This is a genomic window from Streptomyces sp. NPDC127114, assembly GCF_042677525.1.
GTDB lineage: Bacteria > Actinomycetota > Actinomycetes > Streptomycetales > Streptomycetaceae > Streptomyces.
In genome coordinates this window covers 1-55,869 of sequence record NZ_JBHXTJ010000009.1, presented here as the reverse complement: position 1 = coordinate 55,869, position 55,869 = coordinate 1, and the positions used below count along the sequence as shown (strand labels likewise).

Here is a 55,869-nt window from a genome sequence, read left to right as displayed (position 1 = left end):
CCAGCAGCCGCGGCTCCTCCGGGTCCGTGCCGACCAGCGCGCCGAGCGGCGCGCCCGCCTCGCCGGACGTCGTCAACGGCACGAAGACCAGCGGCCGTCCGGACAGGTGCCGGTGCCGCACGGTGGCCAGCGGCTGCGCCCGGCCCGCCTCGACGGCCTCCATCCGGGCCAGCGTGGAGATCAGCGACATCAGGCCACCTCCGCCCCGGCCACGCCACCGGCGGCCTCCACGGCACCCGCGGCAGCCGCCAGCGCCTCGCCGCGCAGCGCCCGCGCCCGGCGCAGCGCCGCCACCGCCGGGTCCTCCGGGTCGCCCTCCTCACCGCGCGCCGCCGCCAGGACCGCGCCGATCGTCGTCAGACCGCCCAGCTCACCCCGCACGGACCGGCCGAGCGCCGCCACCGCGTCCGCGGCCCGGGCCCGCTCCCGGCAGTGGAACGCCAGCTCGCAGGCGGACAGGCACTCCGGCGCGTACGCGTGCGGGACGCACTCCACCGCCGCGGCCAGCTCCTCGGCCGAGCACTCCGCCACGTCGAACGTGACGCCCTCCGGCAGCGCGTCCGCGATCTCCTCGATCCGGGTCAGCCGGGCCAGCTGGCGCCGGGTGACCGCGAGCTGCTTGCGGACGTCGACCGCCGAGGCCGTCGGCAGGTTGGAGAAGTCCTTCGGACAGACGAGCAGCACCCGGTGCGCCACCTCGGCGCCCTCGGTCACGGACGCGATCCGCTCCAGCGCCAGCACGTACACCGCGGCCTGGCGGGCCGCCGCGCCCACCTTCGACGCGTCGGCCGAGCCGTCGATCATCGGGAAGGACTTGATTTCCACGACCGTCCACCGCCCGTCGGGATGGACCACGACCGCGTCCGGCTCCAGATAGACCGGCGAGCCCGCGACCTCGAGCGCCAGCATCGGGTGGTCGAGCAGCGCCCAGCGGCCGGCCGCCGTCGCCTCCCGCAGCGCGAGCGCCGTCCGGGCCGCCCGGCCCTCCGGCCCGGCCGCGGCGAGCTCCGGCAGGTCCACCGTCCCCGGCTCCGTGATGCCGAGCAGACCGAGCAGCTCCCGTCCGCCGTCCGCCTTCACCTTCGCCTCGAACGCGTTGCCCCGGGCGATCGCGAACTGCGACTGGCCGAAGCCCGAGGGCGCGCCCAGCTTCGCGGCGAGCGCGGTCTTGTCCACGCCCGCGCCGTCGAGGATCGCGCGCCGCCTGCAACCGGGGTTCGCGGCCAGGGCGGCCAGCGCCCGCGCGTCGAGCGGACGCGGCACGGCGGCCGGTCCGCGCAGCTCAGCGAGCCGATGACGGAATGTCGTCTGCGGCGGCCGGTGCGGACCGCTGCCCAGGGATGCGCTCACCCGCGGAAGTCTCCCATCCGCCACTGACAGACGGGGCGCTTTGCCGGGATCCGCCCGGCATCACCCGGTCCGCCGACCGGCCCGCCACCCGATCGGCCAGGCGCGTCGCGGACGGCGCGAGCAGCAGCCCCGCGCCTATCACGGCCGCCCCGGCGACCGCGTCGAGGAGGTAGTGGTTGGCCGTGCCCATGACGACGAGCACCGTCAGCAGCGGATAGCCGGCGCCGAGCGCCCTGGACAGCGGCGTCCGCCCGTACCGCCACAGCATCACGCCGCACCACAGCGCCCAGCCCACGTGCAGGCTCGGCATCGCCGCGTACTGGTTGGTGAGCGCGCCGAGCCCCCGCGGTGCGCTCGCCTCCCCGCCCCACCAGCCGTATGAGCTGAAGCGGGCCATCGTGTCCGCGAAGCCGTGGCCCGGGTCGAGCAGCCGGGGCGGACAGGTCGGCAGCAGGGTGAAGCCCACCAGGCCGAGCAGCGTGGAGACCATGAGCCAGGTCCGCGCGGCCCGGTAGTGCGCCGGCCGACGGCGGAACAGCCAGACCAGGACCGCGGGCGTGACCAGGTAGTGGAGGGAGGCGTAGGCGAAGTCGGCGGGCACGCCGAGCGCGGGCACCGCCGTGAAGAGCCGGTTCAGCGGGCGCTCGACGGCGATGCCCAGGAAGTCCTCCGCCCGCAGGATCGTCAGGCCGTGGCCGACCGCCGTGCCCACGTCCCCGCGGGCGAGGAGCCGCCCGCAGGAGTAGGCCGCGTACACCGCGCCGATCAACACGAGCTCCGCCCACCAGCGTGGCCTGCGCATACCCGGTCCCCCCGTTCTCCCCGACCGAGTGAGGACGCCGGCGCACGCCCCGGGGTTGCCCGGAGGTCACCCGGATTTCCCGTGGGCGATGATGGGAGGGCACCCTTCCCGTGAACCCCTGGAGAGCCTTCATGGCACCGCGCATCCTGCTCGCCCGGCACGGCCAGACCGAATGGTCGCTGCTCGGCCGCCACACCGGCAGGACCGACATCCCGCTGCTCGACGAGGGCCGCCGCGGCGCGAAGCTGCTCGGCACCCGTCTCGGCCGCGGACCGTGGGCCGGGCTCGACGGCGTCGAGGTGCGCACCAGCCCGCTGGTGCGGGCCCGGGAGACCTGCGAGCTGGCCGGCTTCGGCGAGCGGGCGGAGAACTGGGACGCCCTGATGGAGTGGGACTACGGGGCGTACGAGGGACTGACGCCGGCCGAGATCCAGGCGGTCCGGCCGGGCTGGCTCATCTGGCGCGACGGTGTTCCCGAGGGGGAGACCCTGGCCGAGGTCTCGGCCCGTGCCGACCAGGTGGTCGAGTGGGCCCGCTCGGCCGACCGGGACGTCCTGGTCTTCGCCCACGGCCACATCCTGAGGTCGATCGGCGCGCGCTGGCTGGGCGAGGACGTCTCCTTCGCCGCCCGCATACGGCTCGACCCGACGAGCCTGTCGGTGCTCGGCTGGGCGTACGGCGCCCCCGCGATCGAGCGCTGGAACGACACGGGGCATCTGGAGGCGTAGCCGCGCCGGCCCCTTGCTGCCCGGGCCCGTCCGTGCGGCGTCCGCCGGGTCAGTGCGCGGCGATGACCCGGCGCGTCTCGGCGAGCAGCGCGCGGATGCGGGCGGACTCGACGCCCTCCAGGGAGCCCTCCACGCGCCGGACCTCCGCCGCCGCCTCGTCGGGGCGGCCGGCGCGGGCGAGGTTCCCGGCGAGCTGGGCGCGGTAGAGCGCGAGGTTGCGGGCGAAGTGCGGGTCCTGCAGGAGCGTGGCGCGCTGGGCGTGGCGGGCCGCGCGGGACCAGTCGCCGAGCATGGACCAGCACAGGGCCTCCTGTGCCTCCAGCTCCGGCTCGCCGAAGAAGGACATCCATTCCGGGTCGCGCTCGCCCGGGCCGCGCCCGAAGTGGGCGTGGGCCCGGCTCAGGGCCTCCGAGCAGGCGGAACGGTCGCCGAGCCCGGCCCAGGCCCCGGCCTCCCGCAGGTTCAGCAGCGCGAGCAGCCGGTCGGAGCCGAGCGGTGCCGCGGCCCGCAGGCCGGCCTGCGCCGCCCGTACCGCCTCCCGGTGCCGGCCCGAGTCCCGGGCCAGGAACGAGGTGTTGCAGAAGGCGTGCGCCTCCAGGGCGTGGTCGCCGGCCACGCGGGCGGTGGCGAGGGCCTCGGCGTAGTGGGAGCGGGCGTCGTCGAGGCGGCCGGAGTCGTGGGCCAGCCAGCCGACGGAGATGGCCAGTTCACCGGCGCCGTTGTGCAGCCGGTCGGCCGTGGCGCGGCGGGTGGTGACGCCCGCGTCGAGCAGCGCGTAGGCGGTGCGCAGCGGCTGGGTGGCCCGCCGGTACAGGCCCTCGGCGCCGTGCCGGTCGTCGAGCAGCCGGATCTGGCGGACCGCGTCCTCGACCGCGCGGACCTCGGCTTCGCCGACGCGGTGGACGGCGCGGGGGGCCGGGATCGTCGTGGCGGCGGGGCCGCCGAGTCCCAGCGAGGCGGTCGCCAGGGTGGCGGTGCCGCCGGTCATGAATGCGCGACGCAGCACGTCGCTCTCCTCATCGTTCCGGGTGGTGATGGCGAGGGACGGCGGTGTCCCGGCCGCCGTGGCGGCCGGCCGCCGGCCGCGAACGGCCTCCCGCGCCGAGAACCCCAGGTCCGCAAGGCTCAGTCCGGGGAACATGTGCAGGAAGACCCGTTCGTACGCGTAGTTCGGGCAGCGGATCTCGCCCGCCTCGACGCGACCGATGTAGCGGGCGTCGCATGCGACCTGCTCCCCGATCTCCCGGGCCGCCCGGCGGACGCTCGCGGCGAACTCCGCCGGCGAACGCTGTCCGCGGAGCCGGCGGAAGGCGAGATTGGGAACTGCCCGTGACAACGCCATGGCCGAGCCCTCTCCTGGTGCTGCCGGTGTTCCGGCGGCAAGAACGTACCTGCTGTGACCGGCCGCGTACGCAGGGTTTGGCAACAAATCGGATATCTCGCACGCGATCTGCCATGAACTGCCATCCTTTGCGGCGGCGTGCCGCCGTAGCCGTTGACGCCCACCGGCGTTGAACCATGCGGAGAGACGGAACGTGTCTCCTCTTCGGAGCGAGGAGGGTCCCATGGTGGAAATGGTGGAAACCGGAGCCATCGGGCCGGTCGCGTCGCAGGCGTCGACCGAGCGGCACACACCCACCCTGGACGCGAGCGCGTCCCCCGCGTCCGCCGCGTCGGTCACGCCGCCCGTCGCGCCCTGCGACCTGGTGACGGTGCCGGCCCGGCAGGGCCTGGAGGCCGTCGACATCCTGCGCCGCGGCGGCGCCCCGGCCGTCGGTCCCGTCCTGCACGACGGCGCCTGCGACACGCTCGGCTTCCTGGTGCCGCCCGGCACGGCCGCGGCCTGGGACATGCCGGGCAGCGCGTGCACCAGGACCGACGGCCGCGGGCTGCGGCTGCCGGAGCCGCCCGAGCTTCCCGGCCCCGACGGCGCCACCCCGCGCCCGGCGGACTGGCTGCTGCCGCCCGGCGACAGCGGCGAGGTCACCGACCCGGCGATGCTGCGCGAGGCCCTGGGCCAGGCGGCCCGGCTGATCGAGGCGGCCGACGGCTGCCGCTGAGCCCGGTTTCCCACCGGCACGGATAATGGGGCCGTGGCCAGGAACAGACAGCGGGAGCGGGCGGCGGGGGCCGTCGCGGTCGTCGAGACCGTGGACGGCGGACTCGCCGAACTCATACCCGACCGCGAGCGGGCGCGCGGCTGGACGCTGCTCATCGACGGCGCCCCGCAGTCGCACGTCGACCTCGACGATCCCGCGTACCTCTCCTTCGAGTACCAGCGGCGCCTCGGCCACATCGCCGATCTCGTCGCGCCGGCCAACCGGCCGGTCCAGGCCGTGCACCTCGGCGGCGGTGCCTTCACCCTCGCCCGCTACGTCGCCGCCACCCGCCCCCGCTCCACCCAGCAGATCGTGGAGCTCGACGAACCGCTGGTGCGGCTGGTGCGCCGTGAACTGCCGCTCGACTCCGGTGCCCGGATACGCGTCCGGTCCACCGACGCCCGCGCCGGACTCGGCAAGGTCGCGGACGGCTGGGCGGACCTGATCATCGCCGACGTGTTCAGCGGGGCCCGTACGCCCGCGCACCTGACCAGTACGGAGTTCCTGGCCGAGGTGCGGCGGGTGCTGCGGCCCGGCGGCTTCTACGCGGCCAACCTCGCCGACGGCCCGCCGCTCGCCCATCTGCGCGGCCAGATCGCCACCGCCGCCACCGTCTTCCCCGAGCTGGCGCTCGCCGCCGACCCGACCGTGCTGCGCGGGCGCCGCTTCGGCAACGCCGTGCTGCTCGCCTCGGACCGGGAGCTGCCGGTGGCCGAGCTGACCCGGCGGGTGGCGACCGACCCGCACCCGGGGCGGGTCGAGCACGGACGGGCGCTCGCCGACTTCACGGGCGGCGCGGCGCCGGTCACCGACGCGAGCGCCAAGCCCTCGCCCGTACCGCCCGCGGCCGTCTTCCGCTGACGCCCGCCGGCCGTACGGTCAGCGCTCCTCGATCTCCACGCGCGGCGCGGTGTCGTGCCAGACGCAGAAGACGGAGATCTCCCGGCCGTCCTTGGTGAAGGTGACGCGGATCCAGGTGGGCTGCTTCCACACCTGCATCTGCCAGCCGGAGCCGGGGGTCGCGGAGACCAGTTCGGCCGAGGACGGGCCGAGGTCGAAGACGACGCGGCCGCCGTCCGTCCCGTAGCTCTTCACGCTGCCGGAGCCGCTGCCCGAGCCGCCGCCCGCGCTGCCGGAGCCGTCGCCGGAGCTGCTCGGCGTGGTCGCAGGCGTGGGACGGTCGGCCGGGGCCGTGGCCGCCGTCCTGGAGGGGCGGGCCGTGCTCGGCGTGGCCGTCGGGGTCGCGGTCGGGGAGCCGGGGCGCGGGGTCGACGAGGCGAGCGGGTCCGTACCGGCGGTGGCCTCGCCGATCGCCCCCGTGCCGGACGGGATCGGCAGGGCGCGCGGCGGGTCGTAGACCGTGCCGGCCAGCACCGTGTGCACCCCCCACCAGGAGAGGGTGACCGCCGCCCCGGTGGCGAGCGACCACGCCAGGGCGTGAACCAGTCCTCTTCGCACCGGCTCATAGTGCCATCCCCCGGATGGCGTACGGTGCGGGCCATGGCAAGTGTGCTCGTGGTCGAGGACGACCAGTTCGTCCGCTCCGCCCTCATCCGGCATCTCACCGAGGCCTCCCACACCGTGCGCAGCGTCGGGACGGCCCTGGAGGCGTTGCGGGAGGTCGCCCATTTCCGGTTCGACGTGGTCATCCTCGATCTCGGGCTGCCCGACCTGGACGGGGCCGAGGCGCTGAAGATGCTGCGCGGGATCACCGACGTGCCGGTGATCATCGCGACCGCGCGGGACGACGAGGCCGAGATCGTCCGGCTCCTCAACGACGGGGCCGACGACTACCTGACCAAGCCGTTCTCGGTGGAGCACCTGTCCGCGCGGATGGCGGCGGTGCTGCGCCGGGCGCGCTCCTCGGGCGAGGCGCCGCCCTCGCGGGAGATCCGGGTCGGCGGCCTCGCCATCGACCCGCTGCGCCGGCAGGCCGCGCTCGACGGGACCGCCCTGGACCTGACCCGGCGGGAGTTCGACCTGCTGGCCTTCCTCGCCGGCCGGCCCGGCGTCGTCGTCCCGCGCAAGGAGCTGCTCGCCGAGGTGTGGCAGCAGTCGTACGGGGACGACCAGACCATCGACGTACATCTGTCGTGGCTGCGACGGAAACTGGGCGAAACGGCAGCCCGGCCGCGCTATCTGCACACCCTGCGCGGGGTGGGCGTGAAGCTGGAGCCGCCGGGGGAGTCCCAGCCGTGAGATGGGCCCTGGTCAAGGTGTCGCTCGCCGTCACCGTCATGGTCGTGGTCGCCTTCGCCGTACCGCTCGGCCTGGTCGTCAAGGAGATGGCCCGCGACCGGGCGTTCTCCAACGCGGAGCGGCGGGCCGCCGGGCTCGCGCCGGTGCTCGCCATCACCACCGACCGCGAGCAGCTGGAGCGGGCCGTCGCCACCACCGACGACGGAGCCGAGGGACGGCTCGCCATCCACCTGCCGGCCGCGTCCGGCGAACCGGGCGGCGAGGGCGAGGTGATCGGCGCCCGCCGGGCCTCCGGCGAGGACCTGGCGACCACCCGCTCGCTCGGCCGCGCCACGATCGCCGAGGTGTCCGGCGGTTCCGTGCTGCTCCAGCCCACCGCGGTCAGCTCCGCGCGGGTCGCGGTCGTCGAACTCTTCGTTCCCGAGGGCGAGGTCACCAACGGCGTCGCCACCGCCTGGCTGGTGCTCGCCGCCGTCGGCGTCGCCCTGATCGTCGGCTCCGTCGCCGTCGCCGACCGGCTCGGACTGCGCATGGTGCAGCCCGCGCAGCGGCTCGCCCGGGCCGCGCACGAGCTCGGCGAGGGCAGACTGGGCGCCCGGGTCCGCGAGGAGGGGCCGCCGGAGCTCAAGTCGGCCGCCGTCGCCTTCAACTCGATGGCCGACCAGGTCGTCCAGCTGCTCGCCAACGAGCGGGAACTGGCCGCCGACCTCTCGCACCGGCTGCGCACCCCGCTGACGGTGCTGCGGCTCAACGCGGCCTCGCTGGGCTCCGGTCCGGCCGCCGACCAGACCCGGGCGGCGGTGGAGCAGCTGGAGCGCGAGGTCGACACCATCATCCGTACGGCACGGGAGGCGAAGCCGCAGACCCAGGCGACGGCGCCGGTCGCGGGCTGCGACGCCGCCGAGGTGGTGCGCGAGCGGATGGACTTCTGGTCGGCCCTCGCGGAGGACGAGGACCGCAAGGTGCGGGTCGCGGGCGTCGAGCGGCCGGTGCGGATCCCGGTCGCGCGGGCGGAGCTGGTCGCCGCGCTCGACGCGCTGCTCGGCAACGTCTTCCGGCACACCAGGGAGGGCACCGCCTTCTCCGTCGACCTCCACAACGGCGAGGACGCCGTGATCATCCTGGTCTCGGACGCGGGCCCCGGCATCCCCGATCCCGCGGCGGCGCTCGCCCGCGGCGCGGGCAGCGGCCGGGACGGCTCCACCGGGCTCGGTCTGGACATCGTGCGGCGGATGGCGGAGTCGACCGGCGGTGACGTCCGCATCGGGCACTCGGTGCTCGGCGGCACCGAGGTCCGCATCTGGATCGGCCTGGGCGAGCGGGCCGCCCGCGGCCCGTCGGCCCGTCGGGGCCGGCGCCGCGGCCGGTGAACCTTTCGGCGTCCCGATGCCTTCCTTAAGCGGAGCCTAAGAATCCCAACGCCCGCCCGCTCCTTGCCCTTTGTCCGTTTCCCTGTCGCTAGCGTGCTGCCGCACCCACCTCCCCCCACCCCCGGCACACAGAGGCAGGCACGCGATGGGCACCAGTTCACACCGGCGCAAGGCGAGCGGCAGGACGAAGGCCGTCGGCGTGGTCGTGGCCGCGGCGGTGATCGGCGGCGCGGCGTTCGCGCTCTCCGGCACCGCGCAGGCCGCGTCCGTCGGCGCCGCTTACACCAGGACCAGCTCCTGGACCGGCGGATACACCGGCCAGTACGTGATCACCAACGAGACCACCAGCGTCCAGTCGGGGGGCTGGACGCTGGAGTTCGACCTGCCCGAGGGCACCACCATCGGCTCCCTGTGGAACGGCGAGCACACCGTCTCCGGCCGTCACGTCACCGTGCGGCCCGCGAGCTGGAACAAGGTGCTCGCCCCCGGCCAGTCCGTCACCGTCGGCTTCGTGACCACGGCCTCCGGTCAGGCCGGCGACCCGGCCAACTGCCTGATCAACAAGGCCGCCTGCTCCGCGGGCGGCGCCACTCCCACCCCGAGCGGCCGCCCCACGACCCAGCCGACGGCCACGGCGAGCCCCACGGCCACGCCGGCCCCCACCAGGACGGCCACGCCCGCCCCGACGAAGACCACGACACCCACGCCGACCCCGACCGCCACGGCCACCACGGCGCCCCCCGGCACCGCCGCGAAGTACGCCCCGTACGTCGACACCTCGCTCTACCCGGCCTACGACCTCCTCGCCACCGCCGACGCGACCGGGGTGAAGGAGTTCAACCTCGCCTTCATCACCTCCGGCGGCGGCTGCGCCCCGCTGTGGGGCGGCGTCACCGACCTGGCCTCGGACAAGGTGGCCGCGCAGATCGGCGCGCTCCGCGCCAAGGGCGGTGACGTGCGGGTCTCCTTCGGCGGCGCCGCCGGCCACGAACTCGCCCTGAACTGCTCCTCGGCCACCGCCCTCGCCGCCGCGTACGGCAAGGTCATCGACCAGTACAAGCTCACCAAGGTCGACTTCGACATCGAGGGCGCCGCCCTGCCGGACACCGCCGCCAACACGCGCCGCGCCCAGGCCATCGCCCAGCTCCAGAAGGCGCACCCCGGTCTGAACGTGTCCTTCACCCTGCCGGTCATGCCCGAGGGTCTGACCCAGCCGGGCGTGGACCTGCTCGCCGACGCGAAGCGGAACGGCGTCCGCGTCGACGCCGTGAACATCATGGCCATGGACTACGGGCCGGCCTACAGCGGCGACATGGGCCAGTACGCGATCTCCGCCGCGACCGCCACCCAGGCCCAGATCAAGGGGGTCCTCGGTCTGTCCGACGCGGCCGCGTGGAAGGCCGTCGCGGTCACCCCGATGATCGGCGTCAACGACGTCACCTCCGAGGTGTTCAGGGTCGACGACGCCACCCAGCTCGTCGACTTCGCCCGGTCCAAGGGCATCGGCTGGCTGTCGATGTGGTCCTCGACCCGCGACAAGCAGTGCGCGGCCGGCGCGGTGAACTACGCGGACGCCACCTGCTCCTCGATCCTCCAGCAGCCGCTCGCCTTCACCAAGGCCTTCGCCGCCTACAAGTAGCGCCGCCCGGACCCTCCCGGTCCCCCCACACCGCGCGCCCCGGACGGTCCCACCCCACCACCGTCCGGGGCGCGCCCCTCGCTCGCCTCAGCCGGCCCTCGCCGTCCGCCACTCTTCCGCGTAGTCGTCGAAGATGGCCCGCAGGTGGTGGCCGATCTTCAGGTAGTCGAGGTCGTCGAGGTTGGCGAGCGAGACCCGGACCGACCACTCCGGGCCGTCGAAGCCGCCGCCGTTCAGGAGGACGACGCCGGTCTGCTCGGCGAGGCGGAACAGCGGGTCGACGGGCTCGTAGTTCTTCTCCAGGAAGTCGGCGAAGTCCTTGGTGTGGACGCGCTCGGCCTCCGCGAGGAGGTCCAGCTCGATGTAGTAGCCCGCCCGCTTCGCGTCCTCGGCGATCTTCATCTGGGCGCCTTCGAGGAGCAGGCCGAGGCGCTGCTGCACGATGCCGCGGACGCGCTCCTTGTAGGCCTGGCCCTCCGGCAGCATGTCGAAGAGGGAGAAGAGGGTCATCATCACCTGCTGGGGGAGCGAGAGCCCGGCGGTGTGGTTGAGCGCGACCTGGCGGGAGTCGGCGACCAGGCGGTCGATGAAGCGGATCTTCTCCGGTTCGAGGGAGAGGGAGCCGTAGCGCCTGTCCAGACGGTCCTTCTCCGGGGCGGGGAGGGCGGCGATCATCCTGTCGATGACGTTGTCGTCGTGGAGTCCGATGAGGCCGAGCCGCCAGCCCGTCGCCCCGTAGTGCTTGGAGAACGAGTACACGAGCAGGGTGTTGTGCGGGAGGTCGGCCGCGATCGAGCGGAAGCCCGGCACGAAGGTGCCGTAGACGTCGTCCGTGACGATCACCAGGTTGGGGTTCTTCGTCGCGACGATCTCCCTGATCTGGTGCGCGACCCGTTCGCTCAGCGCCAGGGACGGCGGGTTGGAGGGGTTGACCAGGCAGAGCAGCCTGATCGACGGGTCCTCCAGCTTGGCGACCTCCTCGGCCGGGTAGCGCCACTCGCGCACGCCCGTCTCGGCGAACAGCGAGGCCTCGACGTGGACGACGTCGAACTCGTACGCGTCGAGTTCCGGGATCTCGATGTACGGCGTGAACACCGGCACCATGAGGGCGATCCGGTCGCCCTTCTTCAGGACGCCGTTCTTCATCAGGGAGTCGAAGACGTAGCACATGGCGGCGGTGCCGCCCTCGGTCGCGAAGTACGAGACGTTGCCGGCCGGCGGGCGGCCGTCGAACATCTCGTCCTCGACGTAGCCGCGGACCACCTGCTCGGTGTGGGGGAGGATCCGGTCCGGCACCGGGTAGTTGTCGCCGATCGAGCTGTCGGTCAGCTCGTGCACGAACGCGTCCTTGTCGAAGCCGAAGCGCTCGACCGCGTACGCGACGCTCTTGCGCAGGAGCTCGATGCCCGGCAGGTCCGGGTGCTGCCGTACGAAGGCGTCGAAGCGTGCGCCCGACCCCATGAGCTCCGGCATGCCGCCCAGGTCGTCGGCGGTCCACACCCGCCGCGACTCCGACAGCGCGAAGTAGCCCAGCGCGTGGAAGGCCTCGCGCGGGCCGGTCGCCGTCCAGTTCGGGTTGCCGCGGCCCGCGTTGAGCATCTGGGCCTGCGTCCTGCCCTTCTGGCCGGGCCGGCCGGCCTGCGCGGCCTGGGCGATGGTGATGAACGTGTCCTTGAGCTCGAAGGGCGAGAGCTGCGCGAAGGACGTGATCTGGTCACGGGTGAACGTCGTCTTGGGCATGGTCCGTCCTTACGTAGCGTCATGCCCCGAGGATGCCGACGAGCAGCGGGCCGGTCAGCGGGAGCAGGAAGTTGGACAGGGCGTAGGTGATCGTGTAGCCGAGCATCGGGACCGAGCTCTGGGCGACCTGGGTGACCGAGGTGATCGCCGGCGTCGAGCACTGCTGGCCGGCGATGGCGCCGATGAGCAGCGGGCTCTCGATCCCGAGCAGCCTGCGGCCGACGAAGAGGGAGAGCGTCGCCGGTACGAGGACCATGGCGACGCCCGCGAAGGGCAGCAGGGCTCCGTACTCCTTGAGGAGCGGTCCCGCCTGCGGCCCGGAGACCAGGCCCGTGCAGGCGATGAAGACCGCGAGGCCCATGTCCTTCAGGGTGGTCGCGGCCTGGGGCGGGAAGGCGCCGAAGGTCTGGCTGCGGGAGCGGAACCAGCCGAAGAGCAGTCCGGAGATCAGGCAGCCGCCGCCGGTGCCGAGCGACATCGGGACGTCGCCGAACCGCACCACGATCTGGCCGATCAGCGAGCCGGCCGCGATGCCCGCGCCGAGGTAGACGAAGTCGGTGGAGTCGTTCTTCACGACCGAGCCGATCTTCCTGACCAGGCTGCCGAGGGCGGAGCGGGCGCCCACCAGGGTGAGCACGTCGCCGCGCTGCACCTCGGTGTCGGGCGTCGCGGGCAGCACCTGGTCGCCGCGCTGCACCTCGGTGACGTAGACGCCGCTGTTCGTGAACTCCGGGTGGCTCCTGGTCAGTCCGTCCAGGGTCCGGCCGGAGACCGACGTGTCGGTGAGCGAGACCTGGGTGGTGGCGAGCGGGGTGTCGAGGCCGGGGACGGCGGGGGTCTCCGGGCCGATGTGCCGGCCGGCCTCGATGATGTTGGCCCGCCGGCCGACCATCAGGACCAGGTCCGAGAGGGTCAGTTCGAAGTCGGGCGGGGGAGGGGTGAGCACCGTGCTGCCGCGCTTGACGGCCTCGACGGTGACCCGGCTGCCGTTCCTCGACTCCAGCTGGGAGACGGTGGCGCCGTCCGCGAGGGTGACGAGGAAGGTGCGGCCGACCATGCCGGGCAGCGCCTCGCGCTCGTCGGGCTCCAGGCCGCCACCGCCGCCGCGCATCCTCTCCCACAGCGCGCGCGAGGCGTCGCGGAGGTTGATCCGCAGCATCATCGGCATCAGCTGGCTGGTGTAGATCACGATGGTGACCAGGCCGAAGAGGTAGCAGACGGTGTACGCGGTGGCCACATGGCCCTGGTACGTGGTGATCTGCTGGGCCGTCAGGCCGTCCAGCTTGCCGATGGCCTCGGTCGCGGTGCCGACCACGGCGGACTCGGTGGCGGCTCCGGCGAGGATGCCGGAGGCGGTGCCGACGTCGAGGTCGAAGGCCTTGGCCAGGCCGAGCGCGATGCCGACCACGCAGACGACCTCGATGCCGCAGAGGGCGAAGAAGCGCAGGCTCTTCCGGTTGAGGTTGGCGAAGAACTGCGGTCCCGCCATGTAGCCGAGGGCGAAGATGAAGATCGCGAAGAAGATCGTCTTGACGTCGTCGGCGACCTGTACCTCGGTCCAGGCGCCGAGCAGGAGCGAGACGATCAGCGTGCCGCAGATGCCGCCGAGGGTGATGGGGCCCACGCGCAGTTTGCCGACGAGGTAGCCGGCGCCGAGGCAGAGGAAGACGGCGAGTTCGGGATGGTCCTTGATCACTCCCACGGGCGGCTCACCGCGCCCGAGGGTGAGGGAATGTGAAGATATCGGACATAAGGGGACGCTAACAGTGGCGTACGGGCGAAGCCCTCCGCCTCGCCCGTACGAGTGACGGGCGGCCTCAGCCCTTCACCGCGCCCCGCATCACCCCGCCCACGATCTGCCGGCCGAGCACCGCGAACACCAGCAGCAGCGGCACCGTCCCCAGCACCGCGCCCGCCATCACCACCGACTGGTCCGGGATGTAGCCGCGCCCCAGCCCCGTCAGCGCCACCTGCACCGTCGGACTCCCCGTCTGCGTCAGCACGAGCACCGGCCAGAAGAAGTCGTTCCAGGCCGCCACGAAGGTCAGCGCCCCCAGCACCGCCATCGCCGGCCGCGCCGCCGGGAACACCACGTGCCACACGATCCGCAGCGCCCCGGCCCCGTCCACCCGCGCCGCCTCCACCAGCTCGGCCGGCAGCGCCCGCAGCAGGTGCTGGCGCATGAAGAACACCCCGAAGGCCGACACCAGACCCGGCAGGATCACCGCCTGCAGCTCGTCCGTCCAGCGCAGCCGGGCCACCAGCAGATACAGCGGCACGACCCCGAGCTGCGGCGGGATCAGCATCGTCCCCACGACGAGGGCGAGCAGCGCGCCCCGGAACCGGAACCGCAGCCGCGCGAACGCGAAGCCGGCGAGCGTCGCCACGAGCACCGTGCCCGCCGCGACCACCGACGCCACGAGCGCCGTGTTCGCGAGCGCCGCGCCCAGATGGGCGTCGGTCCACGCGACGCCGAGATGGCGCGGCAGGTTGCGGCCGAAGCGCAGCGGCGGCGGCGTGTGCGCGAGCCGGGTCGTCGTCCGGGACGCGGCGACCGCCGCCCACAACAGCGGGAAGAGGGAGACGGCGGCGAAGAGGAGCAGCAGGACGTACGTGCCCCAGCCGGCCCGTGCCGTACGCATCAGTCCGCCTCCCCGGGCCCGGCCGCCGCCCGCGAGCGGACGAGCCGCGCCGCCCCGAAGACCACCAGCAGGATCAGCAGCATCACCCAGGCGATCGCCGAGGCCCGCCCCAGGTGCAGGTTCACCCACCCCTGCTCGTACAGGTAGAGCCCCAGCGTCTGGAACTGGTGGTCCGCCCCGCCCGACGCCCCCGCCCCGGCCCCGAACAGCAGCGGCTCGCCGAACAGCTGGGTCGCCCCGATCGTCGACACGACCACCGTGAACAGGATCACCGGCCGCAGCCCCGGCAGCGTCACGTGGACGAACTGCCGCCACCGCGAGGCCCCGTCGAGCGCCGCCGCCTCGTACAGCTCGCGCGGCACGGTCTGCATCGCGGCGAGGTAGACCAGCGCGTTGTAGCCGGTCCACCGCCACACGACGATCGCCGACACCGCGGCCTTCGACGCCCACGGCCCGTTCTGCCAGTCGACCGGGCCGATGCCGGCGCCCGACAGGACCCAGTTGACGAAGCCGTGGTCCCGCCCGAAGAGCAGCGCGAAGACGAGCGTCGCCGCGGCCACGGAGGTGGCGTACGGAGCGAGCGCCACCACACGGAAGAACGCCCGCCCCCGCAGCCGTACGTCGAGGAGGTGCGCGACCCCCAGCGCGAGCAGCAGCTGCGGCACCGTCGACAGCACGCCGATCACGAAGGTGTTGCCCAGCGCGTTCCAGAAGAACGGATCGCCGGCGAGCCGCACGTAGTTCCCCGGCCCCACCCACTCCCAGCGCTCGAGCGAGGTCAGCTCGACCCGGTGCAGCGAGGCCCACCCGGTGTACAGCAGCGGGAAGAGGCCGAACGCCCCGAAGAGCACGAAGAACGGCGCGACGAAGCCGTACGGGACCCAGCGGCCGCGCCGCACGGCCCGGCGGACCGGTGCTTCGGGCGTGACGAGGGCGGTCGCGGGCGGCGCCCCGTGCGCGGGAACGTCGGTCACCGTCTCACCGGTCCAGCGCGTTGTCGATCGACCGCAGCGCTTCCGCCCAGGCCTCGTCCGGGTCGCGGCCCGCCTGGTCGACCTGGAGCATGCCGACGTCGGACAGGTGCTGGGCGACGAGCCCCTCCTTCGGGCCGACCGGGGCCGTCGGCACGCCCCGCGCCGCCGCCGTGAAGATCGCGCCCACCGGGGCGTCGCCGAAGTACGGGTGACGGGCGGACGCCACCGCGGGCACGGCGTGGGCGGCCGAGGTGCTCGGGAAGCTGCCGCGGAGCGCGAACACCCGCGCCTGCTGGGCGGGAGCGGTCAGCCACGCGGCCAGGCGGGCGGCCTCCGCCCGGTGCCGGCCGGACTTCGGGACGACGAGGAAGGAGCCGCCCCAGTTGCCCGGCCGGGGCGCCGCGGCCACGTCCCAGCGGCCCGCGCCCGCCGGGCCCGCCTTGTCCTGGATGTAGCCGAGCATCCAGGCCGGGCAGGCGACCGTCGCGAAGGTCCCGTTCGCGAAGCCCTGGTCCCAGCCGGGGGTGAACTGCTGGAGCCGGGCCGTCAGCCCCTCCCGGGCGAAGGCGGCGGCCAGGTCCCAGGCCTCGCGGACGGCCGGGTTGGTGCCGACGACGAGGGTGCCCCGCCCGTCGTAGAAGCGCAGCGGGCCGCTGCTGATGACGGCCGCCATCACGCCCGACGCCGAGTCGGTGAACGCGGCGCCGTCCGGGGTCCGCGCGGCGAACCGCCGGCCCACGGCGAGGAAGCGCCGCCAGTCCCCGGCCCACAGCCGCCCCACCGCCTCCCGCCCGGTCGGCAGTCCGGCCCGGGCGAACAGGTCCTTGCGGTAGCAGACGGCCTGCGGGCCGATGTCGGTGCCGAGCCCGACCGTACGGCCGTCCCGGCCCGTGCCCTGCGCCCACTTCCAGGGCAGGAACGCCCGCCGGTCCACCCCGGGCGCCCTGCCCAGGTCCACCAGGCGGTGGCCCTGCGTGCCGACGACCTCGGCGATGTTGCCGATCTCGACGGCCTGCACGTCGGCGAGTCCGGAGCCGGTGACGAGATGGGTGATCAGCTGCGGGTAGTAGTTCTCGTTGCGCTCGACGGAGGTCTGGCGGACCGCGACGTCCGGGTGCAGCCGCATGTACGTGTCGTAGAGCCCGGCCTCCTTGAGTCCGAAGGACCCGAAGACGCCGACGGTCAGCGTGACCGGCCGCCCGGCCGGGTCCACGCCCCCCGCACCGGCGGGGCGCGGCACGGGCGGGTCGGTGGCGCAGCCGGCGGTGAGGCCCGCGGCGAGGAGGAGGGCGAGGGCGAGCGCGGTGACGGGACGGCCGGCGAGGCCGCCGCTCCCTCTCGTGCGCCTGGGCATGACGCGACCGTAGTGCGGCCCGCGCGGCCCTCGGGGGACAGCTCGCCGGGGCCGCGGAAGTCGCTCCGCCGTGCCACCCGGGCGGGCGAAGGAGCACCGTGGGAGGGTGACGGAAGAGAACGGGGAGAGAGGGGAGAAGGGGATGACCGTCGAGGTGCGACCGGCCTCGGACTTCGCGGACACCGCCGCCGTCATCGGCCCGAAGTCGCCGACGGCCACGGTCTGCTGGTGCCTGAGCTACCGGATCCCGTCCGCGCTCAACAACGAGCTGCGCGGCCCGGCCCGGGGCGAGTACGTCGCCGGGCTGTGCCGCGGGGCCGTTCCGCCGGGCGTCCTCGCGTACGACGGGGACGAGCCGGTCGGCTGGGCGGCCGTGGCGCCGCGCACGGAGACGAGCTTCGCGCGGAGCCGGAAGATCCCGCACGTCGACGACCTCCCGGTGTGGTCGCTGTGGTGCGTCAGGGTCCGGCCCGGCCACCGCGGGCAGGGCGTCTCGCACGCGCTGATCGCCGGCGCCGTCGAGTTCGCCCGCGAGCGCGGCGCGCCCGTCGTCGAGGCGTATCCGCTGGACAACGGCGACGCCCGGGTCGACCTGACCATGGCGTACGCGGGACTGCGCAAGAACTTCGAGCGCGCCGGCTTCGTCCACGCCGCCGACACCACCTCGGTCCTCGCCGGCCACCCCCGGATCCTGATGCGACGAGACCTGCGCTGACCCGGGACACCCGGCGCGCCCGCGCGGCCGGCCGGCACGCCCCGCCTCGCCCGCCCGGCCCGGCCCGGGCGGGTCACGGCGGCGACGGTGATCATGACGGCCGGGCGTGCGCCGTGTGCCGTCCACGTGAACGGACGGGGACGCGGGCCCGTTAGCATCGCGGGACCCGGGATGGTGATCGACGGACGGAGTGGGTTGTGGCGCGACCGCGTGTGGGTGTGGCGGTGCTGACGATGGGCACGCGCCCGAAGGAGCTGCGGGCGCTGCTCGATTCGGTGGCCGCGCAGGACGAGCCGGCCACCCGGGTCGTCGTGATCGGCAACGGCGCGGGAACGCTGGCCGATCTGCCGGACGGCGTGCACGGGGTGGAGCTCCCGGAGAACCGCGGGGTGTCCGGCGGCCGCAACGTCGCGATCGAGACGCTCCGGTCCTTCGGCGACGTCGACGTCCTGGTGGACCTCGACGACGACGGCCTGCTCGTGGACACGGACGTGTTCCGCCGGCTCGTCGACCTGTACGAGGCGGAGCCGGAGCTCGGCGTGGTCTCCTTCCGCATCGCCGACGAGAACGGCGAGACGCAGCGGCGGCACGTGCCCCGGCTCGGCGCCAAGGACCCGATGCGGGGCGGCGAGGTGACCACTTTCCTGGGCGGCGGCCACGGCCTGTCGATGCGCATGCTCGACCGGATCGGCGGCTGGCCCGAGGACTTCTTCTTCACCCACGAGGAGACCGACCTCGCCTGGCGCGCCCTCGACGACGGCTGGACCGTGCGGTACGCGCCGGAGCTGCTCCTCCAGCACCCGAAGACCAGCCCGGCCCGGCACGCGGTCTACTACCGGATGACCGCCCGCAACCGGGTGTGGCTGGCCAAGCGGAACCTGCCGGTCCTGCTCGTCCCCGTCTACCTGGGCGTGTGGACGCTGCTGACCCTGGCCCGCACCCGCTCCCTGCCGGGCCTGCGCGCCTGGTTCGCCGGCTTCTTCGAGGGCGTCCGCCGCTCCGGCGGCACCCGCCGCCCGATGCGCTGGTCCACGGTGTGGCGCATGGGCCGCCTGGGCCGCCCGCCGGTGATCTGACCCGCGTCCTCCTCGGTCCCGTCCCTCCTGGGGGTGGGACCGAGGCGTACGTGAGCGGGAGAAACGACCGAGGCCCCGGTTCTTCCGAACCGGGGCCTCGACCTCTCAGGGTGAGTAACGGGACTCGAACCCGCGACATCCTGGACCACAACCAGGTGCTCTACCAGCTGAGCTATACCCACCACGACCGGTCATTCGCCCGAGGGCTTCCCTGACCGGCCGAGAAGAAGTCTACAGGGTCCGAGGGGGTGCTCGCGCACACGTTTTCCCCGAGGGGGTCCGGCGGGCGCGAGCGGCTTCCCGGCGGGGGCCCGGGGCCGGCCCCTACTCGGCCGGGAGGACGTGGCGGGCCGCGATCTGCTTCGCGGTCTCCGAGTCCGGGCCGGGCTGCGGCACGAAGATCGCCTCGCGGTAGTAGCGGAGCTCGGCGATGGACTCGCGGATGTCGGCGAGCGCCCGGTGGTTGCCGTTCTTCTCCGGACTGTTGAAGTACGCCCTCGGGTACCAGCGGCGCGCCAGTTCCTTGACCGAGGAGACATCGACGATCCGGTAGTGGAGGTGGCTCTCCAGGGCGGGCATGTCCCGGGCGAGGAAGCCGCGGTCGGTGGAGACCGAGTTCCCGCACAGCGGGGCCCTGGCGGGCTCCTTGACGTGCTCGCGCACGTACGCGAGGACCTGCGCCTCGGCGTCGGCCAGGGTGGTGCCCTCGGCCAGCGCGTCGAGCAGGCCCGAGGCCGTGTGCATCTGGCGCACGATCTCCGGCATGGTCTCCAGGGCCGCGTCCGGCGGGCGGATCACGATGTCCACGCCTTCGCCGAGCACGTTCAGTTCCGAGTCGGTGACCAGTGCGGCCACCTCGATGAGTGCGTCGTCCGTCAGCGAGAGCCCGGTCATCTCGCAGTCGATCCACACCATGCGATCGTTCATGCGTCCTACCTTATGGCCGAACGCGGAGCGGAACCGCAGGATGGCCGAAGGGCCCCTCCAGGAGGTGTCCTGGGGAGCCCTTCGGTTTTCTCGGTGCGCGGCTTGTGGCTCGCGCGGCTCAGGAGCCGGTTACGGCGCGCTGCGCTGGCCCGGGAGGGCCGGGCGGCCCCCCGTGAAGGCGTCCGACGGCGGCTTTCCGGGCTCCAGCAGGTGCCCGGGGCGGCGCGGGACCGTCTGGCCCTGGGCCGGGACGACCGCGTCGAGGACCGCCGTGGCGCCCTCGCCCTGCGGCCGCCGGGCCCGGTACGCCGCCCGGTAGGCCGCCGGAGAGGAACCCAGCTGCCGCCGGAAGTGGCCGCGCAGGGCCACCGGCGAGCGGAAGCCGCAGCGTCCCGCGACCTCGTCGACCGAGTAGTCGGAGGTCTCCAGGAGCCGCTGTGCCTGGAGCACCCGCTGGGTGATCAGCCACTGCAGCGGCGCCGAGCCGGTCAGCGAGCGGAAGCGGCGGTCGAACGTACGACGGCTCATGTACGCCCTCGCCGCCAGGGTCTCCACGTCGAACTGCTCGTGGAGGTGCTCCAGCGCCCAGGCGACGACCTCGGCCAGCGGGTCGGCGCCGATCTCCTCGGGTAAAGACCTGTCGAGGTAGCGCTCCTGACCGCCGCTGCGCCGCGGCGGGACGACCAGCCGGCGCGCCAGGGCGCCCGCGGCCTCCGTGCCGTGGTCGGTCCGCACGATGTGCAGACAGAGGTCGATGCCGGCCGCGGTGCCGGCCGAGGTCAGCACGTCGCCGTCGTCGACGAAGAGCTCCCGCGGGTCCACGTGGACCGACGGATAGCGCTTGGCGAGCGTCGGCGCGTACATCCAGTGCGTGGTCGCCGGGCGGCCGTCGAGCAGGCCGGCCGCGGCGAGGACGAAGGCGCCGGTGCACAGACCGACGATGCGCGCGCCCTCCTCGTGGGCCCGGCGGAGCGCTTCGAGCGCCTCCGGCGGCGGCGGTGAGGTGATCGAGCGCCAGGCGGGCACCACGACGGTGCCGGCCCGGCTGATCGCCTCCAGGCCGTACGGCGCGGAGAGTTCGAGCCCGCCTGTGGTCCGCAGGGGGCCGTCCTCGCCGGCGCATACGAGCAGTCGGTAGCGTGGCACCCCCGCGTCCTGGCGGTCGATGCCGAAAACGGAGAGCGGGATGGAGCTCTCGAAGATGGGGCCACCGCTGAACAGCAGTACCGCGACGACTTCGCGACGGCGGCGCCCGGACAGCTTCCGTGCCGCCTCCGGTGCGGCGGAGTGGTCCTGGCTCATGACGCTAAGCCCCCCTCGGTGTTGGCGTCTCCCTGGTCGTGTCGCTGTGCCACGTTTCCCCTCGGTTTTGCGCGAGACCCCAGTCTTCGGTATCCATGATCGAATCTACTGCGTCCCGTGGCGCCCGAGCGACAAGTTCTCCTTCCGGCACATTGTCGACATGGGCACTTGGCGTGAAGCGTTCGATCAGGAAGCCCAGTCCAGGGCGGTGATGCCTGGACCTACGCGGGTTGAGCGGTCTTCGGCCACAGTCTGGCCGGGCACAGGAACTTGGCTGAAAACATACGGGATCGGCTGTGCGACCCTGTCAACTCCGCGAGTGGCGCTCGGCCCGCAGACCCCGTTCGGAGCGCCGCAGCAGCACCCGGCAGGCCGCCGTCACGGCGGCCAGGCCGAGCGCGGTGCCGGCCGCGCCGCCCAGTGAGGTGCCGTAGACCACGAGGACGACCGGGACGAGCGCGCAGCAGAAGACCGCCCAGCGGACCACGTCGCTCGCCGCGTCCGGCCCGGTGCCGGCGCCCGGCGTCCCGTGCTCGCCGGGACCGCCCGGACCGCCCGCCTCCCGCGCCCGGCGGCGCCCGCGCGGCCGGGGGGCGCGGGGGCCGGCGGGCGCGGCGCCGGGGGGTGCGAGGAAGGCGGTGACCGTCTCGGCGGAGGCGAGGGCGGCGGGGTCGAGGCGGTCGTCGGTGTCCATGGGCGACGGTGCGGGCACGGGCGGGCTCCCTGCGACGGTGGCGTTGACCTGTGGGAACGAGGAGCGGAACGTTCCGGTCACTGCGCGGGGCGTCCGTTTGGCCCCCGTTCGGACTCCTGTAGGGCACATCCGGCATTGCGCTACGGCGCGGGGCTCGTGCATGCTCCCTGGAACGCCGTAACGGCGCCCGGCGGCCGCCCCTGGGCACGAGAGGAGTGTCGCCGTACCCTTGGGGGTATGGGCTTGGGAAGATGATTCCCGGACACAGCTCCGCCGCCAACCGTTGTTCCGCTCCCCGTCCTGCCCGTCCCTTCCAGAGGACCCTCTTCGCCGAGACACCGATGGCCGGTCACGAATTCCCCGAACCCGCGGACCGCAAGCGCGTCGCCGACTCCACGGTCGACCCCCTCGCGGTGGAACAGCCCCGTCACGCCTGCGACCCGGCCTTCCGGCACGGTGTCGTCGTCGGATTCGACGGCTCGACGTCCAGTGAACGAGCCCTCGCGTACGCCATCGGCATGGCCCGCCGCTCCGGATCGGGCCTGATCATCGTGCACGTCGCCAACCGGCTGCCCACCACCGTGTGGGCCGGCTGCGAGCCGCCGGTCTTCGTCGACGTGCCGGACCACCGCACCGAGGTCCTCGGCCTGGAGCTGGCCTGCGCGGAGCACCTGTCCGAGGTGCCGTGGATCCTGGTCGAGCGCGGCGGAGACATCTGCCACGAACTGGAAGAGGTCGGCCGGGAGTACTCCGCCGACGCGATCGTGGTGGGCTCCACGCACGGCGTGGTCGGGCGGATCTTCGGCTCGGTGGCCGGCCGGCTCGCACGGCGCGCCCAGCGCCCGGTCGTCGTCATCCCGTAACAGCGGCACCGTCGGCCCCTCGGTCCGCTCCCTCAACTCCCTTGTTCCGGCCATAATTTCGGCCTTCCTCAGGTGAATTGTGCGCTTGTGAAGGGTACATAAAGCTCACCGGAACAAAGCAGCCCAAGCAGCACAACTGCACACCTGAAGGGAGCCCGCCGTGTCCAATGACGCCACCGCGGGAAACAGCACCTCCACCCTCGGACACCTCGCACTCGGACTGACCCTGCTGGCCTTCGGCATCGGCTCCACCGGCGTGGTCGACCACGTCGGCGCGGCGGACGCGGCCGGGCTCGCGACCTGGGTCGGCGGTGTGGCCCTGTTCCTCGTCGGCCTGCTCGCCCTGCGTGCGGGCAACACCGGTGAGGGCACGGCCTATTCGGCGCTCGGCGCCTTCTGGTTCACCTGGGGCACCGGCGTCGGCGACACCGGCTCCGCCGAGGCCGCCGGTCTCTTCCTGCTGCTGTGGGCGCTCCTCGCGCTCACCCTGACCATGGCCTCGGGCGGCAGCGGCCTCTTCGGACAGGGCGTGTACGGGCTGCTCTTCGTCGCCCTGCTGCTGCTCGGCATCGGCGCCCTCGCCGACAACTCGGGCCTCGGCAAGGCGGGCGGCTGGGTGGCCGCGGTGGCCGGCCTCGCGGCCTGGTACGGCGCGACGGCGGCGGTGGCCGGCTGGCCGACCTCGCTGGCCCGCGGCTCCCGCGCGGCCGCGGCGAGCTGATCCGTACCTCACGCGCAAAGCAGCGGTCCCCGTGCTCCTGGGAAGCACGGGGACCGCTGTGGTGTCCGGCCGACGCCGGGGGACAGGCCCGGCGGGCGGGGGTCCGGGGGACAGGCCCGGAGGCCCCGCTACTCGACCGTGACGGACTTGGCCAGGTTCCGCGGCTTGTCGATGTCGCGGCCCATGGCGAGCGCGGTGTGGTACGCGAGGAGCTGGAGCGGGATGCCCATGAGGATCGGGTCGAGCTCGTCCTCGTTCTTCGGCACGACGATGGTGTGGTCGGCCTTCTCCTGCACCTGGTGCGCGACCGCGAGGATGCGGCCGCTGCGGGCCTTGATCTCCTCCAGTGCGGCGCGGTTCTTCTCGAGCAGGTCGTCGTCGGGGACGATCGCGACCGTCGGCAGGGCCGGCTCGATGAGGGCGAGCGGGCCGTGCTTCAGCTCGGAGGCCGGGTAGGCCTCGGCGTGGATGTAGGAGATCTCCTTCAGCTTGAGGGAGGCCTCCAGGGCGACCGGGTAGCCCCGGACCCGGCCGATGAACATCATCGACTGGGCGCCCGCGTACTCCTTGGCCAGCTTCTCGATCTCGTCCTCGGTCTTGAGGATCTCCTCGATCTGGCCGGGCAGCTTGCGCAGGCCCTCGATGATCCGCTTGCCGTCGGTGACGGACAGGTCGCGGATGCGGCCGAGGTGCAGGGCGAGCAGCGCGAAGGCGACCACCGTGTTGGTGAAGCACTTGGTGGAGACGACGCAGACCTCGGGACCCGCGTGGACGTAGACGCCGCCGTCGGCCTCACGGGCGATGGCGGAGCCGACCACGTTGACCACGCCGAGGACGCGGGCGCCCTTGCGCTTGAGCTCCTGGACGGCGGCGAGCACGTCGTAGGTCTCGCCGGACTGGGAGACGGCGATGTAGAGGGTGTCGGGGTCGACGACCGGGTTGCGGTAGCGGAACTCGGAGGCCGGCTCGGCGTCGGCCGGGATACGGGCCATGCCCTCGATGAGGGAGGCGCCGATCAGACCGGCGTGGTACGAGGTGCCGCAGCCGAGGATCTTGATCCGGCGGATCGAGCGGGCCTCACGGGCGTCCAGGTTCAGGCCGCCGAGGTGCACGGTGGAGAAGCGGTCGTCGATCCGGCCGCGCAGCACGCGGTCGACCGCGGCGGGCTGCTCGGAGATCTCCTTGTGCATGTAGGTGTCGTGGCCGCCCATGTCGTACGAGGCGGCCTCCCACTCCACGGTCTCCGGGGTGGCGTTGGTGGACGCGCCCGAGGTCGTGTAGGTGCGGAAGTCGTCGGCCTTCAGGGTGGCCATCTCGCCGTCGTCGAGGGTGACGACCTGGCGGGTGTGGGCGACCAGGGCGGCGACGTCGGAGGCGACGAACATCTCCTTCTCGCCGATGCCGAGGACGACCGGGGAGCCGTTGCGGGCCACCACGATGCGGTCGTTGAAGTCGGCGTGCATGACGGCGATGCCGTAGGTGCCCTCGATGTGCTTGAGCGCCTCGCGGACCTTCTCCTCCAGGGAGTCGGCCTGGGAGCGGGCGATCAGGTGGGTGATGACCTCGGTGTCGGTCTCGGAGGCGAAGACGACGCCGTCGGCCTCGAGCTTGGCGCGCAGCTCGGCCGCGTTGTCGACGATGCCGTTGTGGACGACGGCGACCTTGTTCTCGGGGTCGAGGTGCGGGTGGGCGTTGACGTCGCTCGGGGCGCCGTGGGTGGCCCAGCGGGTGTGCGCGATGCCGGTGGTGCCCGCGAAGCGCTTGGGGACGCGGGCCTCGAGGTCGCGGACCCGGCCCTTGGCCTTCACCATCTTCAGGCCGGAGGCCTTCGGGCTGGTGACGACGATGCCGGCGGAGTCGTAACCCCGGTACTCGAGCCGCTGCAGTCCTTCGAGCAGCAGGGGAGCCACGTCGCGCTTGCCGATGTAACCGACGATTCCGCACATAAAGGTGTCAGTCCTCCAGAAGTCAGTGGGTGTGCCCGGCCGGGTGACCGAGGGGGCGGGAGCCCCGGTGGTCAGCCGTAGACGATCCGGCGCAGCTGGCGGAGCGAGAGCTCCGGTGGTGCCACGGCGCGGTGCGGCAGTTCGGCCGCGATCCGCTCGAAGATCTCGGCGTTGACCGCGCCGCCCGACTGCAGCTCGCGGTGGCGGCGCCGGACGAAGTCCTCGGTCGACTCGTCGAAGTACGCCAGCACGTCGAGCACCACCCGGGCGGCCTCACCGCGCTGGAGCGCGGTGCTGCGGACCAGGTGGTCGATGAGGTCGTCGTGCGACGGTCGGCGTTCGAGCACCCGTGAATACTGAGGGGTACCCGAGGTGCATTGCAAGAATCCTGCCCGATATCGGGCAGGAGGGGGTGTGATCGCGCCGCCAGACGGACTAATTGGTCTACACCTTGACCCGCGATGGGGCAGGCGGTACGCATGGTGACCGTTCGGATACGCCATGCCCGCAGTCGACCCCATCGAAAGGGACATGCCTGTGCGACCGCGCAGAACGTTTCCGCTCCTCCGCTCCTCGCGGCTCCTCGTCCTCTCCTCCCTGCTCCTCGCCGTCGCCGGCGTGCCCGGTGCGCGGACCGCCGCCGCCGAGCCCCTCGTCCGGCCGCTCGGCGACGTCGTGCCCGTCCCGGCCTCCGTGACGCCCGGCGGCGCGCCGTACACCCTCGGCGCCGCCACCGCCGTCCGCGTCGACCCGGACGACCGCGCGACCCGGGAGATCGGCCGCTACCTCGCCGGGGTGCTCCGGCCCTCCACCGGCTATCCGCTGCCCGTCGTCGACGACGGCGCGGCCCGCGGCGGGATCCTGCTCCGCATCGACCGCGGCGCCACCGCGCTCGGCAAGGAGGGCTACGAGCTGCGCTCCGGCCGCGGCGGCGTCACCCTCACCGCCCACGAGCACGCCGGACTCTTCCGCGGCGTGCAGACCCTGCGCCAGCAGCTGCCCGCTGCCGTCGAGAAGCGCACCGTGCAGCCCGGCCCCTGGAAGATCGCCGGCGGCGTCGTCCGGGACACCCCGCGCTTCGCCTACCGGGGCGCGATGCTCGACGTCTCCCGGCACTTCTTCACCGTCGACCAGGTCAAGCGCTACATCGACCAGCTCGCCCTCTACAAGATCAACAAGCTGCACCTGCACCTGAGCGACGACCAGGGCTGGCGCCTCGCGATCGACTCCTGGCCCCGGCTCGCCGCCCACGGCGGCTCCACGCAGGTCGGCGGCGGCCCCGGCGGCCACTACACCAAGGACGACTACCGCGAGATCGTCCGCTACGCCGCCTCCCGCTACCAGGAGGTGGTGCCCGAGATCGACATGCCCGGCCACACCAACGCGGCGCTCGCCTCCTACGCCGAGCTCAACTGCGACGGCGTCGCGCCACCGCTCTACACGGGGACGAGCGTGGGCTTCAGCTCGCTGTGCGTGCCCAAGGAGGTCACGTACGACTTCGTGGACGACGTCGTCCGCGAACTCGCCGCCCTCACGCCCGGCCGCCACCTCCACATCGGCGGCGACGAGGCGCACTCCACCAGCCACGCCGACTACGTCGCCTTCATGGACCGGGTGCAGCCGGTCGTCGCGAAGTACGGCAAGACCGTCGTCGGCTGGCACCAGCTGACCGGCGCCCGGCCCGCCGAGGGCGCGCTCGCCCAGTGGTGGGGCCTGGACCGCTCGTCGGCGGCGGAGAAGGAACGGGTCGCGGCGGCCGCGCGGGCGGGCACCAGGGTGATCCTCTCGCCCGCCGACCGGGCCTACCTCGACATGAAGTACACGAAGGACACCCCGCTCGGCCTGTCCTGGGCGGGTTACGTGGAGGTCCGGCGGTCCTACGACTGGGACCCGGCGACCCTGCTGCCGGGCCTGCCCGAGTCGGCCATCGCGGGCGTCGAGGCCCCGCTGTGGACCGAGACCGTCTCCACGAGCGCCCACATCGACCACATGGCCTTCCCACGCCTGCCGGGCATCGCCGAACTGGGCTGGTCACCGGCGGCCACGCACGACTGGGAGGCCTACCGGCTGCGCCTGGCCCGGCAGGGTCCGCGACTGAGCGCCCTGGGCGTCGACTTCTACCGGTCGCCGCAGGTGCCGTGGGCGGCCGAGTAGCCGCCCGACTCATCGGGTGAAATTACTTTCCGTGCATCACGGGGCCCCTCCACCACGGGCAGACATCGCGCAGAGTGACCGACTCGCGATCCCCGCCACGGGAAGGAACCACCCATGCCCCGAACACGAGCCGTCCGCCCCGCGGCGCACCGCCGGACCGTCAGCCTGCTGTGCGCCCCGGTGCTCGCCGCCGCGGCGCTCACCGTCACCACGGGTACGCCCGCCGCGGCGGCGGCCACCTGCTTCGAGGCGGCCGCCACCGTCACCGGCACCACCGGGACCCCCGGCGACGACGTCATCATCGGTACGCCCGGCAGCGACGTCATCGACGGCAGGGGCGGCAACGACAAGATCTGCGGCCTCGGCGGCGGCGACCTCGTCCACGGCGGGGACGGCGACGACAGCATCTCGGGCGGTACCGGGGACGACCGCCTCTTCGGCGACGCCGGCAACGACAGCATGACGGGCGACGAACGCGCCTACACCGGTAACGTCACGAGCTCCACCGGGCGGGACTACCTCGACGGCGGCGCCGGGCACGACTTCCTGCTCGGCGACAACGGGGCGTCGCAGGGCACCGCCGCCGGAGCCTCCCCCGACGTCCTCGTCGGCGCGGACGGTGACGACGTCCTGTACGGGGACGACGCCGGCGACCACGCCGACGGCGCGGCACCCGACCGGATCATCGGCGGCAACGGGGAGGACGTCCTCGTCGGTGACTCCCTCGGCTACTTCTCGGCGTCGGGCGCCGCGGACGACGTGCTGCTCGAAGGTGCCGGCACGTTCGGCGACGTCACGGGGGACAGCTTCGCGCCGTTCGGCAACGCGACCGGGGCGGGCGGCGACGACCTGATCGACCTGGGAACGGACGGCGCGTTCGGAGCCGTCGGCGACCACACGTCCGGCGGCACCGCGGTCGGCTCCGGCAACGACCGCATCATCGGCGGCAGCACGGGCGAGATCATCCTCATCGGCGACAGCACGCTCGTCGATCCCACCGGCGCGACCGCGGGCAACGACCAGATCGACGGCCGCGGCGGCGACGACCGGATCTTCGGCGACAACTCGGACTGGAGCCAGACGCTCGGCACCGTCGGCGGCCGGGACGTCCTGCGCGGCGGCGACGCCAACGACTTCCTGCGCGGCGGCCCCGCCGACGACGCCCTCGACGGCCAGGCCGGCGTCGACGACTGCGACGGCGAGGGCGGGACGGACACCGTGGTCAACTGCGAAGGGCAGCAGACCGCCCGGCGGCCCGGCCGGCCGGCCCGGAGCGCCGCCCCCGGCCTGACGGCCCGCACGCCGACGGACCGCCCCTCGTACGCCCGGCTCGTCGCACCGACCGGTCGGCTCCGCTAGACGGGCGCCGGACGCCCACATGACGACGGGCCCTGGCGGAGGACCGTAACTCCGCCAGGGCCCGCGCCGGTCCGTCAGGCGAACCGCGCGATCGGGTTCACCAGGTCGCCGACGAGCTGGAGTGCCGCCGACGGGTCCGCCAGGTCCACCATCTGCTTGTTGTTGCGCAGCTGGAGGCGGTTGAGGGCCGAGAGGGCGAAGGTCTCGGCGAACACGTCGTACTGCGCGAAGCGGTCCGCCAGCTCCGGCTTGGAGTCCTGGTAGCCCTTCACGCACTCCGCGACCGTGCGCCAGAAGTCGTCCTCGCCGACGACGCCCTCCGCGGCCAGCGTGGCACCGAGGAAGCGCAGGAAGCAGTCGAAGACGTCCGTGAAGACGGACAGGAGCTTCATGTCCTCCGGGACCTCGGCCCGGATCCGCTCCACGGCCGGCGGCAGGACCGCGTCCGGGTCCATGACGCAGATCTCCTCGGCGATGTCCTTGAAGATCGCCCGGGACACCGCGCCCTGCTCGTCGAGGACCAGGATCACGTTCTCGCCGTGCGGCATGTAGACCAGGTCGTACGCGTAGAAGCAGTGCAGCACCGGCAGCAGGTAGGCGTCCAGGTAGCGGCGCAGCCAGTCGGCCGGGGCGAGGCCCGACTCCTTGATCAGGGCGCCCGTGAAGGACGCGCCCTCGTGGTCGACGTGCAGCAGCGACGCCATCGTGGCGAGCCGCTCGCCCTCGGCGAGGGACGGCACCGGGGACTCGCGCCACAGCGCGGCGAGCATCTTGCGGTAGGGCGAGTAGCGGTCGGTGGCGGCCTCGTACTCCAGGTGCCGGTAGCCGACCGCCGCCCGCTCGCGGATGATCGAGAAGCGGGCCGCCTGGAGGACCGGGTCGGCCTCGATCAGACCGGCGAGCCAGTCGTTGATGGCGGGCGTGGCCTCCATGTAGGCGGCCGAGAGGCCCCGCATGAAGCCCATGTTGAGGACGGACAGGGCCGTCTTCACGTAGTGCTTCGCCGGGTCGCTGGTGTTGAAGAAGGTGCGGATGGACTGCTGCGCCAGGTAGGCGTCGTCGCCCTCGCCCAGGTACACGAGCCGCTGCTGCGCCACCTCGGCGGCGAAGGTGACGGCCATCTTGTTCCACCACTGCCAGGGGTGCACCGGCATCAGCAGGTAGTCGGCCAGGTCCAGGCCGCGCTCGGCGAGGGTGGCGGCGAAGCGGTCCACCGCCTCGTCGCCGAGCTCGGCACGGATGAACGCGTCGTACTCCACGTCCGCGCCGGCCGTGAAGGTGGCGCGGTCGCGGTGCGCGGCCAGCCACACCAGGTGGATCGGGCTCGCGGCCTCGGGGGCGTAGGCGCGGTACTCGTCGACGCCGAAGCCGAGCCGCCCGTTGTTGGCGACGAAGCAGGGGTGGCCCTCGGTCATCCCGGTCTCGATCGCCTGGAAGCCGGCCCGGGCCAGCTCGGCGGAGCCGATGCGCGGCTTGGTCGCCTTGTACGCGGTGCCGGCCAGGGTGGAGGAGATCTCCTCCAGGTAGACCGGGAGGATCTCGTCGCTCAGGCCGAGCGAGGCGCGCAGCTCGGTGATGAACTGCAGGGCGTCCAGCGGGAGCTGCTCGCTGCCCCGGTGCCGGCTGATGGACTCCGGGTAGACCTGCCAGTGGTCGAGGGCGAAGCGGTCGGCGGTGAAGCGGTACTCGGTGCGGCCGTCGTCGCTGAGCACCTGGTAGCGGCTGTCACCGAGCTCCTGCGGGTCGAGCAGCCGCTCGTGGATGAACTCGGCGAGGCCCTTGCGGATCAGGGCGCGGTTGGCGTCGGCCCAGCGCTCGGGCGTGAGGTGGGCGACGGGGCTGTCGGTGAGCGCGCTCATGCCGCCACCTCCACGGGCGCGGCGGTCGCCGCGGAGGCGACGGCGGCCTCGAAGGCGGCGCGGGTGCAGAAACTCAGCAGGGCCTTCTTCTCCGGCTTCTGGATCTCCCGCTCGGGCACGAAGCCGACGGCCTCGTTGAGCGCGTGCACGGCGGTGTTGCGGACGTCGGGTTCGACGACCACGCGGGCGGTGGCCGGGTCGGCGAACAGCTCGGCCATGACGGCGGTGATCACCCGGCGGGTGAAGCCGTGCACGGGGGTGTCGGTGGGCGCGACAAGGAAGTGCATGCCGACGTCTCCGGGCTGCGGCTCGTAGAGGCCGACGAGCTCGACCTTCGCGGGGTCGTAGCGCTCCATGAGGAAGGCGGGCTCGCCGTCCACGAGGCCGATGAAGGCGTCGTGGTGCGGGTTCGCGGCGATCGCCATGTACTCGCGCTCGACGTCCTGGAGCGCGAAGCCCTGCATCATCCAATAGGTCGCCTTGGAGTCGGTGACCCAGGGGTGGATCAGCTCCGCGTCCTTCAGCGGGTCGAGCGGGCGTATCTGGACGGTGGCGGTCATACGGCGAACTCCTGGAACGCGATGGTCTTCTCGACGGGGTAGTACTCGGAGCCCAGCATCTCCCCGATGATGTACGCGTTGCGGTACGGCCCCATGCCCAGGTCGGGCGAGGTGATCGAGTGGGTGTGCACGCCGGCGTTCTGCAGGAAGACCCCGCGGCCGGTGGTGTCGACCGAGTAGTTGCGGGCCACGTCGAAGCGGCCCTGGGAGTCCCAGCGGAGGCGGTCCCTGACCGGCTCCAGGAAGGCGGGGACGGTGTACTTGTAGCCGGTGGAGAGGATCAGGCCCTCGGTCTCGATCTCGAAGTCCTTCTCCTGCTCCTCCTGGCGGAAGCCGAGCGTGTACGTGCCGCTCGTCTCGTCGTACGCGGCGGAGTGCAGCGCGGAGTTGGTGAGCAGCCGGGTGGGGACCGGGCCGGCGAAGTTCTTCTGGTAGAGCAGGTCGAAGATGGCGTCGATCAGCTCGCCGTTGATGCCCTTGAAGAGGCCCTTCTGCTGGCTCTCCAGGCGGTAGCGGGTCCGCTCGGGGAGCGCGTGGAAGTAGTCCACGTACTCCGGGGAGGTCATCTCCAGGGTGAGCTTGGTGTACTCCAGCGGGAAGAAGCGCGGGGAGCGGGTCACCCAGTTGAGCCGGTAGCCGTGCACGTCGATCTCGCTGAGGAGGTCGTAGTAGATCTCGGCGGCGCTCTGGCCGCTGCCGACGATCGTGATCGACTTCTTCTTCTGCAGCGCTTCCTTGTTCGGCAGGTAGCGCGAGTTGTGCACGAGGTCGCCGCCCAGGCCCCGGCAGGACTCGGGGACGTACGGCGGGGTGCCGGTGCCGAGCACGATCCGGCGGGCGCGGAACGTTTCTCCGGCCGTGGTGGCCACCACGTACTCCTCGGCGGACTCGTCGAAGGAGACCGAGGAGACGGTGGTCGAGAAGCGGATGGAGGAGAGCTGCGCGGCGGCCCAGCGGCAGTAGTCGTTGTACTCGGCGCGCAGCGGGTAGAAGTTCTCGCGGATGTAGAACGAGTACAGCCGGCCCTTCTCCTTCAGGTACTGGAGGAAGGAGTACGGCGAGGTCGGGTCGGCCAGGGTCACCAGGTCCGACATGAACGGCGTCTGGAGGTGGGCGCCCTCGAGGAACATCCCGGAGTGCCACTCGAAGTCCGGCTTGGACTCGACGAAGAGGCCGTTCAGCTCCTCGATGGGCTCGGTGAGGCAGGCGAGGCCGAGGTTGAAGGGACCGAGCCCGATGCCGATGAAGTCGTACGTCTGAGTCGTCTCAGGCATGGACAAGGTTCTCTCCCAGGTACTGCTCGGCGTGGCCGGCTATCAGATCGAGGACGGCGGCGATGTCGGCCACGGTCGTCTCGGGGTTGAGCAAGGTGAACTTGAGGTACTGGCGGCCGTCGACCTTCGTGCCGGCCACGATCGCCTCGCCGGAGGCCATCAGGGCCTTGCGGGCATGGAGGTTGGCGCGGTCGATGTCCTCGGGCGCGGTGACGTTCTCGGGGATGTAGCGGTAGACGAGGGTGGACAGCTGCGGCTCGACGACCACGTCGTAGCGCGGGTCGGCGGCGAGCAGGTCGAACCCGGCCCGGGCCAGGTCGCAGACCTCGTCGAAGAGGCCGCCGACGCCGTCGGCGCCCATGACGCGCAGGGTCAGCCACAGCTTGAGGGCGTCGAAGCGGCGGGTGGTCTGCAGGGACTTGTCGACCTGGTTGGGGATCTGCTCGGCCAGCGCGCGGCGCGGGTTGAGGTAGTCGGCGTGATAGGTGGCGTGGCGCAGGGTGGCGCCGTCACGGACCAGGACGGCCGAGGAACTCACCGGCTGGAAGAAGGACTTGTGGAAGTCGACGGTGACCGAGTCGGCGTGCTCGATGCCGTCGAGGAGGTGGCGGCGGGTCGGCGAGGCGAGCAGTCCGCAGCCGTAGGCCGCGTCGACGTGCATCCAGGCGCCGTACTCGGCGGCCAGGGCGGCGATCTCGGGCAGCGGGTCGATGGAGCCGAAGTCGGTGGTGCCGGCCGTGGCGACGATCGCCATCGGGATCAGGCCCTCGGCCCGGCAGGCCTCCAGCTCGGCGGCGAGGACGACCGACTGCATGCGGCGCTCGCGGTCGACGGGGACGGAGACGACGGCGTCGCGGGACAGGCCGAGCAGGGTGGCCGACTTCTGGACGCTGAAGTGGCTGCACTCGGAGGAGAAGATCCGCAGTTTCGCCAGGTCGTCGGTGCCCGGACGGCCGTCGCGGCCGGTCCTGGCCTCCTCGCGGGCGAGCAGCAGCGCCTGGAGGTTGGACTGGGTGCCGCCGCTGGTGAACACGCCGTCGGCGAGCGGGCCGAGGCCGATCCGGCCGGTGGTCCAGTCGACGAGCTTGCGCTCGATGAGGGTGCCGCCGGCGCTCTGGTCCCAGGTGTCCAGCGAGGAGTTGACGGCGGACAGGACGGCCTCGCCGAGGACCGCGGGGATCACCACGGGGCAGTTGAGGTGGGCGAGGTAGCGGGGGTGGTGGAAGTAGACCGCGTCGCGCAGGTACACGTCCTCCAGCTCGTCGAGGGCGGCGGAGGCGTCCCCGAGCGGCTTGTCGAGGTCGACGGCGTCGACGACGGGCGCGAGGCCGGCGGGGGTGACACCCGTGAACGGGCCGCGCACGGTGACGAGTTTCCTCGCCACCCGATCCACTCCTTCGGTGACGGAGTGTCGGTACGACTCCGCCGTCGTGGCGTTGAGGAGGTGGGAGCGCATGTGGGGGCCCTTCCGGGAGTGAGGGGACGCAAGGAACCTTCGGTGTCTTGGTTAGGTTAGCCTAACCTAAATTTGCAGCACAATGGCCCCCCAACCCGAGCGGGTTGAGGGGCCGTGCGCCCTGCGGGGGGTAAGAGGGGTGGCTATGCCACGTCCTGCGCCTCGTCCTGCGCCGTCTCGTCCGGGACCTCGCGCAGGGCGTCCTCGGACAGGCCCTTGCGCCAGTAGCCCACGAACGTCACGCGGCGCTTGTCGATCCCGCGCTCGCGCACGAAGTGGCGGCGCAGCGCCTTCACGGAACCGGACTCGCCCGCGATCCACACGTACGGCGACTCGCCGGGCAGCTCGGCGCCCGCGATCACCTCGACCGCGGACGGCGCGCCCTCCTCCCGCACCAGCCAGGTGACGGTCGCGTCGGCCTCGGTCGCGAGCTCCACGCGGTCGCCGGAGTACGGGACGTCGAGGTAGACGTGCGCGCGGGTCTCCGCGGGCAGCCACTCCAGGATCGCGGAGACCGCCGGCAGGGCCGTCTCGTCGCCCCACACGAGCACGGAGTCCGCGTCGGCGGGCAGCTGGAAGCGGACGCCCGTGTTCTCGGCCACGGCGGGACCGAGCACGACGACCCGGTCGCCGGCCTTGGCCTGCTGGGCCCAGCGGCAGGCGGGGCCGACGCCCGTGTCGGCGCCTGACGTCGCTTCGTGGATCGCGAAGTCGATGTCGATCTCGTCCACCGGCGAGGTGCGCTGCGCACGGACGGTGTACGAGCGCATCACGGCCCGCTCGTCGTGCGGCATGGCCCGGTAGGCGCCCAGGATCGCGTACATGTCCGGGTCGTCGAGCGGCGGCAGCACCGGCGCGTCCTGCCCCGGGTGGGGCAGGAACAGCGAGAGCGACTGGTCGCGACCGCCGGAGGCGAAGCGCTTCAGGTCCTCACCGGTGAAGGTGACGCGGACCAGGGACGGCCCGAGCCGCCGCGTCCGGTCGACCTGGAGGGAGAAGAACTGGAACGGGGCGGTCTCGGCGTTCGTCATGGGTCAGGACACCTTCTTGGCGGTCTCGAGGGCCTTGGCCAGGTCCTCGAGCAGCGGGGCGCACTTGGCGTAGGAGTAGATCGGCTCGGTCACGCGCGGGATCACCTGGCCGGCCTTGACGGCGGGCAGCGCGGCCCAGGTGGGCTTGGCCTTCAGGGCCTCGGGCTGGAGGGCCGAGGTGCGGTTGTCGAGCATGATGATGTCGGCCTGGTACTTGTCGACGTTCTCCCAGCTCAGGCCCTCGAACCAGCCGCCCTGGTCGAGCTTGGAGGGGACGACGATGTTGACGCCCAGCTCCTTGAAGAAGAGCGTGTCGGTCGGGCGGACCGGGGTGGAGACGTAGAAGAGGTCCGGCGCGCCGGAGCCGATGAGGACCTTGATGTCCTTCTTGCCCTGGGCGGCCTTGCGGACGCGCTCGGCGGCGGCCTCGAAGCGGGCCTTGTCCGCCTTGATCTGCGCGGTCTGCACGTCGGCGCCGAGCGAGGCGGCGAGGTCGGCGTGGCGCTGCAGGACGGCCGGCATGGACTTGTCGGCGGCCCACAGGGCGACGCTCGGCGCGATCTTGAGGATCTTGTCCTTCTGCTCGGCCGGGACATACCAGAGGTCGTTCTTCTCCCACATGTCCGTGACGAGGAGCTCGGGCTGGAGCTTGAGGTACTCCTCGATCTTGAACTCGCCCCAGACGTTGCCGATGACCTTGACCTTCTCGATGTCGAGGTCGCCGGCCTGCACGTCGGGCGTCTTCGCCTTGGTCTTCGGGTCCTCGACGTAGGTCGGGCCGAAGACGCCCTTGACCTCGATGCCGAAGTCCTTGAGGGCGGCGGCCGTTCCGGTGAAGGCGACGATGTTCTTCGGGGTGGACTTCGCCTCGACGGCGGTGCCGCGGTCGTCGGTGAACTTCCACGGGCCGGCCTTCTCGGAGGCCTTGGCGGGCGAGCCGCCGTTCTTCTCGCCACCCTTGTCGCCGCAGGCGGCGAGCGCGGCGCCGAGCCCGAGGGCGCCGCCCGCGGCGAGCAGACCGCGACGGGTGAGGGAAGTGGCTCGGGCGGTGCTGGGCATGGCGAAGTCGCTTTCGTACGTGCCGGGGTCGGCCTGGGCAATTCGTGGGTAGGTTAGCCTAACCTCAGTCCGATCAACAGGGGTGGGGTCGCCGGGCCGGGAGTGAGGCCCGCCACCTTGCGGGCCTCCAGGGAACGGCCCGTCACCCCGCCCGCCCGGCCCCGCCTCCGGCGGGTCACCACGTCGCCACCTGATCCGAAAGACCTCTGACGGAGTGACGGACGCGGCCGGCACGGTACGTCGCCTGGCCGTCGGGCGCCGGACCCGAGCAGCGTGGACCGGATGAGCCCCCTCACCGCTCCCGTACCGCGACCGTCCCTCCCGGAGACCGGGTCCGACGTCCGCCGGCGGCGCCTCACGCCGATTCCGCCGTCACACCCCGCCTTCCGGCCGGCCGCCCTCGCGGTCCTGTTCACCCTCGCCCAACTCGCGCTCGTCGTCCCCGGATCCGGCCTCGGCTGGGACGAGTCCGTCTACGTCAGCCAGGTCGGCGGCAACGCCCCGCCCGCGTTCTTCAGCGCGCCCCGCGCCCGGGGCATCTCGTACCTCGTCGCCCCCGTCGCCTTCCTCACGGCCTCGACCACCGCGATCCGCGTCTACCTGGCCCTGCTGTCGGGAGCCGCCCTGTTCGGCACGCTGTGGATCTGGCGCCGGATCCTTCCCGTGCCCGTGCTCACCGTCGCGGGCGGCCTGTTCGCCGGACTGTGGATCACCCTGTTCTACGGGCCGCGCGTGATGCCCAACCTGTGGTGCGCGTTCGGCGCCCTGGCCGCCGTCGGCTGCTTCCTGCGCGCCGTCGGGAAGCCCCGGGGCCACGGCCAGGGCCGCGCGGCCCTCCTCGGTCTCGGCGCCGCCGTGGGCGCGGTCACCCTGCTGAGGCCCGCCGACGGGCTCTGGCTGGCCCTCCCGCTCCTCGCCGCAGCCCTGCTCGTGCCCGCCTGGCGCCGCCGCCCGGCGGTGTCCCTCGCCCTCGTCGCCGGGCCGCTGCTCGGGGCCGCGCCGTGGATCGCCGAGGCCCACGCGCAGTACGGCGGGCTCACCGCCCGGCTGCGCCGCGCCGGCGAGATCCAGGGCCACCTGGGCTGGTACATGTCCGTCGACGACCACCTCAGGGCACTCGCGGGCCGCACCCTGTGCCGGCCCTGCGACGTGCCGTGGGACCAACCGGTCACCGCCCTCTGGTGGTTCCTGCTGCCGGTCGCCGTCGCCGCCGGCATCGTCGCCGCCTTCCGGGCCGGCCGCGGCGCGCCCGCCGTGCTCGCCACCGTCACCGCGCTCTCGCTGGCCGCCCCGTACCTCTTCACCGTCGGCTACGCCGCGCCCCGCTTCCTGCTCCCGGCCTACGCCCTGCTGGCCCTGCCCGCCGCCGAGGCGCTCGTGCACGCGCTCACCGCGGTGCGCCCGGCCCGCCGGCCGCTGGCCGTGGGGCTGCTCACCGGTCTCCTCGTCGGCCATCTCGCCGTCCAGTACGCCGTGCTCTCCAAGGCCGTCGCCCACAGCCGTTCCACCCGCGCGCAGTTCACGGGGATCGCCACCGCCCTGCACGGCGTCGGCGTCCGGCCGCCGTGCCTGGTCAGCGGCAAGGAGTACGTGCTCGTCGGCTACTACGCGGGCTGCACCTCGCGCGCGGTCGGCGGCCACGACGCCGCCATCACCCCGGCGGGCGTCGTCGCGGCCGCCCGCCGCATGCCGGTCGCCGTCCTCGTCACCGCCGGCGCCGCACCGCCGGCGTACGCGAGGACCTGGCGCCCGGTGCGGCTGCCCGCGGCTCCCGGCTGGGACCGCTACGACGCGTATGTGCCGCCCGGCACGGCACCGTGAAACGGGGCGCACCCGCCGCACACGGTTCGGTGCGGCGGGTGCGGGACGGTGTTTCCGCGGTCGGGTCAGGCCGACAGGCCCAGTTCCCGGGCGATCAGCATCCGCTGGACCTCGCTGGTGCCCTCGCCGATCTCCAGGATCTTGGAGTCGCGCCACATCCGGGCCACCGGGTACTCGTTCATGAAGCCGTAGCCGCCGTGGATCTGGGTCGCCTCGCGCGCGTTGTCGACGGCCACGGTCGACGAGTACAGCTTCGCGAGCGCCGCCTCCTTCTTGAACGGCTCGCCGAGGACGAGGCGGGAGGCCGCGTCGCGCCAGCCGATGCGGGCCATGTGGGCGCGCATCTCCATGTCGGCGATCTTGAACTGGATGGCCTGGTTGTCGGCGATCGGACGGCCGAAGGCGTGACGTTCCTTCGCGTACTTCACCGACTCGTCCACACAGCCCTGCGCCAGACCCGTGGCCAGCGCCGCGATCGCGATCCGGCCCTCGTCCAGGATCCGCAGGAACTGCGCGTAGCCGCGGCCCTCCTCGCCGAGCAGGTTCTCCACCGGGACGCGCACGTCGTCGAAGGAGAGCTCACGGGTGTCCGAGGCGTTCCAGCCGACCTTCGAGTACGGGGCGGCGACCGTGAAGCCCGGCGTGCCGGACGGGACGATGATCGAGGAGATCAGCGGCCTGCCGTCCGCCTTGCGGCCGGTGACGGCGGTGACCGTGACCAGACCCGTGATGTCCGTGCCGGAGTTGGTGATGAAGCACTTCGAGCCGTTGATGACCCAGTGGTCGCCGTCGCGGACCGCCGTCGTGCGGGTGCCGCCGGCGTCCGAGCCGGCGCCCGGCTCGGTCAGGCCGAACGCGCCGAGCACCTCGCCGGCGCACAGCTTCGGCAGCCACTCCCGCTTCTGCTCCTCCGTGCCGAAGCGGTAGACCGGCATCGCGCCCAGCGAGACGCCCGCCTCCAGGGTGATGGCGACCGAGGAGTCGACCCGCGCCAGCTCCTCCAGGGCGATGCCGAGCGCCAGGTAGTCGCCGCCCATGCCGCCGTACTCCTCGGGGAACGGCAGGCCGAACAGGCCCATGCGGCCCATCTCGCGGACGATCTCGTACGGGAACTCGTGCCGCTCGTAGTAGTCGCCGATCTTCGGGGCGACGACGTCGTGGGCGAACGCCTCGACGGTACGGCGGAGTTCCTCGTGCTCTTCGGAGAGCCGGTGGTCGAGGGACATGCTCAGGACTCCTTGTGGGAGAGCGCACGGACGGTACGGGAAGGGCTCGGTCGGCCCAGCTGTTCGGCCATCCACACGCTGGTGTCGGTGAGGGCGGCCAGGTCGACCCCGGTCTCGATGCCGAGACCGCGGAACATCCACACGAGGTCCTCTGTGGCGAGGTTGCCGGTGGCGGACTTGGCGTACGGGCAGCCGCCGAGGCCTCCGGCGGAGGCGTCGAAGACGGTGACCCCGTGCTCCAGCGCCGCGTAGGCGTTGGCGAGGGCCTGCCCGTAGGTGTCGTGGAAGTGCACGGCGAGGCGCGAGGTGGGCACCCCGGCCTCGTTCAGCGCGGAGAGCAGGGCGCGGACGTGGCCCGGCGTGGCGACGCCGATGGTGTCGCCGAGGCTCAGCTCGTCACAGCCCATGTCGGCGAGGGCCTTGGTGACGCGGACGACCTGCTCGACCGGCACGGCACCCTCCCACGGGTCGCCGAAGCACATGGAGAGGTAGCCGCGGACCTTCAGACCGGCCTCTATGGCCCGGGTGACGGTCGGCGCGAACATCAGGAGCGCCTCGTCGACGGTCCGGTTGAGGTTGGCCTTCGCGAAGGACTCGGTCGCCGAGGCGAAGACGGCGACCTCGCGGGCGCCGAGCGCGAGCGCCCGGTCGAGCCCGCGCTCGTTCGGCACCAGCACGGGCAGCCGTACGGGCAGGTCACGGACGCGCGGGAACAGCTCCTCGGCGTCGGCGAGCTGGGGCACCCACTTCGGGTGCACGAAGCTGGTCGCCTCGACCGTGGTCAGGCCCGCGGCGACGAGCCGCCGGACGAACTCGGCCTTCACGTCGGTCGGGACGGCCGTCTTCTCGTTCTGCAGGCCGTCGCGGGGCCCGACCTCGTGGATCCGGACCCGGGCCGGCAGCCCGGCGGCGGGCACGGTCATCGGCAGTCCGGTGCTCATGCGTCCTCCTCCTCGCGGGGCGTCACCACGGCCAGGACCTGGTCCATGGCGACGGTCGTGCCGGGCGTGACGTCCAGTTCGGTGACGGTGCCGGAATGCGGGGCGGAGATGACGTGCTCCATCTTCATCGCCTCCACCACGAGCAGGCTCTGTCCGGCCTCCACCTCGTCACCGACCGCCACCTTGACGACCGTGACGGTCCCCGGCATGGGCGCGGCGAGCGTGTCGGCCCCGCCGTGCCGGGCCCCGGACAGCGCGGCGGCGACCGGGTCGTGGTCGAGCACGTGCCAGGAGTCGCCGTCGCGGCCCAGCCAGTCGCCCGCGCGGTGGAAGCGGTGGGTGAGCCCGTCCACGGTCACGGTCACCGACCGGTCCGTCACCCGCGCGCCGGACGGCGCGCCGTGCGTGACGGGTTCGGATCCCGGCACCCGGAACGGGAAGGCGAGCGGCTTCGGGGCGCCGCCCAGGCGCCAGCCGCTGGGGACCGAGAACGGGTCCGTCCAGCCCTCGCGGGGCGCCGGGGCCAGCGCGTCGAGCCGGACCGCCGCGGCCGCCGCGTACACCTCCTCCGGGACGCCCTGCGGGACCAGGCTCTCCGCGTCCCGCTCGACCAGGCCCGTGTCGAGCTCGCCGGAGACGACGTCCGGGTGCGCCAGCAGCCTGCGCAGGAAGCCCGCGTTGGTGGGCACGCCCAGGGCGACCGTGTCCGCGAGGGCGGCGCGGAGCTTGCGCAGGGCCGTGGGGCGGTCCTTGGCGTGGACGATGACCTTCGACAGCATCGGGTCGTAGAGGGACGACACCTCGGTGCCCTCGGCGAGACCCGAGTCGGTGCGCACCCCGTCGCCCTGCGGCTCGTTCAGGGACAGCACCGTGCCGCCCGACGGCAGGAAGCCGCGGGAGGGGTCCTCCGCGCAGATCCGGGCCTCGATCGCCCAGCCGTCCAGCCGGACGTCCTCCTGCCCGAACGACAGCGGCTCGCCCGCCGCCACCCGCAGCTGCCACTCCACCAGGTCCAGGCCCGTGACGAGCTCCGTCACCGGGTGCTCCACCTGGAGACGGGTGTTCATCTCCATGAAGTAGTACGAGGCGGGGTCGCCGCCCGGCACGATGAACTCGACCGTGCCCGCGCCGACATAGCCGCAGGACCGCGCCGCCTCGACCGCCGCCGCGCCCATCGCCGCCCGGATCTCCGGGGTCAGCAGGACGCTCGGCGCCTCTTCGATGATCTTCTGGTGGCGCCGCTGGAGCGAGCACTCGCGCTCGCCGAGGTGGACGACGTTGCCGTGCGCGTCCGCCAGGACCTGGATCTCGATGTGCCGCGGCCGGTCGATCCACCGCTCCACGAGGAGCGTGTCGTCGCCGAACGAGGAGCGCGCCTCGCGCCGCGCCGCCGCGATCTCCTCCTCCAGGACGGTCAGGTCGCGCACCAGGCGCATGCCCTTGCCGCCGCCGCCCGCGCTCGGCTTGAGCAGCACGGGCGCGCCCAGCTCGCGGGCGGCGTCGGCGATGTCGGGGTCGGCGGCGCCGGGGACGACCGGCACGCCCGCCGCCTTCACGGTCTCCTTCGCCCGGATCTTGTCGCCCATCAGCGAGATCGCCTCGGCCGGCGGGCCGATGAAGACCAGGCCGGCCTCCGCGCAGGCCCGCGCGAATCCCGCGTTCTCCGCGAGGAAGCCGTAGCCGGGGTGGACGGCCTGCGCGCCGGTGCGGGCGGCGGCGTCGAGCAGGGCCGGCACGGAGAGGTACGACTGCGAGGCCGGCGCGGGCCCGATCCGTACCGCCGTGTCCGCCTCCCGTACGTGCCGGGCGTCGGCGTCCGCGTCGCTGTACACGGCGACCGAACGCACGCCGAGTTCGCGCAGGGTGCGGATCACCCGGACGGCGATCTCGCCGCGGTTGGCGACGAGGACGGTGTCGAACATGTGCTGCTGCATCGTCTGGGTGTCCCTTTACATCCGGAAGACGCCGAACTGGGGGTCACCCAGGGGCGCGTTGGCGCACGCGGTCAGGGCGAGACCCAGCACCTGCCGGGTCTCCATCGGGTCGATGACCCCGTCGTCCCACAGCCGGGCGGTCGCGTAGTAGGCGTTGCCCTGCGTCTCGTACTGCGCGCGGATCGGATCCTTGAAGGACTCCTCCTCCTCGGCGCTCCACGCGTCACCGAGCTGGTCGCGCTTGACCGTGGCGAGGACCGATGCGGCCTGCTCGCCGCCCATGACGGAGATCTTGGCGTTCGGCCACATCCACAGGAAGCGGGGCGAGTACGCCCGGCCGCACATCGAGTAGTTGCCCGCGCCGTACGAGCCGCCGACGACCACGGTGAGCTTCGGGACGCGGGTCGTGGCCACCGCCGTCACCATCTTGGCGCCGTGCTTGGCGATGCCGCCGTGCTCGTACGCCTTGCCGACCATGAAGCCGGTGATGTTCTGCAGGAAGACGAGCGGGATGCCGCGCTGGTCGCACAGCTCGATGAAGTGCGCGCCCTTCTGTGCCGACTCGGCGAACAGGATGCCGTTGTTGGCGACGATCCCGACCGGGTGGCCGTGGATCCGGGCGAAGCCGGTGACCAGCGTCTGCCCGTACTCGGCCTTGAACTCCTGGAAGCGGGAGGCGTCCACGATCCGCGCGATCACCTCGCGCACGTCGTAGGGCGTGCGGGAGTCGACCGGCACGGCGCCGTACAGACCCGCCGGGTCGACCTTCGGCTCCTCGGCCGGCTCCACCGACCAGGGGAGCGGGCCGCGCTCGGGGAGGGTGGCGACGATGTTGCGGACGATGCGGAGCGCGTGGGCGTCGTCCTCCGCCAGGTGGTCGGTGACGCCGGAGATCCGCGAGTGGACCTCGCCGCCGCCGAGCTCCTCCGCGGTCACGACCTCGCCGGTCGCCGCCTTCACCAGCGGCGGGCCGCCGAGGAAGATCGTCCCCTGGTTCCGGACGATCACCGCCTCGTCGCTCATCGCCGGGACGTACGCGCCGCCGGCCGTGCAGGAGCCCATGACCGCCGCGATCTGCGGGATGCCGGCGCCGGACATCCGGGCCTGGTTGAAGAAGATCCGCCCGAAGTGCTCGCGGTCCGGGAAGACCTCGTCCTGCATGGGCAGGAAGGCGCCGCCGGAGTCCACGAGGTAGAGGCAGGGCAGGCGGTTCTCCAGCGCCACCTCCTGCGCCCGCAGGTGCTTCTTCACCGTCATCGGGTAGTACGTGCCGCCCTTGACCGTCGCGTCGTTGGCGACGATCACGCACTCGCGGCCGGAGACCCGCCCGATGCCCGCGATCACGCCGGCGGCCGGGGCCTGGTCGCCGTACATCCCGTTGGCCGCGAGCGGGGCCAGCTCCAGGAAGGGCGAGCCCGGGTCGAGGAGGGTGTCCACGCGGTCGCGCGGCAGCAGCTTGCCGCGCGCGGTGTGCCGGGCGCGGGCCTTCTCGCCGCCGCCGAGGGCGGCCGCCGCGAGCTTGTCGCGCAGGGTCGCGGCCAGCTCGTGGTGAGCCGCCTCGTTGGCCTGCCAGGCCGGCGACGCGGGATCGGCCGCGCTCGTCAGCACAGGTGCCTGCTGCATCCGTCGAGCTCCCTTGCTCGGTCGGTCCACTCGTTCAGGAGTGCTGTTAATGACCGTTAACGTATGTCCTTCAGGTTAACGACCGCTAACGGGGTTGTCTAGAATCGAATCCATGACCACGACGCCGACCCCGACGCCGGCCCCGAACGGCCGGACCGACGCCCTGACGCGACGCGAGCAGATCCTCAAGGAGGCCGCCCGCCTCTTCGCCGAGCGCGGCTTCCACGGGGTGGGCGTGGACGAGATAGGAGCCGCGGTCGGCATCAGCGGGCCCGGGCTCTACCGGCACTTCCCCGGCAAGGACGCGATGCTCGCGGAGCTGCTCGTGGGCATCAGCGAGCGGCTGCTCGACGGCGGGCGGCTGCGGGTCGCCGAGTCGGACGGCGACCCGCGGGCCGTGCTCGGCTCCCTCATCGACGGCCACATCGACTTCGCCCTCGACGACCGGCCCCTCATCACCCTCCACGACCGCGAGCTCGACCGGCTCAAGGACGAGGACCGCAAGCGGGTCCGCCAGCTCCAGCGGCAGTACGTCGAGCTGTGGGTCGCCGTCGTGCGCGAGCTGTACCCGGACGCGGCCGAGTCCGAGGCCCGCGCCGCCGTCCACGCCGTCTTCGGCCTGCTGAACTCCACGCCCCACCTGGGCACGCCGCTGGGTCGCACGGAGCTGGAGACCCTGCTGCGCGGCCTCGCCCGGGGCGCCTTCGGGGCCCTCGGGGCCTGACGCCCGCGGCCGGAGGCGCGGCCGGGGGACGTTCGCCCACCGATATCCGCGGCCTTCCGGGGCCGCGGACCGGCAGAATGGGGCGCATGCCGATACTCAGCCGCGCCGACCTCGTCGAGCACCTCGTCCGGACCCGTATCGCCGGAGACGTCGCCACCCCGCGTGACAACAACCTCAGCCACTACCGCAAGCTCGCCAACGGCGACCGGCACTACTGGTTCGGCCTCGAGTTCGGCGACCGGTGGAACGACGAGCAGGACGTGCTCGCCGTGATGGCCGAGCGGTGCGGCGTCGTCGACGACCCGGCGCACCGGACCGGCCAGGACACCATCGACCCCGAGCTGACCGTCGCCGCGCTCGACCGGATGGCCGCCCGCCTCGCGAAGGCCGCCGCCGCCAAGGAGCGCGTGCTGTTCGCGACCGGGCACCCGGGCTCCCTGATCGACGCCCACGGCCGGGTCGCCGCCGCACTGCGGACGCGGGGCTGCGACATCGTCCGTATCCCCGGCGGACTGACCGCCGACGAGGGCTACGTCGTGCAGTTCGCCGACGTCGCCGTCTTCGAGCGGGGCGCCTCGCTCTGGCACACCCACTCCCCGGAGCCCATGAACGCGATCCTCGACGGCCTGGCCGCACTGGGCGAGCCCGCGCCGGACCTCGTCGTCGCCGACCACGGGTGGGCGGGGCGCGCGGCCCAGCGCGGCGTGGACGCCGTCGGGTACGCGGACTGCAACGACCCGGCCCTGTTCCTGGCGGAGGCGGAGGGGACCATGCAGGTCACCGTCCCGCTGGACGACCACGTGGTGGACCCGCGGTACTACGAGCCGCTGACCGCCTACGTCCTGGACGCGGCGGGGCTGCTCGACTGAGGTCCGGCCCTCGCGGCCGGTGCGGGGGCCCGTCGGCGTCATCCGTGGCCCGGGGTCGGGTCCAGGTAGACCCGGCGGACGGCGGGGAAGCGGTCGCGGAGCCGTGACTCCGCCTGCTCGCAGGCGAGTTCGACCTGCTCGGCCGAGGCCATGTCCCGGAAGTCGATCTTCGCGGCGACCAGCACCTCGTCGGGCCCCTGGATCAGCGTCGTCAGGTCCAGGACGCCGACCACGTGGTCCACGGCCAGGAGTTCGTCGCGCACCGCTTCCCGCATCGGGCGGGGAAGCGGGCGGCCGATCAGGAGTTCCGCGTTGGAGCGGCCGAGGACCCAGGCCACGTGGACGAGCAGCGCGCCGATGAGGATCGAGGCGACGCCGTCCCAGACGCTCGAACCGGTGATCTCGACGCCGAGCAGGCCGCCGGCCGCCAGCATCAGGCCGGCGAGGGCGGCCGAGTCCTCCAGGACGACCGCCTTGACGGTGGTGTCCGGCGTGAGGCGCAGGTAGCGGCCGAAGGGCGCCTTCGCGCGGGCCGCCTCCGCCGTCACCTGCCGGATCGCGGTCCGCAGGCTGAGGCCCTCGAGGACGAAGGCGATGCCGAGGACGACGTACGAGACGAGGGGGTCGCCCAGCTCCTCGCCGTGCGTGAGGGTGTGGACGCCGTCGTAGACCGAGAAGACCGCGCCGCCCACGAAGGTGGCGACCGCGGCCAGCAGCGCCCACACGTAGCGCTCGCCCGCGTACCCGAAGGGGTGGTCCTCGTCGGCCGGCTTCCCGCTGCGCCTGAGGGCCGTGAGCAGCATGACCTCGGTGACGGTGTCGGCGAGCGAGTGGGCCGCCTCGGACAGCATCGCGCTCGATCCGGAGATCACGCCGGCGACGGCCTTGGCGGCGGCGATGCCCAGGTTGGCCGTGGCCGCCACGATCACTGTGAAGAGACTCTCGCCCTGTTCCGCCATGCATCGGACGGTATGTCTGATTATCGGGACGAGAGGAGAACGACACCCGCCCCGGTGCTAGAAAAGAGGCATGGCTGGATTCGCCGGCCACCTGCGCTCGATGCTGGGCGCACGCACCGTCGCCCGTCAGGTCTTCCTCCTGCAGGTGGCGATCGTGGTGCTCCTCGTCGTCGCGGCCATGGTGGCGCTCGTCCTGCAGTCCCGCAGCGACAGCGAGCGGGAGGCACGAAGCCGCTCCCTCGCCGTGGCGCAGACCTTCGCCGCCGCGCCCGGCCTCAAGGAGGCCCTGGCCTCCCCCGACCCCTCCGCGGCGCTGCAGCCCATGGCCGAACGGGCCAGGACGGGAGCCGGGGTGTCGTTCCTCGTCGTGATGACGACCGACGGCGTGCGCTACACCCACCCCAACCAGGCCCAGATCGGACGGCACTACATCGGCGCGATCGCCCCCGCCGTCGCGGGCGGCGTCGTCAGCGAGACCGTCACCGGAACCCTCGGCCCGGCCGTCCAGGTCGTCGTGCCCGTCGTCGAGGACGACGGCGACGTGGTCGCCCTGGTGGCCGCCGGCGTCACGCTCGACGAGGTGAGCGGGGTCGCCGAGGCCCAGCTGCCGCTGCTGTTCGGCACCGCGGCCGCCGCCCTCGCGCTCACCGCCGGCGGGACCGCCCTGGTCAGCCGGCGCCTGCTGCGCCAGACCCACGGACTGGGGCCCGCCGAGATCACCCGGATGTACGAGCACCACGACGCGGTGCTGCACGCCGTACGGGAGGGCGTGCTCATCCTCGACGGCGAGCGCCGCCTCGTCCTCGCCAACGACGAGGCCCGCAGACTGCTCGGCCTCACCGCCGACGCCCAGGGGCGCCGGGCGACGGAGCTCGGGATCGACCCGGACATGGCACGGCTCCTCGACTCGGGCCGGCCGGCCGCCGACGAGGTCCACGTGGCCGGCGACCGCCTGCTCGCGGTCAACCAGCGCCCCACCGACCGGGACGGCGGCCCGTCCGGCACCGTCGTCACCCTGCGGGACACCACCGAACTGCGGGCGCTCGCCGGCCACGCGGACGTCGCCCGGGAGCGGCTGCGCCTGCTCTACGACGCCGGGCTGCGGATCGGCACCACGCTCGACGTGGTGCGGACCGCCGAGGAACTGGCGGACTTCGCGGTCCCCCGGTTCGCCGACTTCGTCACCGTCGACCTCGCCGATCCGGTCGTGCGCGGGGAAGAGCCCGCGGGCCCGGGCGCGGACATGCGCCGGGTGGCGTTCCGCGGCGTCCGCGACGACAGCCCCCTCTACCCGGCCGGCAGCCTCATCGGCTTCGTGTCGTCCACCCCGCAGGCGGCGGCCTTCCGAACCGGAGAGGTCGTCATGGAGGCGGACATGGCCGCGCTCTCCGGGTGGCAGCGGCAGGACCCGGACAACGCCCGGCGGCTGCTCTCGTACGGGATCCACTCCATGATCGCGGCCCCGCTGCGGGCCAGGGGAGCAGTCCTTGGCGTGGCCACCTTCTGGCGCTCCGAGCAGCCCGAACCCTTCGAACAGGACGACCGGTCACTGGCCGAGGAGCTGGTCGCCCGCGCCGCGGTCAGCGTCGACAACGCCCGCCGCTACACGCGCGAACACACCATGGCGGTCACCCTGCAGCGCAGCCTGCTCCCGCGGGCCCTGCCCGAGCAGACCGCCGTGGACGTCGCCCACCGCTACCTGCCGGCGCACCCCGGGGCCGGCGGCGTGGGCGGTGTCGGCGGCGACTGGTTCGACGTCATCCCGCTGCCGGGCGCCCGGGTGGCGCTCGTGGTGGGCGACGTGGTCGGGCACGGCCTGCACGCCGCCGCCACCATGGGGCGGCTGCGGACCGCCGTCCACAACTTCTCCAACCTGGACCTGCCCCCCGACGAGCTGCTGTGGCACCTGGACGAGCTGGTCGCCCGGATCGACCAGGACGAGGCGGCGGCAGGCGACGGCGACGCGGTGGTGCCGGTCACCGGCGCCACGTGCCTGTACGCGGTCTACGACCCGATGTCCCGCGTCTGCACGCTGGCCCGCGCCGGGCACCTCGGCCCCGTCCTGGTGCGGCCCGACGGCGCCGCCGAGTTCCCCGACGTCCCCGGCGGACCGCCGCTCGGCCTGGGCGGCCTGCCGTTCGAGACGGCCGAGCTGCGACTGGACGAGGGCAGCACCCTCGTGCTCTACACCGACGGGCTCGTCGAGGCCCGTGGCCGCGACATCGACGAGGGGCTCGACCTGCTGCGGAGCGCGGTCGCCCACGCCGGGCGCTCGCCGGAGGAGACCTGCCGCGCCGTCCTGGAGTCCGTGCTGCCCCGTCACCCCGGCGACGACGTCGCCGTGCTCGTCGCCCGGACCCGCGTGCTGGACGCCGGCCGCACCGTCACGTGGGAGGTGCGCTCCGATCCTTCCGCCGTGGCCCCGGTGCGTGCCGCGGCCACCCGGACGCTGGAGGACTGGGGCCTGCCGGAGGAGGCGTTCACCACCGAGCTGATCCTGAGCGAGCTGGTCACGAACGCCATCCGCTACGGCGTCGACCCGGTCCGCGTGCGGCTGATCCGCGACCGCGCGCTGATCTGCGAGGTCTCCGACGGCAGCAGCACCGCCCCGCACCTGCGCCGGGCCGCCCTCTCGGACGAGGGAGGCCGCGGTCTGTTCCTGGTGGCCCAGGTCGCCGAGCGCTGGGGGACCCGCTACACGCCCGACGGCAAGGTCATCTGGGCGGAACAGCCGCTGCCCGGACCGGCCCCCGGCAGCGGCCGGTGATGAGCCGTCGGCTCCGGTCCGGCGCCTGGCGCCGCCGGCGATGAGCCGTCGGCCCCGGACCGCCCTCCGGCAGCCGACACCGAGCCGTCGGGTCATCCGCGCGGGACGCGGACGACACCCTCCTGGATGACGGAGATCGCGAGCCGGCCGTCCTGCGTGTAGATCCGGGCCTGGCCGAGACCGCGCCCGCCGGACGCGGTCGGCGACTCCTGGTCGTACAGCAGCCACTCGTCCGCCCGGAAGGGCCGGTGGAACCACATGGCGTGGTCGAGGGACGCCCCGACGACGTCGCCGACGGCCCAGCCGCCGCGCCCGTGGGCGAGGAGGATCGAGTCGAGCAGCGTCATGTCGGAGACGTAGGTGGCCAGGACGACGTGCAGCAGCGGGTCGTCGGCCAGCTTGCCGTTGGTGCGGAACCAGACCTGGGAGCGCGGCTCGCGGGGCTGTCCGACGGATCCCCAGGGCGGGACGTCGGCGTAGCGCAGGTCCACCGCCGCCCGGGCCTCGATCAGCCGGTCCGCGACCTCGCGCGGGAGGTGACGGGGCAGCATCTCGGCCGGGGCCGGCAGCGACTCCGGGTCCGGTGCGGCCGGCATGTCGTACTGGTGGTCCAGGCCCTCCTCGTACGTCTGGAAGGACGCCGAGAGGTGGAAGATCGGCTGGCCGTGCTGGACCGCCACCACGCGCCGGGTGGTGAAGGAGCGTCCGTCGCGGATGCGGTCCACGTTGTAGACGATCGGCGCGCCCGGGTCGCCCGCGCGCAGGAAGTACGCGTGCAGGGAGTGGGCGGGACGGTCCTCGGGGACGGTCCGGCCCGCCGCCACCAGCGCCTGGGCGGCCACCTGGCCGCCGAAGACGCGGGGGACGATCGAGGGACGGGACTCGCCCCGGAAGATGTCCCGCTCGATCCGCTCCAGGTCGAGCAGATCGAGCAGGTCATCCAGCGCCGTATGAGCGTCGGGCACCTACAGGCCCATCGACTTGGCGATGATCGACTTCATGATCTCGCTGGTGCCGCCGTAGATGCGGTTGACGCGGTTGTCCGCGTACAGGCGGGCGATCGGGTACTCGTTCATGTAGCCGTAGCCGCCGTGCAGCTGGAGGCAGCGGTCGATGACGCGGTGCGCGACCTCGGTGCAGAAGAGCTTGGCGGAGGCGGCCTCGGCCGGGGTCAGCTCGCCCGCGTCCAGGGCCTCGAGGGCGCGGTCGGCGACGGCCTCGGCGGCGTCGACCTCGGCCTGGCAGGCGGCCAGCTCGAACTTGGTGTTCTGGAAGTGCGCGACCGGCTTGCCGAAGACCGTGCGGTCCGTGACGTACTGCTGCGCGAACCGGACGGCGGCCTTGGCCTGGGCGTACGCGCCGAAGGCGATGCCCCAGCGCTCGGAGGCGAGGTTGTGGCCGAGGTAGTAAAAGCCCTTGCCCTCCTCGCCGAGCAGGTCCTCGACCGGCACCTTGACGTCGACGAACGCCAGCTCGGCGGTGTCGGAGGTGCGCAGGCCCAGCTTGTCGAGCTTGCGGCCGATGGAGTAGCCCTCGGACTTGGTGTCCACGGCGAAGAGGGAGATGCCGAAGCGGCGGTCCTCGGCCGAGGGGGCGGAGGTGCGGGCGCAGACGATCACGCGGTCGGCGTGGACACCGCCGGTGATGAAGGTCTTGGCGCCGTTGAGGACGTAGTGGGTGCCGTCCTCGGAGAGCTTGGCGGTGGTCTTCATGCCCGCGACGTCGGAGCCGGTGCCCGGCTCGGTCATCGCCAGGGCCCACATCTCCTCGCCGGAGACGAACTTGGGGAGGTAACGCTTCTTCTGCTCGTCGGTGGCGAGCATCTTGATGTACGGCAGGGCGAGCAGGACGTGCACGCCGGAGCCGCCGAACTGCACGCCGGCGCGGGCGGTCTCCTCGTAGAGGACGGCCTCGAACTTGTGGGTGTCCAGGCCGGCGCCGCCGAACTCCTCGGGCACGTTGATGCCGAAGATGCCCAGCTCGCCGAGCTTGTAGTAGAAGTCGCGGGGCGCCTGACCGGCGGCGAACCACTCGTCGTAGACCGGGACGACCTCGGCCTCGATGAAGGCCCGGATGGTCTCCCGGAACGCCTCGTGGTCCTCGTTGAATACGGTACGGCGCACGAGCCGCCTCCTTCGGGTCCTGTCCTGGTTTCCGGCCGCCGCCTGGCGCTCTGACGCTTGCGGATGTTGTCTAAGCGCTTGCTCAGCCTGCTTTTCCTCGAAGTTACCCAGCAGTCACCCGCTCTGTCCAGAGTCCTCCGATGTGATCCAGCGCCGACTCTCGCCGTCGTACTCGTACGTGGGCCTGCCCGCGGCCCCGCTGGTACGGAACGGCCGCCCGCCCTCGTCCGTGATCCGTACGGTCCCCGACCGCCCCTCGGAACTCCACTCCAGCTCCAGGTACCACCGGCAGTCGCAGCCCGCCGTCCGCGCCGAGACGAGCAGCTCCTCGGGCTCCGTGACGGTGACCTTGTACGGGAAGGCGACGGCCGGGATCGACCGGCCCTCGCCGGAGGCGTCGTAGCCGTCGACCGGCCGGGCGAGTGGACGCGGCCGGTCGAGGTCGACGGCGAAATGGCGCGGCGTGAGCGCCCCGCCGCAGCCCGGGGACGACCGGTACGCACGCCACTGCAGCGGTTCGCCGCGCTCCACGACCCGCACGTGCAGCCCCCGCAGCACGACGGCGGCCCCCGACCGGCCCTGCACCGTGATGCGCACCGGCGTCTCACCGGCGGGCACGGCCCCCTGCGCCCGCGCCCACCCGGCGGTCCCGAAGCCGTCGGGTGGCGCGGGCATCCGCTGCGGGTCCCGGTCGAGGAGGTAGACGCCGCCGCAGCCGCCCTGCCAGACGTCGGAGGCGGCGGAGACCGTGAGCGGGGCAGGGGCGGCGGGGGCGGCGCTGCCGGACGCCGCGGGCGGTGCGGCGGGCGCACCGGCCCCGGGGCCCGACGACGGGAGCAGCAGCGCCCCGAGCCACAGGCCGAGGGCGGCGACGGCGACGACGGCGCCGACGACGAGGAGCGGGCGGCGTCGGCGGGGGCGGGCGGGGTCGGCGCCGGTACGGGTGACGGGGACGACGGGACTGCTGTCGGGGTCGACGGGACGCTCGTCGTCGAGGGCGGTGCCTGTGACGGGGTGGGGGCGCAGGCGGGCGGGGGAGCCGACGAGGTGGCCGCCGGCGGGGCGCGAGCCGGCGCCGGAGGCGGCGGGCCGGATGTCCGTATCCGGGTCCGCTCCCGCGTTCGGGTCCGCGTCCGTGCCCCTAGAGGGCTCGGCGTCCCGGCCGCCTGGATCCGGGGCCGGGGCCAGGGCGGGGTCCACGGCCACGGCCTCGGCCGACGCGGCAGTGGGCGTCGACGCGGCAGCCGGCGTCGGCGCCGCCTGCGCCGCCGGGCGGCGGGCGCGGTCGGCGCGCTGCCAGGCGGCCTCCAGGGCGCGGCGTTCCTCCTCGTCGGCGCCGCACAGGACGGCCAGGCGGTCGACGACCGCGAAGCTCTCCGGCACGGTCGCGCCGGAGCAGTACCGGTGGAGGGTGGACGCGCTGACGCTCAGGCGCCGGCCCAGCGCCTCGTAACTCCGCCCGTCCCGCGCCTTCAGCGCGCGCACGAGCCGCGCGAACTCCTCGACGGCGGCGTCCTTCGGCATTCCATCCCCCTCGACCCTGCGTCTCACCCTTCACGTTCTTGCACGTCAGCGGGGGTGGAATGGTTCCGGGACGGATGGTCGGCGCGGCACCGTTGCGAGCGGCGGGCGCCGGCCCGACGCTGGTGGAGCACCGACCGAACCACCTCACGGGGGATCCACCACATGAACACGTTCCGTACCGCACTGGCCACCGCCGCCGCTGCCGCCCTGGGTCTCGCGGCCCTCGCGACGGCCCCGGCGCAGGCCGCCGCCCAGCCCGCCTTCCTGGCCGCCTCCCAGATGCCGCCGTCGTCGACGCCGTGGACGGCGACCCAGATCTTCCCCGGCGTCCCCGAGAACGGCGGCGTCCTCTGCGCCTCGTACAAGATCCCGGCGCAGAACACCCGCTACCGCGAGTTCAGCACCGAGCTCGACACCAACGGCGTCCAGGTCACCACCGTCGCCCGCACCGAGGCCGACGCCGTGAAGCTGGTCGACACCCTCCGCAAGTCCCTGGCCGGCTGCGGCCCGCTGCTGGAGAAGCAGAACCCGGGCCTGAAGGCGGTCAGCGCCTACCACGGCAAGCTCGCCGTCGAGGAGGGCGCCTGGGTCTACAGCCTGGACACCGCCGACCCGCAGGTCGGCAACACCGACATCCACCTCTTCTCGGTCGGCCGCGACGGCCGCACCGTCACCCTCGTCCGCTGGGGCCAGATGGGCGACCTGAAGGACGCTCCGCTGACCGCCTTCCGCACGACGACGAAGACGGCCGTCAACAAGCTGTACTGACCGGTGGTCAGGCGGACCTGAGCGCGAACCACAGCTCCATCCGTACGTCCGGGTCGTCCAGGTCCCGGTCGAGGAGCGTCGCGGTGCGGGCGATCCGCTGCCGGACGGTGTTGCGGTGGATGTCCATCGCCACCGCCGTCCGGTCCCAGCTGCCGTGCAGCGAGAGCCAGGTGCGCAGGGTTTCGTTGAGCGCGGGGGAGAGCGGGGCCAGGAGGGTACGGGCGTAGGCCGCCGCCTCGTCCGGGTCCACGAGGCCCGCGACCCCGGCGGTGCGGTGCCGTACGAGCGGCGTCCGGGTCGCCTCGGCCCTGCGCAGGGCCCGCGCGGCCTGCGCGTCGGCGGCGGCGAGCGCCCCCGCCTCGGCGGGGGCGCTCACGCCGAGCGTCCAGCCTGGCTGGGCGGCGACGGCGACGGAGGCGGGAAGCAGCAGGCGCACGGGCCGGGGCCGGCCGTTCGGGGGCGGTGCGGCGCCGGGCGGTGCGGCGCCGGGCGGTACGCCTTCGCCCGGATCCAGCAACGGCGTCCCCAGCGCCGCCGCCAGTGCCGCCGCCGCGAACGGCGTCCCGTCGCCGCCCGACGCGTGGACCACCGTCCAAGGGCCCGGGCCCAGAACCTGAACGGCCTCCGCGGGGGAGGCGCCGAGCAGGAGCTGGACCAGGGCCGTGTCGCGGGCCGTGACGTCGGCGGCGCGGTGCGGGGCCGTGAGAAGGGACAGGAGGACGACCGCCACGCCCGCGATGGTGTGATCGCTCGGCGCGCGCCGTTCCGCGGCCACGCCCAGGGTCAGCCCTTCACCGCCGCCCAGCGCGTACGCGGCGAGCCGGAGCCCGCCGCCCTCGCCGCTCGCGGAGGCCGGTCCGCCGGGCCGCGGGCCGAGCACCGTCGCCAGGTCGGCGAGCGCCCGCCCCGCCTCCGGCGGGATCTCGCGGCCGGCCGCCGCCGATTCCGTACCGTCCGGGCCGAACAGCACGGCCCGTCCGCCGAGCCGGGAGGCGAGCGCGCCGAGGACCGCCGGCACCGGCGCCGGGCGGGCGGCGGCCGTCGCCAGGGACTGCTGGGCCTCGCTCACCCGGCGCAGCTCGTGCAGCCGGGCCTCCGCCATCAGCCGCCACAGCGCCCGGGCCACCGCCGTGAACGGCGTCTGCGGCGGCACCTCGATCAGCGGCAGCCCGCGCGCGGCGCAGGCCTCCACCAGCGCGGGCGGCACCGTGTCGTACACGGGCGTGACGCCGAAGCCGAGCGCCGCCGCGCCCGCCTCCACCACCCGCTCGACGTACCGTGCCGGGTCGGTGAGCTGGACGCCGGCCGTCATCAGGAGCTCGCCGCCGAGGAGGTACGGATAGGGGTCGGCCATCTCCGAGGTGTGGACCCAGTGCAGCGAGACCTCCGGCGAACCGGCGCGCAGCCGCAGTCCGAGCTCGTCGCGGGCGAGCAGCGAGGCCAGCGGGACCGGCGGCGCGGGGGGAGTGGCGCCGGGCTCCGGTGGGGTCATGGCGCTCATGGCAGACACGACTGTGGACCCTTCGTCTATCGGCCGCCCGTACAGTGGAGGAAACGTACACTTCAATGTCGCTTTCGGGCCACTTACCGTCGAGCCGGACCCCACCGACACCCCCAGGAGGACCCGAGCATGAGCAGCAGCGACCAGAACGCGTTCCGCGGCCCGATCGACTCGTCCCGCATCCCGCGGTACGCCGGTCCCGCGACGTTCGCCCGGCTGCCGCGACTCGACGAGGTCGGCACCGCCGACGTCGCCGTGGTCGGCGTCCCCTTCGACAGCGGCGTCTCCTACCGCCCGGGCGCCCGTTTCGGCGGCAACGCCATCCGCGAGGCCTCCCGCCTGCTCCGCCCGTACAACCCGGCGCAGGACGCCTCGCCGTTCGCGCTCGCCCAGGTCGCGGACGCCGGTGACATCGCGGCGAACCCGTTCAACATCAACGAGGCCGTCGAGACGGTCGAGGCGGCCGCGGACGAGATCCTGGGCACCGGCGCCCGCATGATGACCCTGGGCGGCGACCACACCATCGCGCTGCCGCTGCTCCGCTCGGTCGCGAAGAAGCACGGCCCGGTGGCCCTGCTGCACTTCGACGCCCACCTCGACACCTGGGACACGTACTTCGGCGCGGAGTACACCCACGGCACCCCGTTCCGCCGTGCCGTCGAGGAGGGCATCCTCGACACCGAGGCCCTGTCCCACGTCGGTACGCGCGGTCCGCTGTACGGCAAGCAGGACCTGACCGACGACGAGAAGATGGGCTTCGGCATCGTCACCTCGGCGGACATCTACCGCCGCGGCGCCGACGAGGTCGCCGACCAGCTGCGCCAGCGCATCGGCGACCGCCCGCTGTACATCTCCATCGACATCGACTGCCTCGACCCGGCCCACGCCCCCGGCACCGGCACCCCCGAGGCGGGCGGCATGACCTCCCGCGAGCTCCTGGAGATCCTCCGCGGCCTGTCCTCCTGCAACCTGGTCTCCGCCGACGTCGTCGAGGTCGCCCCGGCCTACGACCACGCCGAGATCACGGCCGTCGCCGCCTCGCACACGGCCTACGAGCTGACGACGATCATGTCCCGCCAGATCGCGGCGAGCCGCGCGGCCGAGTAGGACCAGGGCGGTGGGGGGGGCGGATCGGTGGGCCACCGCGCCCGCCACACCACCCGCCCCACAACCAACCACCCCCCGCACGACGACCA

48 protein-coding genes and 1 tRNA gene (1 of these 49 only partly in view) are annotated in these 55,869 nt (G+C 73.2%); 18 read left to right on the top strand and 31 right to left on the bottom strand.

Annotation, left to right across the window (positions count from 1 at the left end; all coding sequences use genetic code 11):
• The 3 genes in view from ACFVGS_RS12130 to ACFVGS_RS12120 are tightly spaced (each overlapping or abutting the next) and all read right to left on the bottom strand, a layout consistent with a single transcriptional unit that may run on beyond the window.
• A protein-coding gene (locus tag ACFVGS_RS12130; protein WP_384409156.1) for a hypothetical protein crosses the window boundary here: on the bottom strand, positions 1-190 show its beginning. The gene continues 1,403 nt to the left of window position 1, outside the view; 190 of the gene's 1,593 nt are visible here — the first part of the coding sequence; the start codon lies at positions 188-190; its stop codon lies beyond the left edge, outside the window.
• Positions 190-1,350 (bottom strand): hypothetical protein, encoded by a 1,161-nt coding sequence (locus ACFVGS_RS12125; protein ID WP_384409158.1) that lies wholly within the window; start codon positions 1,348-1,350, stop codon positions 190-192. The genes ACFVGS_RS12130 and ACFVGS_RS12125 overlap by 1 nt, the downstream gene beginning before the upstream one ends.
• On the bottom strand, positions 1,283-2,152 hold the full coding sequence (locus ACFVGS_RS12120; RefSeq protein ID WP_385692428.1) for a phosphatase PAP2 family protein: 870 nt from the start codon (positions 2,150-2,152) through the stop codon (positions 1,283-1,285). The genes ACFVGS_RS12125 and ACFVGS_RS12120 overlap by 68 nt, the downstream gene beginning before the upstream one ends.
• Positions 2,153-2,283: 131 nt before the next feature.
• Here ACFVGS_RS12120 and ACFVGS_RS12115 point away from each other — a divergent pair, with 131 nt between their 5' ends.
• Complete coding sequence (locus ACFVGS_RS12115; protein WP_384409162.1) at positions 2,284-2,880, top strand: histidine phosphatase family protein; 597 nt, start codon at positions 2,284-2,286, stop codon at positions 2,878-2,880.
• Between the two features lie 49 nt (positions 2,881-2,929).
• Here the strand turns inward: ACFVGS_RS12115 and ACFVGS_RS12110 are convergent, their stop codons facing one another.
• Positions 2,930-4,222 (bottom strand): tetratricopeptide repeat protein, encoded by a 1,293-nt coding sequence (locus ACFVGS_RS12110; protein ID WP_384409164.1) that lies wholly within the window; start codon positions 4,220-4,222, stop codon positions 2,930-2,932.
• Between the two features lie 223 nt (positions 4,223-4,445).
• Here ACFVGS_RS12110 and ACFVGS_RS12105 point away from each other — a divergent pair, with 223 nt between their 5' ends.
• Positions 4,446-4,940 (top strand): hypothetical protein, encoded by a 495-nt coding sequence (locus ACFVGS_RS12105; RefSeq protein WP_384409166.1) that lies wholly within the window; start codon positions 4,446-4,448, stop codon positions 4,938-4,940.
• 33 nt (positions 4,941-4,973) lie between these two features.
• Complete coding sequence (locus ACFVGS_RS12100; protein WP_384409168.1) at positions 4,974-5,840, top strand: spermidine synthase; 867 nt, start codon at positions 4,974-4,976, stop codon at positions 5,838-5,840.
• Between the two features lie 18 nt (positions 5,841-5,858).
• On the opposite strand, the gene ACFVGS_RS12095 is transcribed toward ACFVGS_RS12100, so the two are convergent.
• Positions 5,859-6,437 (bottom strand): hypothetical protein, encoded by a 579-nt coding sequence (locus tag ACFVGS_RS12095; RefSeq protein WP_385692427.1) that lies wholly within the window; start codon positions 6,435-6,437, stop codon positions 5,859-5,861.
• A 42-nt stretch (positions 6,438-6,479) separates the two neighbouring features.
• Between ACFVGS_RS12095 and ACFVGS_RS12090 the strand changes: the two genes are divergently transcribed.
• The 3 genes from ACFVGS_RS12090 (at position 6,480) to ACFVGS_RS12080 (ending at position 10,187) form a co-directional block, all read left to right on the top strand.
• Positions 6,480-7,178, top strand: a complete 699-nt coding sequence (locus ACFVGS_RS12090) for a response regulator transcription factor (protein ID WP_385692426.1) — start codon at positions 6,480-6,482, stop codon at positions 7,176-7,178.
• The gene (locus ACFVGS_RS12085) at positions 7,175-8,548 is read left to right on the top strand and encodes a sensor histidine kinase (RefSeq protein ID WP_384409174.1); all 1,374 of its coding nucleotides are present in this window, start codon (positions 7,175-7,177) and stop codon (positions 8,546-8,548) included. Before ACFVGS_RS12090 ends, ACFVGS_RS12085 begins: the two co-directional genes overlap by 4 nt.
• A 145-nt stretch (positions 8,549-8,693) precedes the next feature.
• Positions 8,694-10,187 carry a cellulose binding domain-containing protein gene (locus ACFVGS_RS12080; protein ID WP_384409176.1) on the top strand — a complete coding sequence of 498 codons (1,494 nt, stop codon included), beginning with the start codon at positions 8,694-8,696 and terminating at the stop codon, positions 10,185-10,187.
• Between the two features lie 87 nt (positions 10,188-10,274).
• On the opposite strand, the gene ACFVGS_RS12075 is transcribed toward ACFVGS_RS12080, so the two are convergent.
• The 5 genes from ACFVGS_RS12075 to ACFVGS_RS12055 form a co-directional block, all read right to left on the bottom strand.
• The gene (locus tag ACFVGS_RS12075; RefSeq protein ID WP_385692425.1) at positions 10,275-11,927 is read right to left on the bottom strand and encodes a bifunctional aspartate transaminase/aspartate 4-decarboxylase; all 1,653 of its coding nucleotides are present in this window, start codon (positions 11,925-11,927) and stop codon (positions 10,275-10,277) included.
• 19 nt (positions 11,928-11,946) lie between these two features.
• Positions 11,947-13,629 carry an aspartate-alanine antiporter gene (gene aspT, locus ACFVGS_RS12070; protein ID WP_385692424.1) on the bottom strand — a complete coding sequence of 561 codons (1,683 nt, stop codon included), beginning with the start codon at positions 13,627-13,629 and terminating at the stop codon, positions 11,947-11,949.
• Positions 13,630-13,744: 115 nt separating this feature from the next.
• On the bottom strand, positions 13,745-14,569 hold the full coding sequence (locus ACFVGS_RS12065) for a carbohydrate ABC transporter permease (protein ID WP_385692423.1): 825 nt from the start codon (positions 14,567-14,569) through the stop codon (positions 13,745-13,747).
• Positions 14,569-15,543 (bottom strand): carbohydrate ABC transporter permease, encoded by a 975-nt coding sequence (locus ACFVGS_RS12060; RefSeq protein WP_385692422.1) that lies wholly within the window; start codon positions 15,541-15,543, stop codon positions 14,569-14,571. The genes ACFVGS_RS12065 and ACFVGS_RS12060 overlap by 1 nt, the downstream gene beginning before the upstream one ends.
• Positions 15,544-15,547: 4 nt before the next feature.
• Positions 15,548-16,897: an ABC transporter substrate-binding protein gene (locus ACFVGS_RS12055; protein ID WP_385692421.1), complete on the bottom strand. Its 1,350-nt coding sequence runs from the start codon at positions 16,895-16,897 to the stop codon at positions 15,548-15,550.
• Between the two features lie 142 nt (positions 16,898-17,039).
• Between ACFVGS_RS12055 and ACFVGS_RS12050 the strand changes: the two genes are divergently transcribed.
• On the top strand, positions 17,040-17,612 hold the full coding sequence (locus tag ACFVGS_RS12050) for a GNAT family N-acetyltransferase (RefSeq protein ID WP_385692420.1): 573 nt from the start codon (positions 17,040-17,042) through the stop codon (positions 17,610-17,612).
• Positions 17,613-17,809: 197 nt separating this feature from the next.
• Positions 17,810-18,688 (top strand): glycosyltransferase family 2 protein, encoded by an 879-nt coding sequence (locus ACFVGS_RS12045; protein ID WP_384409190.1) that lies wholly within the window; start codon positions 17,810-17,812, stop codon positions 18,686-18,688.
• 109 nt (positions 18,689-18,797) lie between these two features.
• Here ACFVGS_RS12045 and ACFVGS_RS12040 read toward each other — a convergent pair.
• From ACFVGS_RS12040 to ACFVGS_RS12025, 4 genes are all read right to left on the bottom strand, one after another.
• Positions 18,798-18,870: transfer RNA gene (locus tag ACFVGS_RS12040), tRNA-His, on the bottom strand.
• 142 nt (positions 18,871-19,012) lie between these two features.
• Positions 19,013-19,615: an oligoribonuclease gene (gene orn / locus ACFVGS_RS12035; protein WP_384409192.1), complete on the bottom strand. Its 603-nt coding sequence runs from the start codon at positions 19,613-19,615 to the stop codon at positions 19,013-19,015.
• Between the two features lie 129 nt (positions 19,616-19,744).
• On the bottom strand, positions 19,745-20,917 hold the full coding sequence (locus ACFVGS_RS12030) for a helix-turn-helix domain-containing protein (RefSeq protein ID WP_384409194.1): 1,173 nt from the start codon (positions 20,915-20,917) through the stop codon (positions 19,745-19,747).
• A 307-nt stretch (positions 20,918-21,224) separates the two neighbouring features.
• On the bottom strand, positions 21,225-21,404 hold the full coding sequence (locus ACFVGS_RS12025; RefSeq protein WP_384409262.1) for a hypothetical protein: 180 nt from the start codon (positions 21,402-21,404) through the stop codon (positions 21,225-21,227).
• 548 nt (positions 21,405-21,952) lie between these two features.
• Here ACFVGS_RS12025 and ACFVGS_RS12020 point away from each other — a divergent pair.
• Together ACFVGS_RS12020 and ACFVGS_RS12015 are read left to right on the top strand one after the other, a co-directional pair.
• The gene (locus ACFVGS_RS12020; RefSeq protein WP_384409196.1) at positions 21,953-22,474 is read left to right on the top strand and encodes a universal stress protein; all 522 of its coding nucleotides are present in this window, start codon (positions 21,953-21,955) and stop codon (positions 22,472-22,474) included.
• A gap of 160 nt (positions 22,475-22,634) precedes the next feature.
• Positions 22,635-23,195, top strand: coding sequence for a GPR1/FUN34/YaaH family transporter (locus ACFVGS_RS12015; protein ID WP_385692419.1), 561 nt, complete (start codon positions 22,635-22,637; stop codon positions 23,193-23,195).
• A 128-nt stretch (positions 23,196-23,323) separates the two neighbouring features.
• On the opposite strand, the gene glmS is transcribed toward ACFVGS_RS12015, so the two are convergent.
• Positions 23,324-25,141 carry a glutamine--fructose-6-phosphate transaminase (isomerizing) gene (gene glmS, locus ACFVGS_RS12010; RefSeq protein WP_384409200.1) on the bottom strand — a complete coding sequence of 606 codons (1,818 nt, stop codon included), beginning with the start codon at positions 25,139-25,141 and terminating at the stop codon, positions 23,324-23,326.
• 71 nt (positions 25,142-25,212) lie between these two features.
• A complete protein-coding gene (locus ACFVGS_RS12005) occupies positions 25,213-25,488 on the bottom strand; it encodes a hypothetical protein (RefSeq protein WP_041662420.1) in 276 nt (91 codons plus the stop codon).
• A 184-nt stretch (positions 25,489-25,672) separates the two neighbouring features.
• Here ACFVGS_RS12005 and ACFVGS_RS12000 point away from each other — a divergent pair, with 184 nt between their 5' ends.
• A complete protein-coding gene (locus tag ACFVGS_RS12000; protein ID WP_385692418.1) occupies positions 25,673-27,295 on the top strand; it encodes a beta-N-acetylhexosaminidase in 1,623 nt (540 codons plus the stop codon).
• Positions 27,296-27,409: 114 nt separating this feature from the next.
• Complete coding sequence (locus tag ACFVGS_RS11995; RefSeq protein ID WP_384409204.1) at positions 27,410-28,654, top strand: calcium-binding protein; 1,245 nt, start codon at positions 27,410-27,412, stop codon at positions 28,652-28,654.
• 74 nt (positions 28,655-28,728) lie between these two features.
• Here ACFVGS_RS11995 and ACFVGS_RS11990 read toward each other — a convergent pair whose 3' ends face one another.
• From ACFVGS_RS11990 to ACFVGS_RS11965, 6 genes are all read right to left on the bottom strand, one after another.
• Positions 28,729-30,513, bottom strand: a complete 1,785-nt coding sequence (locus ACFVGS_RS11990; RefSeq protein WP_385692417.1) for an IucA/IucC family protein — start codon at positions 30,511-30,513, stop codon at positions 28,729-28,731.
• Complete coding sequence (locus tag ACFVGS_RS11985; protein ID WP_384409208.1) at positions 30,510-31,073, bottom strand: GNAT family N-acetyltransferase; 564 nt, start codon at positions 31,071-31,073, stop codon at positions 30,510-30,512. The genes ACFVGS_RS11990 and ACFVGS_RS11985 overlap by 4 nt, the downstream gene beginning before the upstream one ends.
• On the bottom strand, positions 31,070-32,347 hold the full coding sequence (locus tag ACFVGS_RS11980) for a lysine N(6)-hydroxylase/L-ornithine N(5)-oxygenase family protein (protein ID WP_384409210.1): 1,278 nt from the start codon (positions 32,345-32,347) through the stop codon (positions 31,070-31,072). Before ACFVGS_RS11980 ends, ACFVGS_RS11985 begins: the two co-directional genes overlap by 4 nt.
• The gene (locus ACFVGS_RS11975) at positions 32,340-33,803 is read right to left on the bottom strand and encodes a pyridoxal phosphate-dependent decarboxylase family protein (protein WP_385692416.1); all 1,464 of its coding nucleotides are present in this window, start codon (positions 33,801-33,803) and stop codon (positions 32,340-32,342) included. The genes ACFVGS_RS11980 and ACFVGS_RS11975 overlap by 8 nt, the downstream gene beginning before the upstream one ends.
• 143 nt (positions 33,804-33,946) lie before the next feature.
• A complete protein-coding gene (locus tag ACFVGS_RS11970; protein WP_385692415.1) occupies positions 33,947-34,834 on the bottom strand; it encodes a siderophore-interacting protein in 888 nt (295 codons plus the stop codon).
• 3 nt (positions 34,835-34,837) lie between these two features.
• Complete coding sequence (locus tag ACFVGS_RS11965) at positions 34,838-35,893, bottom strand: ABC transporter substrate-binding protein (RefSeq protein WP_384409216.1); 1,056 nt, start codon at positions 35,891-35,893, stop codon at positions 34,838-34,840.
• 282 nt (positions 35,894-36,175) lie between these two features.
• Here ACFVGS_RS11965 and ACFVGS_RS11960 point away from each other — a divergent pair, with 282 nt between their 5' ends.
• Entirely contained in the window at positions 36,176-37,714 is a 1,539-nt protein-coding gene (locus ACFVGS_RS11960; protein ID WP_385692414.1) for a hypothetical protein, read from the top strand.
• 65 nt (positions 37,715-37,779) lie between these two features.
• On the opposite strand, the gene ACFVGS_RS11955 is transcribed toward ACFVGS_RS11960, so the two are convergent.
• From ACFVGS_RS11955 to ACFVGS_RS11940, 4 genes are read right to left on the bottom strand one after another with little or no spacing between them, the layout of a single operon-like run.
• Positions 37,780-38,940, bottom strand: coding sequence for an acyl-CoA dehydrogenase family protein (locus ACFVGS_RS11955; RefSeq protein ID WP_384409220.1), 1,161 nt, complete (start codon positions 38,938-38,940; stop codon positions 37,780-37,782).
• Between the two features lie 2 nt (positions 38,941-38,942).
• Positions 38,943-39,881 (bottom strand): hydroxymethylglutaryl-CoA lyase, encoded by a 939-nt coding sequence (locus ACFVGS_RS11950; protein ID WP_384409222.1) that lies wholly within the window; start codon positions 39,879-39,881, stop codon positions 38,943-38,945.
• On the bottom strand, positions 39,878-41,803 hold the full coding sequence (locus ACFVGS_RS11945; RefSeq protein ID WP_385692492.1) for a biotin carboxylase N-terminal domain-containing protein: 1,926 nt from the start codon (positions 41,801-41,803) through the stop codon (positions 39,878-39,880). Before ACFVGS_RS11945 ends, ACFVGS_RS11950 begins: the two co-directional genes overlap by 4 nt.
• A 27-nt stretch (positions 41,804-41,830) precedes the next feature.
• Entirely contained in the window at positions 41,831-43,438 is a 1,608-nt protein-coding gene (locus ACFVGS_RS11940; RefSeq protein ID WP_384409224.1) for a carboxyl transferase domain-containing protein, read from the bottom strand.
• Between the two features lie 112 nt (positions 43,439-43,550).
• Here ACFVGS_RS11940 and ACFVGS_RS11935 point away from each other — a divergent pair, with 112 nt between their 5' ends.
• The gene (locus ACFVGS_RS11935) at positions 43,551-44,162 is read left to right on the top strand and encodes a TetR/AcrR family transcriptional regulator (protein ID WP_384409226.1); all 612 of its coding nucleotides are present in this window, start codon (positions 43,551-43,553) and stop codon (positions 44,160-44,162) included.
• An 86-nt stretch (positions 44,163-44,248) separates the two neighbouring features.
• Complete coding sequence (locus ACFVGS_RS11930; protein ID WP_384409228.1) at positions 44,249-45,031, top strand: phosphatase; 783 nt, start codon at positions 44,249-44,251, stop codon at positions 45,029-45,031.
• A gap of 38 nt (positions 45,032-45,069) precedes the next feature.
• Here ACFVGS_RS11930 and ACFVGS_RS11925 read toward each other — a convergent pair whose 3' ends face one another.
• The gene (locus ACFVGS_RS11925) at positions 45,070-45,990 is read right to left on the bottom strand and encodes a cation diffusion facilitator family transporter (protein ID WP_384409230.1); all 921 of its coding nucleotides are present in this window, start codon (positions 45,988-45,990) and stop codon (positions 45,070-45,072) included.
• Between the two features lie 70 nt (positions 45,991-46,060).
• Here ACFVGS_RS11925 and ACFVGS_RS11920 point away from each other — a divergent pair, with 70 nt between their 5' ends.
• A complete protein-coding gene (locus ACFVGS_RS11920) occupies positions 46,061-48,757 on the top strand; it encodes a SpoIIE family protein phosphatase (RefSeq protein WP_385692413.1) in 2,697 nt (898 codons plus the stop codon).
• Positions 48,758-48,849: 92 nt separating this feature from the next.
• Here the strand turns inward: ACFVGS_RS11920 and ACFVGS_RS11915 are convergent, their stop codons facing one another.
• The 3 genes from ACFVGS_RS11915 to ACFVGS_RS11905 all read right to left on the bottom strand — a co-directional run bounded on the left by ACFVGS_RS11915 (position 48,850) and on the right by ACFVGS_RS11905 (position 52,404).
• On the bottom strand, positions 48,850-49,722 hold the full coding sequence (locus ACFVGS_RS11915; protein ID WP_384409234.1) for an acyl-CoA thioesterase: 873 nt from the start codon (positions 49,720-49,722) through the stop codon (positions 48,850-48,852).
• On the bottom strand, positions 49,723-50,880 hold the full coding sequence (locus ACFVGS_RS11910; protein WP_384409236.1) for an acyl-CoA dehydrogenase family protein: 1,158 nt from the start codon (positions 50,878-50,880) through the stop codon (positions 49,723-49,725).
• Positions 50,881-50,994: 114 nt separating this feature from the next.
• Positions 50,995-52,404: a helix-turn-helix domain-containing protein gene (locus tag ACFVGS_RS11905; RefSeq protein ID WP_385692412.1), complete on the bottom strand. Its 1,410-nt coding sequence runs from the start codon at positions 52,402-52,404 to the stop codon at positions 50,995-50,997.
• 162 nt (positions 52,405-52,566) lie between these two features.
• Here ACFVGS_RS11905 and ACFVGS_RS11900 point away from each other — a divergent pair, with 162 nt between their 5' ends.
• Positions 52,567-53,172, top strand: a complete 606-nt coding sequence (locus ACFVGS_RS11900; RefSeq protein ID WP_384409240.1) for a hypothetical protein — start codon at positions 52,567-52,569, stop codon at positions 53,170-53,172.
• A gap of 7 nt (positions 53,173-53,179) precedes the next feature.
• On the opposite strand, the gene ACFVGS_RS11895 is transcribed toward ACFVGS_RS11900, so the two are convergent.
• On the bottom strand, positions 53,180-54,664 hold the full coding sequence (locus ACFVGS_RS11895; RefSeq protein WP_385692411.1) for a PucR family transcriptional regulator: 1,485 nt from the start codon (positions 54,662-54,664) through the stop codon (positions 53,180-53,182).
• Between the two features lie 138 nt (positions 54,665-54,802).
• On the opposite strand from ACFVGS_RS11895, the gene speB reads away from it, so the two are divergent.
• A complete protein-coding gene (gene speB, locus ACFVGS_RS11890; RefSeq protein WP_384409244.1) occupies positions 54,803-55,780 on the top strand; it encodes an agmatinase in 978 nt (325 codons plus the stop codon).
• Positions 55,781-55,869 lie beyond the last annotated feature (89 nt).

Excerpts from the sequence above, each read along its gene's own strand:
- ACFVGS_RS11995 (WP_384409204.1), top strand. The coding sequence starts at position 27,410 with ATGCCCCGAACACGAGCCGTCCGCCCCGCGGCGCACCGCCGGACCGTC.
- ACFVGS_RS11975 (WP_385692416.1), bottom strand. The coding sequence starts at position 33,803 with ATGCGCTCCCACCTCCTCAACGCCACGACGGCGGAGTCGTACCGACAC.
- ACFVGS_RS12120 (WP_385692428.1), bottom strand. The coding sequence starts at position 2,152 with ATGCGCAGGCCACGCTGGTGGGCGGAGCTCGTGTTGATCGGCGCGGTG.
- ACFVGS_RS11905 (WP_385692412.1), bottom strand. The coding sequence starts at position 52,404 with ATGCCGAAGGACGCCGCCGTCGAGGAGTTCGCGCGGCTCGTGCGCGCG.
- ACFVGS_RS11895 (WP_385692411.1), bottom strand. The coding sequence starts at position 54,664 with ATGACCCCACCGGAGCCCGGCGCCACTCCCCCCGCGCCGCCGGTCCCG.
- ACFVGS_RS12050 (WP_385692420.1), top strand. The coding sequence starts at position 17,040 with ATGACCGTCGAGGTGCGACCGGCCTCGGACTTCGCGGACACCGCCGCC.
- orn (WP_384409192.1), bottom strand. The coding sequence starts at position 19,615 with ATGAACGATCGCATGGTGTGGATCGACTGCGAGATGACCGGGCTCTCG.
- speB (WP_384409244.1), top strand. The coding sequence starts at position 54,803 with ATGAGCAGCAGCGACCAGAACGCGTTCCGCGGCCCGATCGACTCGTCC.
- ACFVGS_RS11970 (WP_385692415.1), bottom strand. The coding sequence starts at position 34,834 with ATGACGAACGCCGAGACCGCCCCGTTCCAGTTCTTCTCCCTCCAGGTC.
- ACFVGS_RS11990 (WP_385692417.1), bottom strand. The coding sequence starts at position 30,513 with ATGAGCGCGCTCACCGACAGCCCCGTCGCCCACCTCACGCCCGAGCGC.
- ACFVGS_RS12115 (WP_384409162.1), top strand. The coding sequence starts at position 2,284 with ATGGCACCGCGCATCCTGCTCGCCCGGCACGGCCAGACCGAATGGTCG.
- ACFVGS_RS11935 (WP_384409226.1), top strand. The coding sequence starts at position 43,551 with ATGACCACGACGCCGACCCCGACGCCGGCCCCGAACGGCCGGACCGAC.
- ACFVGS_RS12080 (WP_384409176.1), top strand. The coding sequence starts at position 8,694 with ATGGGCACCAGTTCACACCGGCGCAAGGCGAGCGGCAGGACGAAGGCC.
- ACFVGS_RS11930 (WP_384409228.1), top strand. The coding sequence starts at position 44,249 with ATGCCGATACTCAGCCGCGCCGACCTCGTCGAGCACCTCGTCCGGACC.
- ACFVGS_RS12075 (WP_385692425.1), bottom strand. The coding sequence starts at position 11,927 with ATGCCCAAGACGACGTTCACCCGTGACCAGATCACGTCCTTCGCGCAG.
- ACFVGS_RS11985 (WP_384409208.1), bottom strand. The coding sequence starts at position 31,073 with ATGACCGCCACCGTCCAGATACGCCCGCTCGACCCGCTGAAGGACGCG.
- ACFVGS_RS11945 (WP_385692492.1), bottom strand. The coding sequence starts at position 41,803 with ATGTTCGACACCGTCCTCGTCGCCAACCGCGGCGAGATCGCCGTCCGG.
- ACFVGS_RS12090 (WP_385692426.1), top strand. The coding sequence starts at position 6,480 with ATGGCAAGTGTGCTCGTGGTCGAGGACGACCAGTTCGTCCGCTCCGCC.
- ACFVGS_RS12105 (WP_384409166.1), top strand. The coding sequence starts at position 4,446 with ATGGTGGAAATGGTGGAAACCGGAGCCATCGGGCCGGTCGCGTCGCAG.
- ACFVGS_RS11955 (WP_384409220.1), bottom strand. The coding sequence starts at position 38,940 with ATGTCCCTCGACCACCGGCTCTCCGAAGAGCACGAGGAACTCCGCCGT.
- ACFVGS_RS11950 (WP_384409222.1), bottom strand. The coding sequence starts at position 39,881 with ATGAGCACCGGACTGCCGATGACCGTGCCCGCCGCCGGGCTGCCGGCC.
- glmS (WP_384409200.1), bottom strand. The coding sequence starts at position 25,141 with ATGTGCGGAATCGTCGGTTACATCGGCAAGCGCGACGTGGCTCCCCTG.
- ACFVGS_RS12020 (WP_384409196.1), top strand. The coding sequence starts at position 21,953 with ATGGCCGGTCACGAATTCCCCGAACCCGCGGACCGCAAGCGCGTCGCC.
- ACFVGS_RS11925 (WP_384409230.1), bottom strand. The coding sequence starts at position 45,990 with ATGGCGGAACAGGGCGAGAGTCTCTTCACAGTGATCGTGGCGGCCACG.
- ACFVGS_RS11980 (WP_384409210.1), bottom strand. The coding sequence starts at position 32,347 with ATGCCTGAGACGACTCAGACGTACGACTTCATCGGCATCGGGCTCGGT.
- ACFVGS_RS12000 (WP_385692418.1), top strand. The coding sequence starts at position 25,673 with ATGCCTGTGCGACCGCGCAGAACGTTTCCGCTCCTCCGCTCCTCGCGG.
- ACFVGS_RS12030 (WP_384409194.1), bottom strand. The coding sequence starts at position 20,917 with ATGAGCCAGGACCACTCCGCCGCACCGGAGGCGGCACGGAAGCTGTCC.
- ACFVGS_RS12110 (WP_384409164.1), bottom strand. The coding sequence starts at position 4,222 with ATGGCGTTGTCACGGGCAGTTCCCAATCTCGCCTTCCGCCGGCTCCGC.
- ACFVGS_RS11965 (WP_384409216.1), bottom strand. The coding sequence starts at position 35,893 with ATGCCCAGCACCGCCCGAGCCACTTCCCTCACCCGTCGCGGTCTGCTC.
- ACFVGS_RS11900 (WP_384409240.1), top strand. The coding sequence starts at position 52,567 with ATGAACACGTTCCGTACCGCACTGGCCACCGCCGCCGCTGCCGCCCTG.
- ACFVGS_RS11920 (WP_385692413.1), top strand. The coding sequence starts at position 46,061 with ATGGCTGGATTCGCCGGCCACCTGCGCTCGATGCTGGGCGCACGCACC.
- ACFVGS_RS11960 (WP_385692414.1), top strand. The coding sequence starts at position 36,176 with ATGAGCCCCCTCACCGCTCCCGTACCGCGACCGTCCCTCCCGGAGACC.
- ACFVGS_RS11940 (WP_384409224.1), bottom strand. The coding sequence starts at position 43,438 with ATGCAGCAGGCACCTGTGCTGACGAGCGCGGCCGATCCCGCGTCGCCG.
- ACFVGS_RS12065 (WP_385692423.1), bottom strand. The coding sequence starts at position 14,569 with ATGCGTACGGCACGGGCCGGCTGGGGCACGTACGTCCTGCTGCTCCTC.
- ACFVGS_RS12055 (WP_385692421.1), bottom strand. The coding sequence starts at position 16,897 with ATGCCCAGGCGCACGAGAGGGAGCGGCGGCCTCGCCGGCCGTCCCGTC.